Consider the following 57,377-nt stretch of genomic DNA (forward strand, 5'->3'; position numbering starts at 1 on the left):
CCCTTGAACGCGTCGAACGAGATCTCCGACGTGAGGCTCTGATCGAGCAGGTACAGGATGAACGGCAGACACACGAAAAGCAGCAGGCCGCTCACACGATGCAGGATGGAGACCTTCCCTGCCAGCGGCAAGCGATACTTCGCGAGTTGGCCGATTCCGATGTTCCGGTATTCAGGCCTTGGTTTTTTTACGGCTTCAGCCATGCTAGACCCCAACTTGTTAAAACAACACTAATCCGCGATTTTAGCGCCTTTTTATTTCGCTCTGCAGCGAATAGCCGTCGAAAAGACTCTTGCTCGATGCGCGAAAATGGCCTGCTAACGTGCGTGCCCAACGAGCACTCAGCCCGTGCTCGCATCCCCGTTCTTCATCGATCAACTCAAGTCGTTCTGATAGTAATAACCAGTCGTGACATACCATCCGCGCCGCACTTCGACGGGCCGATCGCCATAGGTATAAGACACACGCTCCACCGATAACAGCGGAAATCCCTGCGCCACATCGAGAAATTGCGCGACGGTCTCGTCGGCGGCGACGGCCCTGATCTTCTCCGTGGCGCGGATCATGCGCGTGCCGAACTCCGTCTCGAACATCGCGTAGAGCGGGCCCTTGTAGTCGGCGAGGCGCTCGGCCGTCAGTCCGCGAAACACCGCGCCCGGCAGCCAGATTTCATCGAATACGGTCGTGACGCCATCAAACTGCAACAAGCGCTTGATAAGAACGACAGGGTCGGCGGGCTTCAGGTCCAGTTGACGCGCGATCTCGGCGGGCGCGCGCAGCCGTCTGCACTCGAGCAGGCGGCTGACGTGGGGATGAACGTCGCCGTCGTCGGGCAGAAGGCGCAGGAAGCGAAACTGCACGCGATCCTCGTTGTGCGTCGCAACGAACGTGCCTTTACCCTGACGGCGAACGAGAAGATTGTCGGCGGCGAGCTCGTCGATCGCTTTGCGGACCGTGCCCTGACTCACCTTGTAGCGCGCGGCCAGTTCGACCTCGCTCGGGATGATCTCGCCAGGCTTCCATTCGCCGGACTCGAGTCCCTGCGTAATGAGCGCCTTGATTTGCTGATACAGCGGGCTGAACGTCGGCGACGGGGTGCTCGCGGCCTCAGCCGCCGGTGCAGTGCCGTTGGGGGTCGTCGGGCTCGCCGGGTTGGAATTCATGCCGCGCATTTCAACACAAGGCCCGCCGTGCGTCCAGACTTTTCCCGTAGATTCCTATGTCTTATATAAGACATAAGATATTGTTGACTTTAGTTCGGACCGATCCTACACTCCTTGGCGAGCAAGGGTTTGCGGGTCGTTGCGCGAGCACGGAAATCGTGGGCCAGCGCGTTTTGCATGGCGATAGTCGCTTCGCAAGCGCCCTGAGCGCGGCATCCACGCATCGCGCAGCATACCGCCAGGCACGCCCTTTCGCTTTCGCCTCACGCCGATCGGCCACTCGATTCGCGCGCCGCTGCCTGCCCCACGCCTCGCAACGTCAAGCGCCGTCTCGAATGGGCGCGTTGCCGTCAGACTCGAGCGAAATCATCGCGTCCTCCAGGCACCTCCCGCACACCTCTCGCTCGAAGAAAGATTCATGGCATGACAGTCACGCCGTGACGCCGATGCGCCGCACGAGCCCGGACGCTCGCAAGCGCGCTTCGGGCGATTCGCACACGGCATGGCCGGCATGTCTTCATCAACGCTTTGCGTAACGCGCATAAAATGGCGTTTTTCCCTAGCGTTCCACGCACTGTCCAGGAGAGTTCTCAATGGCTAAGTCCGCAAAGCGCGTTGCCGTAACCGGCGCCGCAGGTCAAATCGGCTACTCGCTGCTGTTCCGCATCGCCAACGGCGATCTGCTCGGCAAAGACCAGCCCGTGATTCTTCAGTTGCTCGATCTGCCGCAAGCGCAAGCCGCCGTGAAGGGCGTCGTGATGGAACTGGAAGACTGCGCGTTCCCGCTGCTCGCAGGCGTGGTCGTCACGGACGATCCCAAAATCGCGTTCAAGGATGCCGACGTCGCGCTGCTCGTCGGTGCGCGTCCGCGTTCGAAGGGCATGGAGCGCAAGGATCTGCTGTCGGCGAACGCCGAGATCTTCACGGTTCAGGGCAAGGCGCTGAACGATGTCGCGAGCCGCGACGTGAAGGTGCTGGTCGTCGGCAACCCGGCGAACACGAACGCGTACATCGCAATGAAGTCGGCGCCGGATCTGCCGAAGAAGAACTTCACCGCCATGCTGCGTCTGGACCACAACCGCGCGCTGTCGCAACTGGCGGCCAAGTCGGGCAAGCCGGTCGCTTCGATCGAAAAGCTCGCCGTGTGGGGCAACCACTCGCCGACGATGTACCCGGACTTCCGCTTCGCGACCGCCGAAAGCGAGAACCTGACGAAGCTCATCAACGACGACGAATGGAACCGCAACACGTTCATCCCGACCGTCGGCAAGCGCGGCGCGGCGATCATCGAAGCGCGCGGCCTGTCGTCGGCGGCGTCGGCGGCCAACGCGGCGATCGACCACGTGCGTGACTGGGTGCTCGGCACGAACGGCAAGTGGGTGACCATGGGCATTCCGTCGGACGGCTCGTACGGCATTCCGGAAGACATCATCTACGGCGTGCCGGTCACGTGCGAAAACGGCGAGTACAAGCGCGTCGAAGGCCTGGAAATCGACGCGTTCTCGCGCGAAAAGATGGACGGCACGCTGAACGAACTGCTCGAAGAGCGTGACGGCGTCGCGCATCTGCTCGGCAAGTAAGCACGTTACACAAGGGAAGCGCGCAAGGGCTTCCCGTCAGCGCGAACGCTTCGCCGCGTTCGCGCCTGATCCGACCGCGCTTGAACGATGTTCGAGCGCGGCCGAATCAGAAGCATGAGCAAGATCATCCCTCCAATCGGACCCTACGCCGACGATGCGCGATCTCACTCCCGCCGAAGTGCTGTTTGACGGCGAACCGCAGCCCGCTGTGCTTCCGCCCTGCGATCACTACGCCGGCAGCGAGAAGCTGATGAGGAAATCGCTGGCGTTGCAGGCGCAACTGGGCCCGGTGTTCGACATCACGCTCGATTGCGAGGACGGCGCGCAAGTCGGCCATGAGGCCGAGCATGCCGGGCTGGTCGCATCGTTCGTGGGCGGCGAGGAAGACCGCTTCGGGCGTGTCGGCGTGCGCATCCACGATTTTCATCATCCGGCGTGGCGCGACGACGTGCGCATCATCCTGCGTCAGGCGAAACACGCGCCCGCGTTCATCATGTTGCCCAAGATCCGCAGCGCCGCCGATGCCGCCGAGATGGTGGCGTTCATCGAAGCATCGCGCCGCGAGTCCGGCATTCCGAAGCCCGTTCCCTGTCATCTGCTGATCGAAACGCACGGCGCGCTCGCGCAGGCGTTCGAACTTGCCGCGCTGCCGGGCGTCGAATCGTTGAGCTTCGGGCTGATGGATTTCGTTTCCGCGCACAACGGCGCGATTCCCGATACCGCGATGCGCTCCCCCGCTCAGTTCGATCATCCGCTCGTGCGGCGCGCGAAGCTGGAGATCGCCGCCGCGTGTCACGCGCACGGCAAGGTTCCGTCGCACAATGTGTCGACGGAAGTGCGCGACATGAGCGTCGTCGCGAACGATGCCGCGCGTGCCCGCAACGAGTTCGGCTACACGCGCATGTGGAGCATCCATCCGGATCAGATCAGGCCGATCGTCGAGGCTTTCTCGCCGCGCGCCGACGAGATCGCGCGCGCCGCCGAGATTCTGCTTCAGGCGCAACGCGCACAGTGGGGCCCGACGCGCCACGGCGACACGCTGCATGACCGTGCGAGCTATCGCTATTACTGGTCGGTGCTGCGTCGTGCGCACGCGACCGGCCAGACGATGCCGGACGAATGTGCGCCGCTCTTCGCTTCATCTTCTCGACAGGACAAGTAACGCCGCCTCGCGAGCGTGCGAAAGGAGACTTGAGACAATGACCGACACCGCATCGACCGAAGCACCCGCAAGCGGCGCATTCAAGCCGAAGAAATCCGTCGCGCTGTCCGGCGTGACGGCGGGCAATACCGCGCTGTGCACGGTCGGCAAGACCGGCAACGACCTGCACTATCGCGGCTACGACATTCTCGATGTCGCGACCACTTCCGAATTCGAAGAGATCGCGTATCTGCTCGTGCACGGCAAGCTGCCGAATACCGCCGAGTTGAAGGCGTACAAGACGAAGCTGAAGGCATTGCGCGGCCTGCCCGCGAACCTGAAGGCCGCGCTGGAGTGGATTCCCGCGTCCGCGCATCCGATGGACGTCATGCGCACCGGCGTCTCCGTGCTCGGCACCATCCTGCCCGAGAAGGACGATCACAACATCGCGGGCGCGAAGGATATCGCCGACAAGCTGATGGCCTCGCTCGGCTCGATGCTGCTGTACTGGTATCACTACTCGCACAACGGCAAGCGCATCGAAGTCGAAACCGACGACGATTCCATCGGCGGACACTTTTTGCATCTGCTGCATGGCGTGGCGCCGTCGAAGGCGTGGGTCGATGCAATGCACATCTCGCTCAATCTCTATGCCGAGCACGAATTCAACGCATCGACGTTCACGTCGCGCGTGATCGCGGGCACGGGCTCCGACATGTACTCCGCGATCACCGGCGCGATCGGCGCGCTGCGCGGTCCGAAGCACGGCGGCGCGAACGAAGCGGCCTTCGAGATCCAGTCGCGCTATCAGACCGCCGACGAAGCGGAAGCCGACATCAAGCGCCGCGTCGAGAACAAGGAAGTCGTGATCGGCTTCGGGCATCCGGTGTACACGATCTCCGATCCGCGCAACAAAGTCATCAAGGAAGTCGCGAAGAAACTGTCGAAGGAAGCGGGCGATACGAAACTCTTCGATATCGCCGAGCGCCTCGAAACGGTGATGTGGGACGCGAAGAAAATGTTCCCGAATCTCGACTGGTTCAGCGCGGTGTCGTATCACGTGATGGGCGTGCCCACCGCGATGTTCACGCCGCTGTTCGTGGTCTCGCGCACGTCGGGCTGGGCCGCGCACATCATCGAGCAACGCATCGACAACAAGATCATCCGGCCGAGCGCGAATTACACCGGACCGGAGAATTTGAAGTTCGTCCCCATAAATAAGCGAAAATAGCGTGCTGCGCGATCGGATTTGAGTAGGAAAAGTCCACGCCGCGCGGCAAACGCCATCAACCCCAATGTTTTTGAAAGGTTTTTCGATGAACAAACTCCTAATCGCTGCAATCGCCGGCACGCTGGCTACGACGAGCGTCTTCGTCAGCGCCGACGCCTTCGCTGCGACATCGACCGAATCGAGCGCGGCCAAGGCCAAGCGCCCCGCTCCGGCCCGCCGCCTGATCAAGCGCAGCCCCAAGGCCGAAGCGGCCGCGGCGGCCAAGGTTGATCCGATTCCCGAAGGTGCAGTGAAGTGGTCGTGCAAGGACGGTACCGCTTTCTATCTGAAAGGCGACATGAAGCGTGACGCGATCGTCACGGTGAACTGGGCCAAGAAGGACTACCGCCTGCCGCGCCAGGATACGACGACCGGCGCGGATCGTTTCCACGATTCGGCATCGGGTATGGACCTCGTCGTGATCCCGACGAAAGCGATGCTGTTCTCGGACAAGGACTCGTCGCGCCTCGCCGACGAGTGCATGACGCCCGACATGGCTGCGGGCGGCGCAGCGCCGACGCAATCGGACGCGCTGATCAAGAAAGCGGAGTAAGTTAGCTCAGCACTTAAATCAGGAATCACTCGATGTCCGCACCGATTTCCAACGTCCGGCCCGATCCGGACAAGGTACTGGTAGACATAGTCGACTACGTGCTCGATTACAGCGTCGACAGCACGCTTGCACTCGAAACGGCGCGCAACTGCCTGATCGACACATTCGGTTGCGGACTCGAAGCCCTCTCCTACCCAGCGTGCACCAAGCTGTTGGGACCGATCGTGCCCGGCACGATCGTCCCCAATGGCGCGAAGGTGCCTGGCACCCAGTTTCAACTCGATCCGGTACAGGCCGCGTTCAATATCGGCGCGATGATCCGCTGGCTCGACTTCAACGACACATGGCTCGCCGCCGAATGGGGCCATCCGTCGGACAATCTCGGCGGCATTCTTGCAACGGCCGACTGGCTTTCGCGCAACGCGATCGCATCGGGCAAGAAGCCGCTCAGCATGAAAGACGTCCTGATCGCCATGATCAAGGCGCACGAAATTCAAGGCTGCATCGCGCTCGAGAACTCGTTCAACAAGGTCGGGCTCGATCACGTGCTGCTCGTCAAGCTCGCATCGACGGCGGTCGTCGGGCAGATGATCGGCCTCACGCGCGACGAGCTGATCAACGCGGTTTCCCTGGCCTTCGTCGATGGCCATGCGCTGCGCACGTATCGTCATGCGCCCAACACGGGCTCGCGCAAATCGTGGGCAGCGGGCGACGCGACCTCGCGCGCCGTGCGTCTCGCGTTGATCGCGAAGACCGGCGAGATGGGCTATCCGTCCGTTCTGAGCGCTAAAACATGGGGCTTTTACGACGTGCTCTTCAAGGGCAACGCGTTCGAGTTCCAGCGCCCGTATGGCTCCTACGTGATGGAAAACGTGCTCTTCAAGATCTCGTTTCCCGCCGAGTTCCATGCGCAAACGGCCGTCGAAGCCGCGATGACCTTGCACGGCAAGCTGAAGGAAGCGGGCAAATCCGTCGATGACATCGCGAAGATCACGATTCGCACGCACGAAGCGGCGATTCGCATCATCGACAAGAAGGGGCCGCTCGACAACCCCGCGGACCGCGATCACTGCATTCAGTACATGATCGCCGTGCCGCTGATCCACGGCCGTCTCACCGCCGCCGATTACGAAGATTCCATCGCGCAGGACCCGCGCATCGACGCATTGCGCGCGAAGATGGAATGCGTGGAAAATCCGCAATACACGAAGGATTATCACGACCCGGACAAGCGCTCGATCGCGAATGCGCTGACCGTCGAATTCGACGACGGCACGGCGCTCGAAGAAATCGCGGTCGAGTATCCGATCGGTCACAAGCGCCGCCGCGCGGACGGCATTGCGCTGCTCGTCGAGAAGTTCAGGACGAATCTCGCGCGCCGTTTTCCGCACAAGCAGCAGCAGGCGATCCTCGCGGTATCGCTCGATCAGGCAAAGCTCGAAGCGATGCCGGTCAATGAATACGTCGATCTGTACGTGATTTAGCCCTAGAGAAGCAATTTCCTCGTCTTAGTCCAAGGAAAATAACCATGGCCCACAATCTCCACAACACGCTCAAGGAATTCGACAGCGGCTCCGGCAAAGGCAAGCTCTACTCGCTGCCGCAACTCGGCGACGCGCTGAAGGTCAAGATTCAGCGGCTGCCGGTTTCGATCCGGCTGGTGCTCGAATCGGTGCTGCGCAACTACGACGGCAAGAAGATCTCCGAGGAACACATCGAGCAACTCGCGAACTGGAAGCCGAACGCCGCGCGTGTCGACGAAATTCCGTTCGTGGTCGCGCGCGTCGTGCTGCAGGACTTCACGGGCGTGCCGCTGCTCGCCGACATCGCCGCGATGCGTGGCGTCGCCAAGCGCGCGGGCAAAGATCCGAAGGCGATCGAACCGCTCGTCCCGGTGGATCTCGTCGTCGATCACTCGGTGCAGATCGATCACTTCCGCGAGCCGAACGCGCTCGACCTGAACATGAAGCTGGAATTCCAGCGCAACAACGAGCGCTACCAGTTCATGAAGTGGGGCATGCAGGCGTTCGACACGTTCAAGGTCGTGCCGCCGGGCATCGGCATCGTGCATCAGGTGAATCTGGAATATCTCGCGCGCGGCGTGCACAAGAAGGACGACGTCTACTATCCGGACACGCTCGTCGGCACCGACTCGCACACGACGATGATCAACGGCATCGGCGTGGTGGGCTGGGGCGTGGGCGGCATCGAAGCGGAAGCGGGCATGCTGGGGCAGCCCGTGTACTTCCTGACGCCGGACGTGGTCGGCGTCGAGCTGAAGGGCAAGCTGCGCGAAGGCTGCACGGCCACCGACCTCGTGCTGACCATCACCGAAATGCTGCGCAAGGAGAAGGTCGTCGGCAAGTTCGTCGAGTTCTTCGGCGAAGGCACGGCGTCGATCGGCGTACCGGATCGCGCGACCATCGGCAACATGGCGCCCGAGTACGGCGCAACCATGGGCTTCTTCCCGGTCGACGAAAAGACCATCGACTACTTCAAGGGCACGGGCCGCACCGACGCCGAAATCGCCGCGTTCGAGCGGTATTTCAAGGCGCAGAAGCTGTGGGGCGTGCCGAAGGCCGGCGACATCGACTACACCAAGACGCTTTCGCTGGATCTGGGCACGGTCGCGCCGTCGCTCGCGGGTCCGAAGCGTCCGCAAGATCGTATCGAAATCGGCAACGTGAAGAGCACGTTCACCGACCTGTTCTCGAAGCCGGCCGGCGAAAACGGCTTCAACAAGAAGGCCGCCGATCTCGACACGCAATACAAGACGACCGACGGCGTGAACCTGAAGAACGGCGACGTGCTGATCGCCGCGATCACGTCGTGCACGAACACGTCGAACCCGAGCGTGCTGCTCGCCGCCGGTTTGCTGGCGAAAAAGGCCGTCGAAGCCGGCCTGACGGTCGCGCCGCACATCAAGACGTCGCTCGCGCCGGGATCGCGCATCGTCACCGAATATCTGACGAAAACGGGCCTCCTGCCTTACCTCGACAAGCTCGGCTTCACGCTCGCCGCTTACGGCTGCACGACGTGTATCGGCAACGCGGGCGATCTGACGCCGGAACTGAACGACGCGATCACGAAGAACGACGTCGTCGCGGCAGCGGTGCTGTCGGGCAACCGCAACTTCGAAGCGCGCATTCACCCGAACATCCGCGCGAACTTCCTGGCGTCGCCGCCGCTGGTCGTCGCTTACGCGATCGCGGGCAACATCACGCGCGATCTGATGACGGAGCCGGTCGGCCAGGGCACGGACGGCCGCGACATCTATCTCGGCGACATCTGGCCGACGAGCGACGAAGTCCACGCACTGCTCAAGTTCGCGCTGGACGCGAAAGCGTTCCGCGAGAACTACTCGCAGCTCACGAAGGACGGCGACCTGTGGAGCAAGATCGCGGGCGAAAGCGGTCAGGTATATGACTGGCCGAAGTCGACGTACATCGCCGAGCCGCCGTTCTTCGGCGACAGTTTCTCGATGACACCGGCCGATTCCATCCCTGCGGTGAAGAGCGCGCGCGCGCTCGGCATCTTCGGCGATTCCGTGACGACCGACCACATCAGCCCGGCGGGCTCGATCAAGGAAACCTCGCCGGCGGGCGTGTGGCTGAAGGCGAACGGCGTGCAGAAGGCCGACTTCAACAGCTACGGCTCGCGTCGCGGCAACCACGACGTGATGATGCGCGGCACCTTTGCCAACGTGCGCATCAAGAATCTGATGATCCCGGCGAAGGCCGACGGCACGCGCGTCGAAGGCGGCCTGACGATCCATCAGCCGAGCGGCGAACAGTTGTCGATCTACGACGCGGCGATGAAGTACATCGGCGCCGATACGCCGACCATCGTTTTCGCGGGCGAAGAGTACGGCACGGGTTCGTCGCGCGACTGGGCGGCGAAGGGCACGCAACTGCTCGGCGTGAAGGCCGTGGTCGCGCGCAGCTTCGAGCGTATCCATCGCTCGAATCTCGTCGGCATGGGCGTGTTGCCGCTGCAGTTCAAGGGCGCGGACAGCGTCCAGTCGCTGAACATCACGGGCGAAGAGACGTACGACATCGAAGGTCTCGGCGACGACTTCAAGCCGCAGCAGGAAGTCACGCTGGTGATCCATCGCAAGGACGGCAAGGAAGATCGCGTGCAGGTGCTGCTTCGCATCGATACGCCGATCGAAGTCGACTATTACAAGCACGGCGGGATTCTGCCGTTCGTGCTGCGCTCGCTGCTCGCGGCGTAAGACAGCTTTGCAGGTGACCGCGCTCGAAAGAGCGCGGGAACATTGGACCCGGCCACGGCCGGGTTTTTTTTCGCCTAGACCTTCAACGTCGCGAGTTTCGCCGGCGCGGCGCGGCGCGCGAACCACGCGCGCGCCATGTCGCCCAGCTTGCGCGCGCCGCCGCGCGTCGAGTCGGATGCCAGCGAGAACCAGCTTGCGTCCTCGGTTCCGCTGACCCAGATCGTCGTGTACGGCTTCAGTTCGACGGAACTGCCCGCGTCGAGCCAGTAATCGTCGGCGGCGCCTTCCATCGTCAGCCAGACCTGGCCGCGCGTCACGCGCAAGGTCTGGGGCCGATCGATCACCCATCGCGTAGGCGCGTCGCGCCGATCGAGTTCGAATGTCCGGATTTCACGCATGATGCTGCTCCTTCGAATCGCGTCACTGGAAGGCCGCGTGCGCATGCAACAGCAGCCGTTGAGCGTATTATTCGTCCGATTCCGAACAGGTTGAATGAACACTTCTGAACAGTTACAGCGGAACTGTTAAGCTATTTTGGCCGAACAGTTCGTTTCGATCTGTCATTTTGAAAACAGTCTGCTTGGCCGTTCAGCCAGTCTTGACGCGGCTTTTCGGATGCGTTCGAATGACGCAATGACATTCGTGAACAGCGAAATCGAACTGTTCACTCCGAATCACTGAACAGTTTCAGACATCATGAACGCACTTCCGCTCCACATCGACGGCGGCACCGGCGTGCCGCTGACCGAGCAGATCGTCAACCAGATCGAGGCGATGATCCGTTCGCGCCGCGTGCTCGCGGGCGCGAAGCTGCCGTCGATTCGTCAGCTTGCCGCCGAGCAGCGCATCAGCCGCTTTCCGGTGATCGAGGCGTACGACCGGCTCGCGTCGCGCGGACTGATTCAGCCGAAGCACGGTTCCGGCTTCTACGTGGCGAATCACGTCGATGAACGCGAAAGCCACGCCGGCAACTGCAATCCGCGCCTCGCGGAAGAAGAATCGAATCAGATTCTTCAGCAGTTCAACTATCCCGGCGAGTCGCTGAAGCTGTCGAGCGGCTTCGTCCCGGAGGCGTGGCGCGACGTGGACGGTCTCACGCAGGCGATCCGTCAGGCGTCGCGCATCGACGTGCCGAGCGTGATCGATTACGCGATTCCTTATGGCGACGCGAGCCTGCGCCAGCAAATCGCGATGCGCATCAACGCGCTCGGCATCGACGCCGATCTTCCGAACGTGATGACCACAAACGGCGCGAGTCAGGCGCTCGATCTCGTCGTGCGCTACATGCTGAAGCCGGGCGATACGGTGTTCGTCGAAGATCCCGGTTACTACAATCTCTTCGGACTTCTGAAGTTGCAGGGCGTGCGTCTCGTCGGCGTGCCGCGGCTCGCGAACGGTCCCGATATCGATATCGCGGAAGAACTGCTCAAGCAGCATAAGCCGAAGCTCTTTTTTATCAATACCGTGTTCCAGAATCCGACCGCGACGAACATCGCGCCGCAGGTCGCGTTCAGGCTGCTGCAACTCGCGACACAACACGGTTTCATGATCGTCGAGGACGATATCTACGCCGACTTTCAGGCCGTGCCGACGCAACGGCTCGCATCGCTCGATCAACTCGATCGCGTGATCTATGTCGGCGGTTTGTCGAAGACGCTGTCGTCGTCGCTGCGTATCGGCTATCTCGCGGCAAATCGCGAACTCGTGAAAAATCTCGTCGATGTAAAGGTGCTGACGAGTCTCGGCGGCACGCGGTTCGCGGAGAGCGTCGCGGCGAGCCTGCTGGAACGCGGCACGTATCGCAAGTATCTGGAGCGGCTGCGCAAGCGCGTGCGGGATTCGCTGTCGAGCGCGGTGCAAGCGCTCGAAAGCTACGGCTGGGATGTGTTCGATGAGCCGAGCGGCGGCAACTTCGTGTGGGCGAAAATGCCGGGCATCGACGATTCGTCCGTGCTTGTCGAGGAAGCCGTGAAGTTCGGCGTGACGCTCGCGCCGGGCAGCTACTATCGACCGAACGGCGAAGCGTGTGCCTGGGTGCGCATCAACTCCGCCTATGCGGGCGACCGGCGCGCGGCGCGCTTCTTCGAGCACATGAAGGAAGCGACGGCCGCGCGCGTTTAGCGGCGTTTATCGAAGAAGCGTTCGAGTGCATCCGTCGCGTCCTTGTCTTTCGCAAGGCGCGCGTAAAGTCCGGCCGCGCCTTCGTAGATGCGATGCTCGGCGAATTCATCGCCGATGAACTGCGCGATCTCTTCCATTTCCGCGACCCATCGATACGCCTTCGGCGGCATGCGCGGCACATTGCTCCCGAGCCACGCGGCGAGCGCGGGCTGACTTTCCGCAAGCTCGTCGAGAAGCGCGTCGCCGGCGCCGTTGCGCATCGCGGCGAGCGACATCGCCGAGCCGAGCGCCGTCAACCCCTTCGTGATGCCCGCATACGACATCTTGAGCGCGGACGCGGCGCCCACGGGTCCATCGAGCATGCGCACGGCGAGGCCGGCATCGGCGAGTGATTGCGTGCGCCGCGCATGCGGCCCCGACATATAGAACTTCGGCGAGGAAGGCGCGCCGATGATCGCGCCATCGACGAACGGCGCGCCAGCCGGTTCGAGCACGCGCTCGATTTCGCCGACGGTGTCGGGATTGATCGCGTTGCAGTCGATGAACATCGGCCGCACGCTCGCCCGTTCGAGCGCAGGCGCCATGCGTCTCGCGGTGTCGATCGCGACGGCGGGCGGCACGATGGACAGAATGAACTCGCACGCCGCAAGGCTTTCGAGGCTTGCTTCTTCCATGCCGGCCTCGCGTGCACGCGCGACGCTCGCGGCACTGCGGCCTTCGAGCGATGTCAGCACACGCGCGCCCGATTGCGTCAATGCACGGCCGATAGCCGATCCCATGCTGCCCGCGCCAAGAATCGCGACGCTCGGAAGTTTCGATTGAGTCACTTGCAGGCTCCGTGTTTCCGCGAACGAAACACAGAATACGCTTGCGAGAGGAAGCGCGCTCGGCCTATTCGCTGTCTTCGGCTTCGTTCGAACGAAGATGCCAGAGCGCATCGAGTCTATTCAGCACGTCTTGTCCCTTCGCCGTGAGAAGCGGTATCGGCACGCCGGTCGGCAGCCGCGTGATCTCGACGAGCGCTTCCTGACGCAAGCGCGCCGCGTGCTGGCCGAAGACTTCGACCTGATGCGGCGAGCGCTCGATCAGCAGCAGCGTGGAAATTTCGTGAGGACTCAGCATTCAATTCTCCATGCGTCGGACGGTGGGAGAGCGTGTATCGATACATGCTAGAGAGCGAAGCTGGCAATTCGGCTACGGACATTTTTCCGTGTGTTACGACGTTACATTCTTGAAACTGGCACTTATTGCACGGATATTTCAGGCGTCTTTCAGGTCCGCATTGATTCGCCATCCTCATCAATTCGACGCACCGAAAAAAGGCGGCCTTTCGAAGCGCCGCCCTTTTGTACTAATCGAACGATGCGAAGATCAACGATGTTCCGTCACGAACTTCGTGACGAGATAGGCTTCCATCGCTTCGCTTCCGCCTTCCGAGCCGTAGCCGGAATCCTTCACGCCGCCGAACGGCGTCTCCGGCAATGCAAGGCCGTGGTGATTGATCGAGAGCATTCCGCTTTCGATATCGTCCGACACTGCCGCCGACGTCGCCGCCGATGTCGTGTAAGCGTAGGCCGCGAGTCCGTAAGGCAGACGATTCGCCTCCGCGATCACTTCGTCATACGACTTGAACGCGGTGATCGGCGCGATCGGGCCGAACGGTTCCTCGGTCATGATGCGCGCGGAGAGCGGCACATCGGTGAGCACCGTCGGCGCGAAGAAGTAGCCTTCGCGTCCGATGCGCTCGCCGCCCGTCAACACCTTCGCGCCATGCTCGCGCGCATCGGCGACGAGGCGTTCCATCGCTTCGAGGCGGCGGCCGTTCGCGAGCGGGCCCATCTGCACGCCGTCGTCGAGACCATTGCCGACCTTCACCGCGCTCGCGGTCGCGACGAAGTGATGCACGAACTCCTCATACGCGGATTCTTCGACGAGAAAGCGCGTCGGCGAAATGCACACCTGGCCCGCGTTGCGGAACTTCGCGGATGCGAGCATCTTCGCCGCGCGGGGAACGTCCGCATCCTTGAACACGATGGCGGGCGCGTGACCGCCCAGCTCCATCGTCACGCGCTTCATGTGTTCGCCCGCGAGCGACGCGAGCAGCTTGCCGACCGGCGTCGAGCCCGTGAACGAAATCTTGCGGATGGCGGGATGCGCGATCAGATACTTCGAGACATCGGCCGGCACGCCGAACACGAGATTCAGCACGCCTGCGGGCAGACCCGCATCGGCATAAGCCTGAACGAGCGCCGCGCAGCTCGCGGGCGTTTCCTCGGGGCCTTTCAGCACGACCGAGCAGCCCGACGCGAGCGCGGCCGACACCTTGCGCACCGCCTGATTGATCGGGAAATTCCACGGCGTGAACGCGGCGACCGGACCGACGGGTTCGCGCGTGACGATCTGGCGCACCGCGTCCGTGCGCGACGGAATCACGCGGCCATAGGTGCGACGCCCTTCTTCCGCGAACCATTCGATGATGTCCGCCGCCGACAGCGTTTCGATGCGCGCCTCGCCGAACGGCTTGCCCTGCTCCATCGTCATGATGGCGGCGATCTGTTCCGCGCGCTCGCGGATAATCTGCGCCGCGCGGCGCATCAGCTTGCTGCGTTCGTAGGGCGAGACCTTGCGCCATGCCTTGAACCCGCGCGCGGCGGCGTCGGCCGCGAGTGAAAGCTCCGCTTCGCCCGCCAGTGCGAGACGGCCGATTTCCGCTTCGTTCGCCGGATTGATCACGGCGGTGTCGCGCGAGCCGCCGCGCCAGGCGCCGTCGATATAAAGCTGCGTATTCGGATAAGCGGGAAAGTCGGAACGCGTATTGCTCATGCATGTCTCCTTACGAGTGACGTGGCCTGATATTACGTTGCGCAACATCAAAATACGCAAACGGCCATGTTATCTCGAACACGTAATATCTGCAGACACGCACGCTCTTCAACCGATAGTTGCAGAGCGAATTACCTGACATCACGGTGAACCGCATGTTCGACCAATGCCTTTATTTCAATACGACCGCGCTCGCGCGCACGCTCGAACGCGAATGGGCGAAAGCATTCAAGCCCTTCGGACTCACGCCGTCGCAGGCCTTCATGTTGCGTGCGGTCGTCGAGCGTCCGGGGCAACTGCAAGGCACGCTCGCCGATGCGCTCGCCATCTCGCGCCCGACCGCCACCCGCACGCTCGACGGCCTGGCGAAACTCGGTCTTGTCGAGCGCTGGTCCACGGAACGGGACGGCCGCGAATCCGCCATTCATCCGACCGATTCCGCGCACGCGCTGATGAAACGCGTCGGCGCGGTCAGCTCGGAGATCACGCGCCGCATGAAACGCAAGCTCGGCACGACGCGCTTCGACCATACCGTGTCGAGCGTCAGGCACATTCGCACGACGCTCGAATGACGAGCGTCCGCTCGCTTACATCGGCGGTGCGACGCCATCCTTCTCCACGACGATACGCTGCGCCGCGAAGTCCGAGCCCGCCGGACTCGCGACGACGAACACCTTCTTGCCCGGCTTCAGATCGTCATGCGTCGCGGGCGCGAAGGTCACGACCGGCACGTTCTCCGGCACCGTCACCGAGTTCGCGCCGCCCTTGTACGAGAGCTTGAGATCGCGTCCGCTCGTGCCTTGCACGACCTGATCGACATTCGCGTTCGTCATTGAGCTTTGCGGGCCGAGATCCCACGCGTAATGGCCTTCGCCGGTGCCGCGCGCGGATTCAGGGAACACGAGCACTTCGGTCGCGGTGAGCTTGCCGTCCGTGCCGGTGGTCGCCGCCGTGCCGACGAACGAGCCCGGCTTGATGTCCTGCAGCTTGATGTTCTTCAGCGCGGTGACGGGCGTATCCGACTTCACGGCGATCTTCACCGTGTCGCCGCTGCGTCGATGCACGGTGAGCGTGTCGCCCGACAAGGACACGATATCGCCGCGAATACGCGCGGGTTTCGCGGCGGGCGTCTGGGCAAAGGCTGCGGAAGCGAGTGCGAGCGTCACGATGCTGACGCCGAGTTTGATTCGAATCGACATGCAATCTCCTTGGAGTGATGAAAGCAGAGGCTTAGGACCCGCCGAACCAGTTGTAGCCCTGGTTCTCCCAATAGCCGCCGGGGTAATCGTTCGTCACGGTAATCGCGACGATGTGCTTCGGGTTCTTGTAGCCGAGCTTGGTCGGCATGCGCAGCTTCATCGGGAAGCCGTATTTCGGCGGCAGAATCTGGCCATCGTAGGTGAGCGTGAGCAGCGTCTGCGCGTGCAGCGCGGTCGGCATGTCGATGCTCGTGGAGTAGTTATCGGCGCAATGAAAAGCCACGTATTTCGCGCTCGTATCCGCGCCGGCGCGCGCAAGGAAATGCGCGAAACGCACGCCGCCCCACTTGCCGATCGCGCTCCAGCCTTCGATGCAGATATGCCGCGTCACCTGACTTTCCTGCGGCATCGCGTGCAGTTCGTCGAGCGTCCACACGCGCTTGCCTTTGACGAGGCCGCCGATTTCCAGCTTGTACGTCGACGCATCCACTTCCGGCACTTCATCGATGTCATAGAACGCGTTGAACGGAAACGGACGCGTGATCATCGATTCGGGATACGTCGGCGCGAGCTTGTTCGGATCGAACAGCAGCGCCTGCACGTCGTCGTTGAAAGACGAAATGCGGCGCAGCATCGCATTGACGGATTTGTCGTCGGTGATGTTGCAGCCGGACAGCATCGCGAGCCCTCCGAGCGACAGAATGCGCTTGCCGAATAAACGTCGCGCGGGCGCCTTTAATTCCTTCGCCGCATCCTTGATGATGAGCTCGGCATCGGGTCTCGATTTGAATAACTTGAGCGACATGACTTAACGACCTCGAATCATCATCACGAGCGAACGCGGTACGAGCGCGACCATCGCCACATGCACCACGAAGAACGCAACCAGAAAACTCATGCCGAAGAAATGCACGACGCGGGCTTCGTCGTAGCCGCCCATCAGCGTTCGAAGCCATGGAAACTGCACGGACTTCCACACCGCGAGCCCCGACAGGATCACGATCACGATGTCCACGATCACCGCCAGATACGCGAACTTTTGTACGGCGTTGTAGTGCGTGAGATCCTCGTGGCCGAGCTTGCCGCGCAATGCGGCGAACGCGTCGGTGACGATGCTTCTGATCGAAAGCGGAAACATGCGGCGGCGCAGGCGGCCGGTGAACAGATTCATCGCGACATACACGATGAAGTTCGCGAGCAGCAGCCACATTGCCGCGAAATGCCATTGCAGCGCGCCGCCGAGCCAGCCGCCAAGCGTGATCGCGGGCGGGAAGGTTATCGATTTGAATATCGGCGATGCGTTGTAGATTTGCCAGCCGCTCGTCACCATGATCAACACGGCGAACGCGTTGAGCCAGTGCGTGATGCGCAGCCATAACGGTTGTACTTGCACTTCGTCGAGCCTCGCGATTCGTTGAGTTGTCGCTGGGCATGGTAGCGGCGCGCCGCTGATCGATCGATGACCTCTCGATGACTTTTTTGTCATCTTTGACGAGACATGCGCAGGCTCTGGCTAGAATGACGGCAATCCATTCGATGCAGCAACAGCATGACCATTCTCGTTATCGAAGACGACCGCAAGACCGGCGACTACCTGAAAAAAGGGCTCATCGAGTCCGGTTATCAGGTCGAACTCGTGCGCAACGGCACGGACGGCTTGCATCAGGCGCTCGCGAATCCGTATGAACTGATCGTGCTCGACGTAATGCTTCCCGGCATCGACGGCTGGCAGGTGATGTCCGCGTTGCGCGCGAAACGTGACCTGCCTGTCATTTTTCTCACCGCGCGCGATCACGTGACGGACCGCATTCACGGACTCGAACTCGGCGCGGACGATTACCTCGTCAAGCCTTTTTCGTTCACCGAACTCGTGCTGCGTATTCGCACGCTGTTGCGGCGCGGCGTGATGCGCGAATCGGATACGTTTCAGATCGCCGATCTGCAAGTCGATGTCCTGCGCCGCAAGGTCACGCGCAAGGGTATCGATATCGTGCTGACGAACAAGGAGTTCGCGCTGCTGCATCTCTTTTGCAAGCATCAGGGCGAGGCGCTTTCGCGCACGCTTATCGCATCGGAAGTGTGGGACATGAACTTCGACAGCGACACCAATGTCGTCGATGTCGCGGTGAAGCGGCTGCGTGCGAAGATCGACAACCCGTTCGATCTCAAGCTGATTCATACGGTGCGCAGCATCGGCTATTCGTTCGGGGAGAATCCTTGAACCGGCCTTCGCGTTCGCTTGCGGTACGCATCGCGCTCTCGTTTGCGGTGATCGTGTGCATCGTGGTCGGCATGGTCGGCGCGTCGCTCTATCACGCGACGAATCGCGCGCTGTCCACGCGTGCGGATTATCAACTGATCGGGCGCGTCGAGCATTTCCGCTCGCTGCTGCACGATCTCTACACGATCAATGAAATCGAAGCGCGGCCGAAGCTCTTCGAAACGATGCTCGGCGACCGGCAGGACGTCATCATGTTCCGGCGCGCGGGCTCGGCGGCATTCATCAACGTCAATCCGGAACAGATGCCATTGCCGCCGCTTCATATCGTGCCGATGACGCGAGCCATCGGACTCGACGATCTCTACGAAGGCTCGCGTGCGGATGGCGTGCGCATGCGTTGGGTCGGCGCGCAGGCGCGTATCGGCGAGAGCGGCGAAGTGGTCGAGATCATCGCGGCGCATGTGATGACGCAAGAGGCGATCGTCCTGTCGGCGTATCTCAAGCGCGTGTGGATCAACGTGATCGGCGCGGTGCTCGTGACGCTTCTGCTCGCGTACTGGGTCACGAGCCGCGGACTCGTGCCGCTCAAGGCGATGGCCGAAAAAGCCGCGGAAATCACGCCGAACCGCCTTTCCGCACGGCTCGATGTCGCGCATGCGCCCGCCGAATTGCAGAGCCTCGCGGCGTCGTTCAATGCGATGCTCGATCGTCTCGAACACGGCTATGAACGCCTGCTGCAATTCTCCGCCGATCTCGCGCATGAACTGCGCACGCCGATCGGCGTGTTGATCGGCGAAACGCAGGTTGCGCTCGCGCATGAGCGCAATGTCGTGGAATATCGCAGCGTGCTCGAATCGAATCTGGAGGAGCTTGAGCGGCTTGCGCGCATCGCGCAGAACATTCTGTTTCTTGCGCAGGCGGATCATGGGCAGCAGCAGATCGAGCGCGAAAGGCTCGATATCCGCGAGGAGCTCGAAACCATCGGCGCTTACTTCGAAGGTATCGCCGATGAACGCCGCATCACGTTCGATATCGACGCCGATGGCGAAATGGTTGCAAACGCAATTATGTGCCGGAGGGCGATTGGCAATGTGGTCGTGAATGCGGTGCGTTATGCGACGGCCGGGAGTGTGGTGCGCTTGAGCGGCCGCGCGGATGCCGGCGGTGCTGTTGTCGTGGTCGGTAATCGGCTTGGCGCCAGCCTCGGGGAGGAAGAGCTTGCGAGGCTTTTCGATCGCTTTTATCGCGGCGATGCGGCGCGTAGTGAATTCACTGAGTCGAGTGGGTTGGGGTTGTCGATCGTGCAAGCCATCATGCGGTTGCATGGCGGTAACGTGACCGCCGTCTGCACGCGCGATGCCTGGATCGAGTTTTCTTTACGGTTTCCTTTTTGAGTTCTTTTTGTTTGGAATCCTGAGTTCGTGTCGGTTTATTCGCACTGCCCCTGTGCGGGCGGCGGTCACTTTCTTTGCTGCTGCGAAGAAAGTAATGCGGGGCTTTTGGGGCTTTCGAGGGTCTGAATGAAACTTGCTTTCGCGTCGGTCTATTAGCACTGCCCCTGTGCGGGGCGGCAGTCACTTTCTTTGCTGCTGCAAAGAAAGTAACCAAAGAAAGCAGCTTTTCAGGCCCGCTGTCACACGCAACTTGGCCAATTTTCTCCCTGTCGATGGCACTCGCCTAAGTGTCGCCCTCACAGGCCCAATCGGACTTGGCTCGCGCACGGTCTGCCGCCCCACATGTTTTAAGGCGCTGGTTCAGCACGAAATGGCATCGGCACAGCGCTGCGCGCTGCCGTTGGGTATGCGAGGGAAACCAGCGAGAAAGAAGCGCACGCAGCCCCCGATTAACCCATCGGCCGCGAAGCGGGCCGGAGCTGTTTTGTGCTGAACCAGTTTGTTGTGTGATGCGATGAGTCAGACCGTGCGCGAGCCAAGCCCGATAAGACCTTTGAGGGCACTCGCTACTCTGGGGGCCATTAGGTCAATCGCCTGTGCCGCGGCCGGCATGAAGCACTTTGGATGGAAAAGCTGCTTTCTTTGGTTACTTTCTTTGCAGCAGCAAAGAAAGTGACTGCCGCCCCGCACAGGGGCAACACTAATAAACCAATAACAAATCGGGATCCGGCAACAAACAAAAGAACGATCACCGCGTTGCAACCTCCAAAGCCTCCCGCTGCGCAAGCAGCCCATGAATCTGGGCAACCACCGCAGCCCCTTCGCCGACCGCCGCCGCGACGCGCTTCGTCGAACTCGACCGCACATCGCCGATGGCGAACACCCCCGGTACGCTGGTTTCCAGCGCCATCACGCCTTCTGTGCGACCGTCATGCGCCTCGGGCCCGGTCAGCACGAACCCTTTGCCATCGACATTCACGTTGCAATTGCGCAGCCAATCCGTATTCGGATCGGCGCCGGTGAACAAAAACAGATGCCGCGAATCGATCGTAAGCGGCCCATCCGGCGTCGTGCAATTGACGGCTGTCAGCGCGCGGCCATCGCCATCCAGCGATGTGATCTGCGTATGCGTGCGCACCGTCACGTTCGGCAACGAGCCAATCCGCTCCACCAGATAATGCGACATGCTCGCCGAAAGGCCCGCGCCGCGAATCAACAGATGCACGTGCTTCGCGTGCGTCGCGAGATAAACGACCGCCTGTCCCGCCGAATTGCCACCGCCGACCAGCACGACTTCCGAGTTCTTGCACAGCTTCGCCTCGACCGGCGACGCCCAGTAATACGTCCCGTGCCCTTCGTAACGCTCCAGCCCGGCAATGTCCGGCCGACGATACGCCGCCCCCGACGCGATCACCACCGTCTGCGTCGTCACGCGCTTGCCGTTTTCCAGTTCGATCTGGATCGGATTGCAATTGCAATGCAGCGCCTTGATCTTGGTCGGAATCGCGATATGCGCGCCGAACTTCTGCGCCTGCACGAACGCGCGGCCGGCAAGCGCCTGCCCGGAAATGCCGGTCGGGAAACCGAGATAGTTTTCGATGCGCGAGCTCGCGCCCGCCTGCCCGCCCGGCGCGCGGCAATCGAACACCGCCACCGACAAACCTTCGGACGCCGCATACACCGCCGTCGCGAGTCCCGCCGGCCCCGCGCCGACGATCGCGACATCGTAGACATGCGCCGGATCGAACTCGGGCAGCCAGCCGAGCTGCGTCGCGATCTGATTCTCGCTCGGCGCGCGCAGCACGGTGCCGTCCGGACAGATGACGAGCGGGAAATCGGACGTCGACGCCGATATGCGTTCGAGCAGCGAGATCGCGTCGGGATCGGCGCAGGCGTCGATCACCGTGTGCGGATAACCGTTACGCCGCAGAAAGCCTTGCAGCGAAACCAGACGGCCATCGTCCGACTGGCCGAGCAGCACCGGTCCGCTGCCCTTTTCGATCAGCCCGACGCGGCGCAGAATCAGCGCGCGCATGATGCGCTCGCCCAGTTCCGCTTCGGCGACGAGCAGCGCGCGCAGCCGCTCCGGCGGAATCACGATGCCGTCGACATCCTCGGCGGCGACGCCATCGACGAGACAGGGCTTGCCCGAAAGCTGCGCCACTTCCGCCAGAAAGTGCCCCGGCCCGTGCTCGACGACGAGATGCTGCTGCCCGAGCGCGTTGCGCCGCGTCACCCGTACGAGCCCTTTCAGGACGATCACCATGCCGCGCCCCGTCTCGCCCATGCGGAACAGCCACTCGCCCTGACGCCAGTGCGACGCCGTTCCGAAGCGGCTCATGCGCTCGACTTCGTTGTCGGTCAGGCGCGGGAACATCTGGTGCGTGCGCGTTTCGAGCGGCGAGAAAGGCGCGCTGTCCTCGGCGGCGGCAGCGGCGGGCGACGGCACGACGTTCGGATCGGGATTCGCGAGCGGCTCGCGCGCGCTCCATGCGACGACATTCGGCATGCCCTGGCCAGGCTCGTTGAACGGCGTTGTACTCATGCGCGATCTCCGTGTGGAAAACCAGCTTCATGCAGCGATGCCGAGCCCGCGGACGCCGCCGCCGATTTCACCGGCCAGGGGCACATCGCCGCCATTTCCGCGACTTCCTCGGGCGTGGTCGCCGCGAGTTCGCCGAACTCCGTCAGCGTCGCCACCTCGAAACCGGCGAGCCGCCACGCGTCCAGTCCGCCCGTGAGCGGCACGACGTCGCGAAAACCCGCGTTGCGCATGGTCTTGGCCATCCAAGCAGCCGACACTTCGTTCGGACAGGAGCAGTAAATGACGACCTTGCGCGACTTGTCGTAGTTCTCGATGATCGTCGCGAGATCGCGTTCGTCGGCGAAAAGCGAGCCGGGGATCGCGGCCGGATCGAGCATGCGCTTTTCCGGCGAGCGGATATCGAAAATCACGGGAAGCGGCTCGTCGTTCATCAGCGCGTAGAGCTGATCCACGCTGATGCGCGCCTTTTCCAGCGTCGCCATGAGCGCGCGGCGGCGCCACCAGCGATACGCGACGTAAATCGCGAGCAGCACCGCGACGACGACCACCGCCTGCCGCCCGAGCTGCGAGATCATCGCGAAGACCATTTCGAGCTGCGCCGCGAAAATGACGCCGACGGTCAGCCCGAGCGCGCCCCACAGCGCAACGCCCGCGCCGTCGTACGCGATGAAACTGCGCAGCTTCACGCCCATCGCGCCCGCGAGCGGCACGGAAACGAGCGACAGACCGGGAATGAACTTCGCGACGAGCAGAATGCGCACGCCCCAGCGGCCGAAAAAGCGCTCGGTCTTCTTCACGCAGGTATCGCGCGAAAGGGACAGCTTGCAGATGGTCTTGAGCGTCTTGTCGCCGTACCGGCGCCCGCCCTGGAACCACACGAGATCGCCGAGCACGCCGCCCGCCACCGCCACGCACAGCACGCCCGCCAGCGCCGGCCAGAACGCGCCGCCGTTCACGGCCATCAGCGCGATGGACGCGCCGACGACGATCATCGTCGGCATCGCGGGCACCGGCAGCCCGAGTGCCGAGCCCATTACGTTGATGAATACGATCGCCGGGCCGAATCGATCGACTAGCTGATGCAACAACATGGGAATCTCCCGCGCGGGAAGGGTGTGGTCTCGGGACGACGGGACGCGCGCCGCGAAAACCGGCGCTGCGAAGGCGCAAAAAGCACGAAAGCGAGCGAGATACGAGCTTGCGACCGCTCGTGGTTCAACGTGGTGCACGTAGCGCCGGGCCGACGTTCGTCACATTTAAGAGATAAGTGTAGCCCGGAAATGCACATGTAAGCACGACAGGTGCGCGGGACGCGGACATCGCGCGCGCGATGTCCGGTTCAAGCTGCAGACTTTGGGATTAGGGACGTTCGTCGGCGATATAGGCGCGGATCACGTCGGCGAAATTCTTGTCGCCCGTGAGGCCCAGTTGCTCCGCGCGCGCCGTGTCCCAGGCGCCCGGCCAACTGCCGACGATCTTCTCGATGCGCTCGTCGCGCTGCCAGTCGATGCGCTGCACGGCTTCCTCGCCCGCCACTTCGCGCAGCGCCGCGACCATCTCGTTCACGCTGACCGACAAGCCCGGCAGATTGACGACCGGCCTGAGCCCGAGCTTCTCGCGATCGATTTCGCAGCCCGCGATCAGCGCCTCGATCGCGCTTTTCGGCGACAGGAGCCAGACGCGGGTTTCGCCATCGACGGGGCAGGTCGAGCGCTCGCCGTTCAGCGGCTCGCGAATGATGCCGCTCGCAAACGACGAAGCCGCCGCGTTCGGCTTGCCCGGCCGCACGCTGATGGTCGGAAGCCGCAGCACGCGGCCATCGACGAAACCGCGCCGCGCGTAGTCGGAAAGCAGCAACTCGGCGATGGCTTTCTGCGTTCCGTACGACGATTGCGGATTGAGCGCGGTGTCGTCCTGCACGATGTCGGGCAGCGCGCCGCCGTACACCGCGACCGAACTCGTGAACACGACGCGCGGCTTGTGGCCCGCCGCGCGACACACTTCGAGCAACGCGCGCGACGCGTCGAGATTGATCTTCATGCCGAGATCGAAGTCCGCTTCGGCCTGGCCGCTCACGATGGCGGCGAGATGAAAGACGGCTTCCGTACGCGTGTCGATGTGGCGTCGCAGCACGGCTGGATCGGAGATGTCGCCGGTTTCGGCGCGCACGCGTTCGTCGTTGATGAGGTGTTCGTCGCTCGGGCGCGCGACGTCCAGCAGCACCAGTTCCGTGACCGGTTCGCCGTTCAGTTCGTTGCGTTCGAGCAGCCGCTTCGCGAGACGCTGACCGAGAAAGCCTGCGCCGCCGGTGATGAGAATTTTCATTGGGTCGCGTCCTTTTTCACAGATAAGGTTTGAGCCAGCCGAGACCTTCGGACGTGTTGGTTTTCGGTTTGTATTCGCAGCCGACGAAGCCCTCGTAGCCGAGCGAATCGATCAGCTCGAATAGGTAGGGATAATTGAGTTCGCCGATATCCGGCTCGTGCCGATCCGGCACGCCCGCGATCTGAATATGGCCGATGCCCGCGTTCGGGCGCGTCATGTCGCGTTTCAGCTTGATCGCGATATCGCCTTCCACGATCTGGCAGTGATAGATGTCGAACTGCACTTGCAGGTTCGGGGCGGCGATCGCATCGCAGACGGCTTGCGCTTCGTCCTGACGGTTCAGGAAGAAACCGGGGATGTCGCGGGTGTTGATCGGCTCTATCACGATGCCAATGCCCGCCTTTTCGGCTTCCTTCGCGGCGTATTCGAGGTTTTTCAAATACACCGCGCGATGTTGCTCTCGCGGCTGGTCAGGGGCGATCAGGCCCGCCATCACATGCAGTTTTTTGTTGCCGAGCACGGCGGCGTATTCGAGTCCCTTCGCGACGCTTTCCTTGAATTCCTTTTCCCTTCCCGGCAAGGATGCGATGCCGCGCTCGCCCTTCGACCAGTCGCCCGGCGGGGCGTTGAAGAGCGCTTGTGTCAGGCCGTTGTCTTTCAGGCGCCGCTCGATTTCGCTCGCCGCGAAGTCATACGGGAACAGGAATTCGACCGCCTTGAAACCGTCGCTCGATGCCGCCGCGAAACGGTCCAGGAACGCGTGCTCCGGGTACATCATCGTCAGATTTGCTGCAAAGCTTGGCATTTTGCATGTGCTCCTTGGGTTCTGTTCGATTTGCGCTTCTATGGAATCCTGTGTTCGTGTCGGTCTATTCGCTCTGCCCCTGTGCGGGGCGGCAGTTACTTTCTTTGCTGCTGCAAAGAAAGTAACCAAAGAAACAGCTTTCCCCATCCAAAGTGCCTCACGCCGGCCGCGGCACAGGCGATCGACCTGATGGCCCCGCTATAGCAAGTGCCCTCATAGGTCTCATCGGGCGTGGATCGCGCACGGTCCGACTCGCTAGTCCGCTCAACTCGCCGGTTCAGCCCTGGCAAGCTCCGGCACTGCGCTGCGCGCTGCCGTCGGGTGGTTCTGGCTCCTGTTACCAGCGCGCGCCGAATGTTTTCCTCAAATCCTCTATCGCTTCCTCCGGTAACGGTTCGGGGCGCGGCATCGTCGACAGATAAAGCTGCGCCGTCTCTTCCAACTCCTCCAGCGCGTAGCTCGCGTGCGATACCGATTTCTCCCACACCACCGGTCCAAGCCGTTCCAGCAACACCGCGCGCACCTTCGACGCCAGCGCCGCCACTTCTTCCGCAACCGCCGCATCGCCCGGACGGCGATACGCGATCAACGGCACATGGCCCACCTTCATCACGTAGTACGGTGTGATCGGCGGCAGGACGTCGTCCGCTTTCCATACGCCCGCCAGCGTCAGCGCGACGAGATGCGTCGAATGCGTGTGCACCACGCCGCGCGCTTCCGCATTGTTCTCGTAGATGCGGCGATGCAGTGCCAGCGTCTTCGATGGCCGTCCGCCCGATACATGATCGCCTTTCAGATTGACCTTCGCGATGTCGTTCGGATCGAGACGGCCCAGGCACGCGTCGGTCGGCGTGATGAGCCAGCCGTCGTCCAGACGCGCGCTGATGTTGCCCGCGCTGCCGACCGTATAGCGGCGCTCGTACAGGCTCTTTCCTGTCCGGCAAATCTCTTCGCGAATGGCGTTTTCGTTCGATGCCATCACAGTGCCTTCAGCGCCTTCTCGAAGAAATCGGTCGCGCCGAAATTGCCGGACTTCAGTGCGAGGCCCAGCGATTCATCGGCGTTCGCGCCGATGGATTGCGTCGCCGGCACGCCCGGATCGATCTGCGGCCCGATGCGCAACGACCGCACATCGAGCGCCTGCACGACCGCGCCCGATGTCTCGCCGCCCGCGACCACGAACTTGCGCACGCCTTCGTCACGCAACGCGCGCGCAATCGACGCGAGCGCATCTTCGACCAGTTGCCCCGCCTTCTCGACGCCCAGTTCCTTCTGCACCGCCTTCACTTCATCCGGCGACGATGTCGCGTAGATAAGCACCGGCTCGTCGTGCTTGCGCGCGAATTCGACAGCGTTGCGCACCACCGGCTCGCACCGCGAGAGCGCCATCGGATCGATGCGGAAACCCGGCTTCGATTCGCGCCAGTGCGCGACCTGCGCGTTCGTCGCCTTCGATGCGCTGCCCGCCAGCACGACCGACTTGCCCTCGATCTTCGGCAGATCGGCGGCATGTTCCGCATGCGCGAGCAGATTCGCCGCGCGAAAATTGTCCGGAAGCCCCAGCGCGATGCCCGAGCCGCCCGTGATCAGCGCAAGCCCGCGGCACGCTTCGCCGAGCGTGTGGAGATCGGCGTCGGAGACCGCATCGGCGATGGCGAGGCGCACGCCATCGTTCTTCAGCTCGCCGATGCGCGCACGGATCGCGTCCGCGCCCTTCGCGATCGTGTCGTAGCGAATCAGCCCGACTTTCGCGTTCGTCTGACGCTGCAGCACGCGCACGAGGTTCGGATCGGTCATCGGCGTAAGCGGATGATTCTCCATGCCCGACTCGTTCAGCAGCACGTCGCCGACGAACAGATTGCCGCGAAAGATCGTGCGGCCGTTCTCGGGAAACGCGGGGCAGGCGATCGTGAAATCGTCCTTCAACGCGTCGAGCAACGCCTCCGCGACCGGGCCGATGTTGCCGCGATCGGTGGAATCGAACGTCGAGCAATATTTGAAGAAGAACTGGCGGCAACCCTGCGCGCGCAGCCATTCGAGCGCGTCGAGCGACTGGCGCACGGCGTCGGCGGCGGGAATCGTGCGCGATTTCAGCGCGACGACGATCGCGTCCGCGTCGATGCGCGTGCCCGCTTCGGGAATGCCGATGGTCTGCACCGTGCGCATGCCGCCGCGCACGAGCATGTTGGCGAGATCGGTCGCGCCGGTGAAATCGTCGGCGATACAGCCGAGCAGTGCCTGCGCCGCTTGCGTCATGCCTTCGCTCCCTTCGGGACTTCGATGCCCGGAAAAATCTTGATGACCGCGGAATCGTCCTCGCCGCCGTGACCGGCCGTGGACGCCATCATGAACATCTGGTGCGCCGCCGCCGAAAGCGGCAGCGGAAACTTCGACGTGCGCGCCGTATCCAGCACGAGGCCGAGATCCTTCACGAAGATATCGACGGCGGAGAGCGGCGTGTAATTGCCCGTCAGAATGTGCGGCACGCGGTTCTCGAACATCCACGAGTTGCCGGCGCTGTGCGTGATGACGTCGTAGAGCGCTTCGGGATCGACGCCTTCGCGCAGGCCGAGCGCCATCGCTTCGGCGGCCGCCGCGATATGCACGCCCGCGAGCAACTGGTTGATGATCTTCACCTTCGAGCCCGCGCCGTGCGCGTCGCCCAGGCGATAAACCTTGCCCGCGATCGCATCGAGCACGTCTTCGCATGCGGCGTAGGCGTCGGCGGGGCCGGAGGTCATCATCGTCATGTCGCCGGAATTGGCCTTCGCCGCGCCGCCAGACAAGGGCGCGTCGAGCAGCAGCACGCCTTTTTCGCCGATGCGCCTGCCTAAATCGGCGGCGAATTGCGGCGATACCGTCGCGCACGCGAGCACGACGCTGCCGGGCTTCATCGCGCCGAGTGCGCCGTTCTCGCCGAACAGCACGGCTTCCGTTTGCGCCGCGTTGACCACGACCGTCAGCACGACGCCGCACTTGCCGCCCAGTTCCGCCGGCGATACACACGCGATGCCGCCTTCGGCCGCGAACGCATCGAGCACGGGCTGGCGCACATCGCACGCATGGACGGCGAAGCCCGCGCGCAACAAGGAGCGCGCGACGCCCATGCCCATTGCGCCCAGCCCGATGACTCCCACGTTTCTCGTCATGGCGTTTCTTCCCGATGAATTAGCAGATGCCCGCTTCCGCCAGACGGCGCGCGGCGTTGATGAGATGAGTTTGCGCGGCGTCGCGCGCGGCGGCGGAATCGTGCGAGCGGATCGCCTCGACGATCGCCGCGTGCTCCTCGCGCACCTGGCGCATGAAATCCTCGCGCAGCGCCTCGTTGCCGCGCGTGACGAGCGTGCCCGCTTCGAGATACTGGTTCAGAAAGGTGAGGGTTTTCAGGAAGTACGGATTGCCTGTCGCGTTCGCGATTTCGCGATGAAACGCAACGTCTTCCGCGACGCCGTCCCGGCCTTCGCGAACGGCTTCGTCGATGCGCGCCAGGGCGTCTTCGATGGCGGCGAGTTGTTTGTCGGTGCGACGCAGCGCGGCTTCGGACGCGACTTCCGCCTCGATCGCCCGGCGCAGCGCGAGAATCTGCACGACCGCGCCCGGCTCGACCGCCTGCGCGTAATCGATGCGCAACGGCCGAATGCCCGCCCGCTCGACGATAAACACGCCGCTGCCCTGCCGCGGCTCGACCATGCCTTCGTTCTTCAGACGCGAGATGGCTTCGCGAATCACCGTGCGGCTCACGCCGAATTCCTGCGCGAGCACGGCTTCCGTCGGCAGCTTGCCGGCCGCGGCGAAACTGCCCTTCTCGATCAGCTTTTGCAATTGCTGCGCGACCGAATCGGACAGCGCGCGCGGCGGAATTTTCTCGAACATGCGACTCGATGCGGCTCGTAAAGTCATCGGGTCATCATACAAGTTTTCGAGACGGACTTTGACCGGGGAATAACCCTCGGAGCGATGCTATTGCGCGAGCGGTTCGTCGATGAGCGCGAGCGCGTCGCGGATTTCGGAGACGTCGCCGGGGCGCACGAGCCGCGCGACTTCCTTGCCGCCGAGCATGAAGACGAGCGTCGGCCAGAGCTTCACGCGAAACGAGCGGCCGAGCGGGCGCCCGCTGCCGTCTTCGATTTTCATATGCTTCACCGCGCCGTGACCCTGAAACGCCTGCGCGATCAGCGGCTGCGCGGCGCGGCAGAAACCGCACCAGTCGGTGCCGAACTCGACGACCATCGGGCCGCTCTGCGCGTCGATCTCGACGCGTTCGGGCGCGGTCTTCGCGTATTCGATATTCATGCTCATGAGGCTCGTCCTTGCGTCTTTTTCGTCCCGCTGAAGTTAGCAGAAACCTTGCCCGCCTGCCGAAGCGAGCGGGCGCGGGAGACAACGGCCAGCGCAAGGTCAGCGGAAGTTACGAACCGACGGCAATGGAAGTCACTTCATGATTGGCGCCGCCCGCTATCGTCACCTGTATGTTCATGCGCAGCGCCATCATGAAGAGGTGATTCCGGTTGTCGTAATTGTCCCGGCTCGGCCACATCTGCGCGCAATAGCGGGAACCGTCGTTCGCCTGAAGGACATAGGTGACCGCCGAGCCCGGATCTTTATCGACGATTCGCATCACCATGCCCGTGCGGCTGTCCTGTAATTTCAGAAACGAACAACTCAGCGATGGAATGGCCGAATCGCTCGGCGCGACGGCGAGTCCGGTTATGTTTCCGGAATCGTCGCCGGAAAGGGTAATGGGCAGGCCGTAATCCAGCGCCATCATCAAGAGATTGTTTCTGTTTTCATGTGTGGCGATATTCAACTGGCCGCAATACAACGCGCCCTCGGCCGTTTTGAGAACGAAATTGACGTTCTCGAGATCGTTCGAATCGATAATGCGGGTGAGAAATCCGCCTTTGACACCCGTGAGCGTAATGCCGCCTCGAACGAGGCCCGGGTTGGCGCAATTATTAACGTTCTTCACTTACTATCCTTTTTTGTCCAGGATTTTGATTCGCGCGCGTCGAGATCATCGAGCGGCACGCCATAGTTCATTTACAGACAATCGGTCCGCACGTGGTTTGTCTGAGTCCCGTCACCGCCGTCGCAAAGCGTATGACCGGGGGCTCCAACCACAGCCGCTTTCACATAACTGTTTATCCCGCCGAACACCATCACGAATCGCCCGGATTCGAGCGCGAGCCGCAATAGCGCATCGCGGTTGCCCCGGCGCCGGACATCCATCTGAGCGCAATATTGCTTGCCGTCGGGCGCTTGAACGAGGTAATTCACATAGACCGACGCATCCGAGTCGACGATACGGACGACCACGCCGACCTGCGCGCCATCCAACGGAATGCCCGCGCAGACGAGCGACGGGATCACCGGCGAACTTCTGATTCTCATTTAATAACTCCTTACATGAAATGCCGCCATTAATGCAAATGAAATGGTCTCGACGAGCCGTGTTTTCGTTTTAGAAAAATTTTTTTTCATTTTTAACAGAACGATACATATCGTGCTTTTTATGTAGGTTCTTAATCACGGAGGCTTTCATGCAAACTCGGAGTCCGGCCACCGGAAAATCGGATGGCAAAAGCAGAACGCGTGCATTACCCGAAGGCAATGCGCGTCTGCGAGCCAGCTATTTATATGACTAATAAGATAAGGAAAACGATTAATCGGCTTTGATTTACAGCAACTTTCAGGAGGCTAAATCTAAGGCCAAAATTATGTCAGCCAATATTTATAACTGTCATTTTTTGAGACATCGCGGGTCAAAACAATGCGCCGCCGTTTCGGCGGCGCTCGAAACGCGAGTTGCGAAAGCTCAGGCGCGCGCCATGCGCGTGCGGCGCGCGTCATAGGCTTTCAGATGCGAAAAAGCCACCGCCAGCGCCGACAAGCCGACGGTCTCCGTGCGCCGCCGCGCCAGCAAGTCCCCGACGACGTGGTCCGCCTCGATCGGCGCGCCGTTCTCCAGGTCGCGCAGCATCGACGCGGTCATCAGCGAGCCGCGTTCCGAGAAGAACGCTCGCGCGCGCGCGACCACCGCCTCGCCCGGCGCGTGCGCGTTGTCGGCGGCGATGCCGCAGCATTCGTCGAAGAGACGGAACAGCAGCGCTTCGCCGCCCGGCGACGCGAGAATGTCGCCGATGGGCGCGCGCATCAGGCAGGTGCCCGTCGCGAGCGTCGCGAGGAACACCCACTTGTCCCACATCGATTGCAGGATGTCCTCGCTCACGTTCAGCTCGAAGCCCGCGCCGCCGAGTTGCGCGGCGATCGCGTCGATGCGCGCCGAGCGGCCGCCGGCGCGTTCGCCGATGGTCATCGAATGCATGTTGTTCAGATGCAGGATTTCGCCTTCGGCGTCGAGCGTCGCGGCGATCACGCATTGGCCGCCGAGCACGTTCGCCGGATCGAAACGCGCATCGAGCGCGTCGAGATGGCCCATGCCGTTCAGGAGCGGCAGGATCGCCGTGTTCGGGCCGGCCGCGGGCGCAAAGGAATCGATCGCGCCTTGCAGGTCGTAGGCCTTGCAGCTCAACAGCACGAGATCGTAAGGCTGGCCGATGTCCTTCGCGAGCACCATCGGCGGACAGGCGAACGCGAGGTCGCCTTCCGGGCTCTTCACTTTCAGGCCGCATTGCCGCAGCCGCTCCGCTCGACGCTCGCGCACGAGGAAGGTCACGTCCCTGCCCGCTTCGAGCAACCGCGCGCCGAAATATCCGCCGATGGCCCCCGCGCCCACTACCAGAATCCGCATGTCTCGCTCCTGTTGGTCAGATGCACCGCTTCAAGCCTGCCACACGCCATAGCCCGCTTCCCGCAAGCCGATCGCCAGTTCCACTTCCATGTCGCGCGCGCCGTCGTAGGGCATCGGGTTGTACATCTCGTACAGATGCGGCAGGAGCCGCAGCCCGAACTCGCGCACGAAACGGTTCGACTGGATGCCCGCCTTGTGCTTGTCGAAACGCACGTCGGGATCGATGCCCGTCATGCCCACGTAGACGAACGGCTTGCCGGTCACGTAGTCCGGATTCGCGCGGCGAAAACGCGCTTCGTTCCAGACGGCGCCGGAGAGTTCGATCACGTAGACGGAATAATGATGGCTGCGCGCGCGCCGGGAGGGCGGCATGTTCCGGGTGGCCTTCGCGGCGTGCTCGTTGCGGGCGTTCATTCTAAGACGGCGCGACGCCAGGCGCTCGATCGTGCGGCGCGCCCCCTGCCGGATGCGCCTCGAAGTGGTAAATTCGGGGCGGTCTGCGCTCGCGCAAGACGATTGGATCGCCGCACGGCCCATCGAGCCGCCGATCGAACCCGAGACGACCTCTCACGCGAGCGCCGCTCCCATCGACACGTTTTCATCCCGAAGCCGCGCCACGAGCCGCGTACGCTTCGGTTATCCGGAGATCAAGCATGAGCAAACAAGCTATCGGCGTGGTGGGCCTCGCCGTCATGGGCCGCAATCTGGCCTTGAATATCGAGAGCCGCGGTCACGCCGTTTCGGTCTACAACCGCAGCCGCGCCAAAACCGACGAACTGATTGCCGAGAATCCCGACAAGAAGCTCGTGCCGACCTACACGCTCGAAGAGTTCGTCGAGTCCCTCGAAAAGCCGCGCCGCATCCTGATGATGGTGAAGGCGGGCGCCGGCACCGACGAAACCATCGCTTCGCTGCGTCCGCTGCTCGAAAAGGGCGACATTCTCATCGACGGCGGCAACACGCATTTCACCGACACCATCCGCCGCAATCAGGATCTCGCGAAGTCGGGGCTGCATTTCATCGGCACGGGCGTGTCGGGCGGCGAGGAAGGCGCGCTGAAAGGCCCGTCGATCATGCCGGGCGGACAGAAGGAAGCCTACGAACTCGTCGCGCCGATCCTCACCGAGATCGCGGCGAAGGCGCCGGACGGCGAGCCGTGCGTCGCGTACATGGGTCCGGACGGCGCGGGCCATTTCGTGAAAATGGTGCACAACGGCATCGAGTACGGCGACATGCAACTGATCGCCGAGAGCTATGACGTGCTCAAGCGCGTCGCCGGTTTGTCGAACGAAGAACTGGGCAAGGTGTATGTCGAGTGGAATCAGGGCGAGCTGGACAGCTATCTGATCGAGATCACGTCGAAGATCTTCTCGAAGAAAGACGACGAAACCGGCAAGGATCTCGTCGATGTCATTCTCGACCGCGCCGCGCAAAAGGGCACCGGCAAGTGGACGAGCCAGAATGCGTTGGACCTCGGCGCGCCGTTGCCTTTGATCACGGAAGCGGTGTTCGCGCGCGTGCTGTCGTCGCTCAAGACGCAGCGTGTCGCGGCGGCGAAGGTGCTGTCCGGCCCGACGCCGAAGTTCGATGGCGATCGCGCGGCGTTCGTCGAGTCGGTGCGGCGGGCGTTGTATCTGTCGAAAATCGTGTCTTATGCGCAAGGCTTTGCGCAGTTGCGCGCGTCGTCGGAAGAGTACAACTGGGATCTGCATTACGGCGAGATCGCCAAGATCTTCCGCGCGGGCTGCATCATCCGCGCGCGCTTCCTGCAGAAGATCACCGACGCGTATGAGAAGAATCCGCAGCTCGCGAATCTGCTGCTCGATCCGTATTTCAGCGATATCGCCGCGAAGTATCAGGAAGCATTGCGCGACGTGATCGTCGCGGCCGTGAAAGCGGGGATTCCGGTGCCCGCGTTCTCGTCGGCGATCGCCTATTTCGACGGGTATCGGTCGGAACGGCTGCCCGCGAATCTCGTGCAGGCGCAGCGGGATTTCTTCGGCGCGCATACGTTCGAGCGCACGGACAAGGAAGGGAGCTTTCACGCGAACTGGGCGTGATGGCGTCAGCGTAAGTGCGAACGGGGCGGCTTGCGGGCCGCCCCGTTTTTTATCCCAGCGCCACCCACTCGCCGTTCCGCTCGCCGCTCCTCAATACGGCATCGACGAACCTCAGTCCCGCGACTCCATCCTCGACGGTCGTCAGCCAGTCGTCTCCCTGCGTGGTTCCGCTCGCGATGCACGCCGCCGCGTCCGTATAAAGCTGCGCAAACGCTTCCAGATACCCTTCCGGATGCCCCGCCGGAACGCGCGTCGCATGCAGCGCTTCGGGGCTTTGCACGCGCCCGCGCGTGATCCGTTCCGACGCGCCGCCGATCGGCGTGAACCACAATTCGTTCGGCGTCTGTTGATCGAATGCGATGCCCGCCTTCGTGCCGTACACACGCAGGCGCAACGCATTCTCCTCGCCCGCCGCGACCTGGCTCGCCCATAACATGCCGCGCGCGCCGCCGGGATAACGGAACATCGCCTGCACGTGATCGTCGACACGGCGATGCGGCACGAACGTCGTCACGTCCGCCGACAATTCCGCCGGCCGCATGCCGGTCACGTATTCCGCGAGCTGATACGCGTGCGTGCCGATATCGCCGAGACAGCCCGCCGGACCCGCCAGCGCCGGATCGGTGCGCCACAGCGCCTGCCGGTTCGCCTGCGTCTCGACGGGCAGCGACAGCCAGTCCTGCGCATACTCCACCTGCACGACGCGAATGTCGCCGAGCAGGCCGCGCCGCACCATCCCGCGCGCGTGACGCACGAGCGGATAGCCCGTGTACGTGTAAGTCACCGCGAACACGCGATCCTTGTCGCGCGCGAGTTTCGCCAGCGCCTCGCCTTCATCGAGCGATACGGTGAGCGGCTTGTCGCAAATCACGTGAATGCCGGCTTCGAGAAACGCCGTGGCGACCGGCGCATGCAGATGATTCGGCGTGACGATCGCCACCGCCTCGATGCCGTCCGAGCGCCCCGCCTCGATGCGCGCCATCTCGCGATAATCGTCGTAGCTGCGCGCAAGCCCGATCGCCGCCGCGCTCGACGCCGCGCGCCGCGCATCCGACGACAACGCGCCCGCGACGAGCTCATAACGATCGTCGAGCCGCGCCGCGATCCGATGCACCGCGCCGATGAACGCGCCCTCGCCGCCGCCGACCATGCCCAAGCGCACGCGATTCATCGCTCGTCCCCCAGTCCGAGCACGCCGCGCATCTGCTCGCGGCTCGCGCCGCTGCCGGCGAAGTCATCGAACGCGCGCCCGGCCACGCGGATGATGTGGTCGCGAATGAACACCGCGCCCTCGCGCGCGCCGTCTTCCGGATGCTTCAACGCGCACTCCCATTCGAGCACGGCCCAGCCGGGAAAATCGTATTGCGCCATTTTCGAGAAGATCGCCTTGAAGTCGATCTGGCCGTCGCCCAATGAACGAAAACGTCCCGCGCGATCGGTCCATCCCGAATAGCCGCCGTACACGCCCTGCTTTCCGTTCGGCCGGAACTCCGCGTCCTTCACATGAAACGCCTTGATGCGCGCGTGATAAATATCGATGAACGCGAGGTAATCGAGTTGCTGCAGCACGAAGTGACTCGGATCGAACAGGATGTTCGCGCGCGGATGATCGTCCACCGCCGCGAGAAAGCGCTCGAACGTGACGCCGTCGTGCAGGTCTTCGCCCGGATGCAGTTCGTAGCAGACGTCGATGCCCGCGCGGTCGAACTCGTCGAGAATCGGGCGCCAGCGTCTCGCGAGTTCCTCGAACGCGGCTTCGACGAGACCCGCCGGACGCTGCGGCCACGGATAGACATACGGCCACGCGAGCGCGCCCGAAAACGTCACGTGCGAATTCAGGCCCAGACGCTTCGACGCCGCCGCCGCGAGCTTCAATTGCGCCGTCGCCCATTCCGTGCGCGCCGCCGGATCGCCGCGCACGTGCGGAGCGGCGAAGCCGTCGAACAGCGTGTCGTAGGCGGAATGAACCGCGATCAACTGGCCTTGCAAATGCGTCGACAATTCGGTGATCGCCACGCCCGCATCGTCCACCGTGCGGCGGATGTCGTCGCAATAGGCATCGCTCGACGCGGCTTTTTCCAGATCGATCAGACGCGGATCGGCGGGCACCTGGATGCCTTCGTATCCGAGCGAGCTTGCCCACGACGCGAGGTTCGCGAGCGTATCGAACGGCGGCTGATCGCCCATGAACTGCGCGAGAAATATCGCCGGGCCTTTGATGGTCTTCATCTTTCGCCTCTCAGAGAAAGCAGGCCGCGTGAACGGCCTTCGCACATCAGAACGGCGAGTTCGGGAAATAGAACTGCTTGGCGTTGTCCTTCGTGATGAGCACCGACGGGATGATCGTCGTCGGCGGCAGCTTGTCGCCCTTGAGGCGCGCTTCGGCGGTCAGCTTGATCGCGTCGTAGATGAATTTCGGCGAGTACGACACGTCGGCCGGCACGCGCTTGTCGCCATCCATGATGCGCTTCACGGCTTCCTTCGATCCCGCGCCACCGAAAACGATCTTCACGTCCGTGCGCTTCGCCTGATCGATCGCCTTCAGCACGCCGACCATCATGTCGTCGTCGGCGGCCCAGACGGCGTCGATATGCTTGAAACGCGTGAGATAGTCCTGCATCACCTTGAAGGCGTCGTCGCGATTCCAGTTCGCATACTTCGCGTCGAGAATCTTCATGTCGGGATGCTGCTTTATCACGCCTTCGAACGCGGTCCAGCGTTCGTTGTCGAGCGTCGTCGGAATGCCGCGCAGCGCGACGATGTCGCCCTTGCCGTTCAGCGCCTTCGCGAGATACTCGGCGGGAATCTTGCCGAACGCGGTGTTGTCGCCGGCCACGTAGGCATCTTGCGCGCTGGTGTCGGTGAGACCGCGATCGACCACCGTCACATACACGCCTTTCTTGTGCACTTGCGCGACAGGCTGCGTGAGCGACGCCGATTCCTGCGGGAAGATCACGAGCGCGTTGATCTTGTTGACCGTCACGAGATCCTGCAACTGGTTGGCCTGCTCGGGCGCGGTGCCGGCCGTTTTCACGATCACCTTCAGGTCCGGATGCGCCTTCTCCAGTTCCTTCTTCGCCTCGTTGGCCCACCACACGATGCCGCCCGTGAAGCCGTGATCCGCTGTCGGAATCGCAACGCCGAGCACGACCTTTTCGTCGGCATGAGCGGACGGCGATACGGCGGCGAACGCACTCGCCGCGAGCGTGAGCGCGCCGAGCGCGCGAAGCATGTTCTTCATGACGATGTCTCCTTGTCTTGTGGATGTTCCGGCTAACGACGACCGCGCTGCAAAAACGCTACGAGGATGATCACGGCGCCCTGCACCGCCGCGTTCAGATACACGCTGATGATGCTCGTGAGATTCAGGATGTTGTTGATGACCGAAAGCAGAATCGCGCCGATGACCGTGCCGATCACACGCCCTTCGCCACCTTTGAGCGCGGTGCCGCCGACCACGACGGACGCGATCGCTTCGAGCTCCCACAGCAGGCCCGTGGTCGGCGTGGCGGAGCCCAAGCGCGGCACGTACAGAATCGTCGCGACGGCGACGCACAGCCCGAGCAGCACATAAGTGACGATCTTCACGCGATCCACGCGAATGGCCGCATATCGCGCGACCTGCTCGTTCGAACCGATCGCCTGAACGTGCCGTCCGTACACCGTGCGATTGAGCACGAGCGCGCCGCCCGCCGCGACGATCAGAAATATCCAGATCGGCACCGGCACGCCGAACAGACTCGCGTAATAGACCGGCCCGTAGAGATCGACGAGCGAGTTGTCGAGCGTGAGCGCGCCGCCGTCCGCGAGCCACGTGAGCAGCGCGCGAAAGATGCCGAGCGTGCCCAGCGTGACGATGAACGGCTCGATGCGCCCCTTCGTCACGAGCACGCCATGCGCGAAGCCGAACAGCGCGCCGAGCACGAGCGCGAGCACGACGCCCAGCGCGATGATCAGAAGCGGCGGCACCGCATGTCCATGAAAGCCCTGCATGAGCGCGTTCATCATGTAGATCATGCTGCCCGCGATCAGCGCGGCCATCGAGCCGACCGACAGATCGATGCCGCCCGAGATGATCACGAACGTCATGCCCACCGCGATGATGCCGATGAACGACGTGCGCGTGAGCACGTTCATCGCGTTGTCGAGCGTGGCGAAGTCGCCGTTGAGCAGCGTGCCGCCGATGCACAGCGCGATCAGCCCGATCAGCGGCCCGACGCCGAACAGAAAGCGTGCGGCGGCGGAGAGGCGGCTCTCGCTTTCGGTGTCTTCAGTGTGTGCCGGTCGCATGCGCGATCAACCTCTCTTCGGTCAAAAGATCCATGCCGAGCGTCGCGACGAGCTCGCCCGCGCGCATGACCGCGACGCGATGACACAAGCCGATCAACTCGATCAGCTCGGACGAAATCACGATCACCGCGCGGCCCTCGGCGGCGAGGCGATGAATCAGGAAATAGATGTCGCGTTTCGCGCCGACATCGACGCCGCGCGTCGGTTCGTCGAGCACGATCACGCGCGGATCGGGATTCAGGAACTTCGCGAGCGCGAGCTTCTGCTGATTGCCGCCCGAGAGCATGCGCGCGCGAATCGACGTGTTGCCCGTGCGAATGCCGAAATCGTTCACCGCTTTTTTCAACGCATCGCGTTCGGCGTGCAGGTCGATGAGCGGGCGCGCATAGCGCTCCAGCGTCATCATCGTCAGGTTGTCCTTCAGCGCCATGTCGACGTGCAGTCCGCGTCCCTTGCGGTCCTCGCTCAGGTACGTGAGGCCTTGCTGCATCGCCTCGCGCGGGCTTTTCAGCCTGACGGTTGCTCCGTCTATCATGACGCGTCCCGCGCTCAGCGGCCGCAAGCCGACGAGCGCCTCGAACAACTCCGTGCGTCCCGCGCCGACGAGTCCCGCGAAGCCGAACACTTCGCCCTTGCGCACCGAAAAGCCGATGCCGCTGGCCCAGCCGGGCACCGAAGCGCCTTCGACCTCGAATGCGACCGGCGCCCCGGCGGCCAATGGAGGCTTGTCGGGAAACATGTCGGAGACTTCGCGGCCGACCATCAGGTTCGCCATCTGCTGGCGCGTGAGTTCGTCGGTCGGCGCGCGCGCGACGAAACGGCCATCGCGCATCACGATCACTTCGTCGGTCACGCGCTCCACTTCGTCGAGCTTGTGCGAGATATAGACGATGGTCGTGCCCGCATCCTTCAGACGCGCCATCAGCCCGAAAAGACGCTGTGTCTCCGAGGGCGTCAGCGTCGCGGTCGGCTCGTCCATGATGAGCAGCCGCGCCTCGCGCAGCATCGCCTTCGCGATCTCGACCAGTTGCTTCTCCGCGACGATCAGGTCGCGCACCTTCGTATCCGGATTCTTGTGCAGGCCGACTTCGCTCAGCGCCGCGCGGGCGTCGTCGCGCATCGCGGCTTCATCGAGGAACAAGCCTTTCTTCAGCTCATGCCCGAGGAACATGTTCTGCGTGATGCTCAAGTGATCCGCGAGATTCAGTTCCTGGTGAATCAGCACGATGCCCGCGTGCTCGGCGTCGCGCGAACTCGCGAAGCTGCGCGCGCGTTCGTCGATGAAAAGCTCGCCCGCATTCGGGCGCTCGTAGCCCGCGAGAATCTTCATCAGCGTGGACTTGCCCGCCCCGTTTTCGCCGAGAAATCCGACGATGCGCCCCGGCGCGATATCGAAGGTGACGCCGTGCAGCACGCGCACCGGTCCGAACTGTTTTTCGATGCCCTGAAAGCGCACGGCGAGGCTCATCGTCACGCGCTCCTTCGGCGAATCAGCCGATGCGGCAGCAGCACGCCCGGCACCTCCGCGCGCGGATCGCGCAGGCGCTTGAGCAGGAGATCGGCGGCGGTTTCGCCCAGCAGTTGCATCGGCTGCGAAACGGTGGTCAAGGGCGGATCGACATGCGCGGCCACGGCGATGTCGTCGAAGCCGACGACCGCGACATCGTCCGGCACCGCGAAGCCCGCGCCGCGAAAGCCGTTCATCACGCCGATGGCGAGGGTGTCGGAAACGGCGAAGGCGGCGGTCGGCCGCGCATCGCCGAGTGCGGCGAGTTGCGCGGCCGCGCGTTCGCCTGCGTCGTAATCGAGACTGTCGAGTTCGATCAGCCACTCGGCGCGCGGCTCGATGCCCGCGTCCCTCAGCGCATCGCGATAGCCGGCGAGCCGCTGACGCCCGTAAAGATAGCCCTGCCCGGAGTTGATGAGCGCGATGCGCCGATGCCCCTTCGCCGTCAGATAGCGCACGACGTCGCCCGCCGCGAGATGATTGTCGATGCCGACGTACGGCACGCCCGCCGCCGGATCGAACTCGCAGCACGCGACCCACGGCAGCGCCGACGCTTCTTCGGCGAGCGCCTTCTGCACGGCGGCGGGATCGAGGCAGATCGCGCCGTCGGCGCGGCGTCCGCGCAGGAGATCGAAATAGCTTCGCTCGCGCAGCGGGTCGGCGCCGGTGTCGCACAACAGCATGAAGTAGCCGTTCTGGCGCGCGACGCTGTCGATGCCGCGCACGATCGCCGCATAGAACGGGTTGCCGAAGTCGGGGACCATGGTGAGCAGCAGGCGGCTTTCCGCCGTGCGCAGATTGCGCGCAAGCTCGTTGATGCGATAGCCGCTCGCCGCGACCGCTTCGAGGACTCTGTCGCGCGTGGCCTCGCGGACATTCGTGTGCCCGTTGAGCACACGCGAAACGGTGGCAACCGACACGCCCGCGCGCTCGGCGACATCGGCAATCGATACTTCCTCGCGTGGACGAACCGTATCTGACATCGCTCCGTCGCTCGCGGCGATCGAGATGTAATGGATTACATTATTTGATCGGACGAGCGCGATGGCAACAGCAATCGGCTAGGGACAAACGCTTAGGACAGAATTTCACGCGCATATGTCGTTCTCATGCGATGTTGCTCGTCGTATTGTGCGAGCGGGCCGAAGACGCCCGACACCAATACACTCTTTTCAAGGAGCAATCCACATGCGATTCATGATGCTGATGATCCCGCGCGGCTACGAAAGCGCGCAACCGGGCACGATGCCGAGCGCGGACGCCGTCGCCGCGATGATGAAGTACAACGAGGAATTGCAGAAGGCCGGCGTGCTGCTCGCGCTCGACGGGCTGCATCCGCCGTCGATGGGCGCGCGCGTCACGTTCGAAGGCGGCAAAGCGCGCGTCACCGACGGGCCGTTCGCCGAAGCGAAGGAAGTGCTCGGCGGCTACTGGATGCTTCAGGTGAAGTCGCGCGAGGAAGCGATCGAATGGGCGAAGCGTTGTCCCGGATCGGACACCGAGATGATCGAAGTGCGGCAGGTCATGGAAATGGACGACTTCCCGCCGGACGTGCAGCAGGCCGCGGCGGGATTCGACGAGATGCAGCGTAAAGGAAAGGCTTAAGCGATCGCCTCCAGCGCGAGCGCGATGCCCTGTCCGCCGCCGATGCACAGCGTGACGATGGCGCGCTTCACGCCGTCGCGGCGCATCGCGTGGGCGAGACGCGTCGTGAGCACCGCGCCGGTCGCGCCGATCGGATGACCGTGCGCGATCGCGCCGCCTTCCACGTTGACGATGTCTTCCGGCACGCCGAGCGTCCGCGCCACGGCGATCGGCACTGCCGCGAAGGCTTCGTTGATCTCGAAGCGCTCCACGTCGCCGAGCGTCCATCCCGCGCGCTGCAACGCCTGTTGCACCGCGGGCACCGGGCCGAGCCCGAACATCCCCGGTTCGACCGCCGCCACGCCGAACGCCGCGAGCCGCACGAACGGCTCGATGCCGCGCGCCTCGGCTTCCTTGCGGCTCGTCACGATCGTCGCCGATGCGCCGCTGTTCAGCCCCGGCGCATTGCCCGCCGTGATCGCGCCGTCGGGACGAAACGCCGGGCGCAGCTTCGCGAGCGTCGCGAGCGTGGTGTCGGGACGCGGCTGCTCGTCGCGCGCGAACGTGACGGTTTCGCGGCCCGCCTTCACGTCGATGCCGACGATTTCCGCATCGAAAGCGCCGTCCTTCTGCGCGGCCGCGAACAACTGCTGCGAACGCTCGGCCCAGCGGTCCTGCGCTTCACGCGTGATATCGAGCTTCGTCACGAGGTCTTCGGTGTGCCAGCCGGAATGCTCGCCGGAGAAGGCATCGACGAGCCCGTCGCGCAGCATGCTGTCGTAGATCTGCGCGTTGCCCATGCGATAACCGCGCCGCCCGCCGTCGAGCAGATAGGGCGCGCGGTCCATGTTCTCCATGCCGCCCGCGATCGCGAGCTTCGCGACGCCCGCCGCGATGTCGGTCGCGGCCGTCGCGATGGCTTGCGCGCCCGAACCGCACACGCGATTGACGGTCAGCGCCGGCACGGAAACCGGCACGCCGCCGCCGACCGACGCCTGCCGCGCCGGATTCATGCGATTGCCCGCCTGGATCACGTTGCCGAACACGACCGAATCGATCGACGCCGGATCGAGCGCGCCGCCCGCGCGCCGCAGCGTTTCCGCGATCGCCGCCGCGCCGAGATCGACGGCGGGCGTGTCCTTCAGCGCACCGTTGAACGCGCCGATCGCCGTGCGCACCGGATGACACAAAACGATGTCTTGCACAAACATGTCGATGCCTCGCTTAGCGTGAAACGCCGGTCAGATAGAGCGGCTTGTCGGTGGAAAGCGACTGCTTGACGGCGCGGCCGGTTTCATCGACGAGCACTTCTTCCTGGTTCTTCTCCAGCGCGGCGAGCACTTCGTTCACCACGTGCTGCGTCGTCGACTTCGGCGCGGTGACGTGCGCCGTCATGTCGGTATCGATAAAACCGGGATGCGCCGCCACCACGAGCGTGCCCTGCTCGCGCAGTTCCGCGCGCAGGGCGTTCGTGGCCGCCCACGCCGCCGCCTTCGAAATGTGATACGCGCCGCCCGCCGGCAACGAGGCCCAGCTCAGCACCGAAAGAACGTTGACGACCGCGCCGCCGCCGTTCTGCCTCAGCGCGGGCGCGAACGCCTGCGTGAGCGCGATCGGGCCGAACGTGTTGATTTCGAGCAGATCGCGGATGCCTTGCGTCGACGCCGGATCGGTGAGCAGGCCGAGCGTCGACACGCCCGCGTTGTTGACGATCACCTGCACGTCGGTATAGGTCGCGGCCGCTTCCGCGGTATCGGCGGCGTTGGTCACGTCGAGGCGGATCGCTTCGACGCCGGGAATATCGACGCTCTTCGGATCGCGAGCGGCGGCGTACACCTTCGACGCGCCCGCTTCGAGCAGCGACTTCGCGAATTGCTTGCCGAGGCCGCGATTGGCGCCGGTGACGAGAACCACCTTTCCTTTGATCTGCATGCTGCGCTCCGTCTAACTGTGCATATACACTAAAACGATACGAAAAAAGGCTCGCGCGCGGCGAGCCTGCTCGATGTCACTCACTCCATCGTCGTCAGTTCGAAGAGCGACTGGCGCAATGCCTTCGCGCGCTTTTCGCCGAACTTCGCTTCGAATTCCGCCTGCGCCGCGCGCCATTGCGCCGACGCCTTCGCGAGCGTGTCCTTGCCGGCCGCCGTCAGCCGCAACCCGACCGCGCGCGAACTGGCCGATTCCTGCGTGGCTTCGACGAGGCCGTCGCGCTGCAAGGGCTTGAGCGCGCGTACGAGCGTGGTGCGGTCCATGACCATTGCGTCGGCGAGTTCGGCCATCTGCACGCCGGGCCTGCGCCCGATCGACGCGATGATCGTGAACTGCGCCGCCGTGATGCCGGCCGCGTTGATATGCCGCTCGTACATCTGCGACACGTAACGCGCCGCCTGACGAATCGCGAAACAGTTGCAGTCGAGAGGAGAAGAGCTGGAAGTCATGCCGAACAGGATATGAGTGCATATACACTTTGTCAAGCGGCGGATTGCCGATCGAGGCAGCAGTCACGGCTCCGGGGTGGACGGGAATCGTCGTGCGCGGCGCGGGGGCGAAACGCGCCGAGCCTCTCCCGGCGTGCGATCGGGGCGCATCGGCGCTGTGCCGAAATCCGCATTTGACGCGCGACTAAACACCAAGACGCGGCCAAATTGGTTTTCTACATTGCGCATGTCCGCTGCCGGTGCCGGCCGTGCGCGAAGTGGCTGAAGCAGAAAAGCCCGTCTTGCCGGCACTGAACCGGTTCGTGTTCCATTCGATTGCCAAATCAAAAAGGAGAGGAAAACCATGCGCTTCCGTACCAGACCTTTGGCATGGCTCGTGGCGTGCGCCACGGCCAGCTTCGCCGCTGCGCCCTTCGCCGCGAGCGCCGCCGACGAACTGCCGGTGAAAGTGGGTTTCGCCGCGCCGCTGACGGGCGCGAACGCGGGTTACGGTAAAGACCTCCAGAACGGCGTGCAACTCGCGCTCGACGAAGCCAACGCGAAAAAGATCACGATCGGCGGCAAGACGGCGAAGTTCGAGATTCGCGCGGAAGACGATCAGGCCGATCCGCGCGTCGGCGTGCAGGCGGCGCAGAAGCTCGTCGATGACGGCGTGGTGGTCGTCGTCGGACACTTCAATTCGGGCACGACGCTGCCCGCCTCGCCAATCTACAACAGCGCCGGCATCCCGACGATCGATCCCGCCGCGACCAATCCGACCATCACGACGCGCGGCCTGGAGAACATGTTCACGGTGATTTCGAGCGACGCGCAGAACGCGGGCAACGCCGGCGTCTATGCGGTCACGACGACGAAGGCGAAGCGCATCGCGATCATCGACGACCGCACGGCCTTCGGTCAGGGCGAAGCCGACGAGTTCGAGAAGGCGGTGAAGGCGAAAGGCGGCACCATCGTCACGCGCGAGTACAGCGACAATCAGACCGTCGACTTCAGCGCGCAGCTCACGCGCATCAAGGCGACGAACGCGGATCTGATTTTCTTCGGCGGCCTCGACCGGCAGGCGGCGGCGGTCGTCAAGCGGATGAAGCAGCTCGGCATGAACGCGCAATTCGTGGGCGGCGGCGGCGTGATGGACGCCGATTTCCTCAAGCTCGCGGGCGATGCCGCCGAGGGCGCGCAGGCGTGGGAATACGGCAGCCCGCTCGACAAGCTGCCTGAAGGCAAGGCGTTCAGCGACAAGTTCCAGAAGCGTTTCGGCGTCGCGATTCTTTCGTATGCGCCGTTCGGCTACGACGCCGCGTGGGCCGCGATCAACGCGATGCAGAAGGCCAATTCCATCGATCCGAATGTGTACCGGCCCGTGCTCAAGACGAACAAGTTCGAAGGCATCACCGGACCGATCGCTTTCGACAGCAACGGCGCGCTGAAGAACGCGTCGTCGACGCTGTATCAGGTGAAGAACGGACAGTGGGCGTCGGTCGTCACCAAGCACGGCATGTGACGCTTCAGGCCTGCGCGGCGGGCGCGCGGGCCGCGAGCCGCTCGCGCGTGCGCGCCGCCTCGTCGCCCAGCCATTGCGCGAATTGCCGCAAGGCGGGCGACGGCGCGGGCCGCTCCGGATACGCGAGGTAATACGCCGCGCCGCTCGTCACGCACAGCGAGAACGGCGCGATCACGCGCTTCGCGCGCAAGTCTTCCTCGATCAGCGAGACATCGCCGATCGTCACGCCCAGACCCTGCATCGCCGAGGACATCGCCAGATCGAGCGTGTCGAAATGCTGCGCTTTCGTCGACGGCAGGCCCGTGTAGCCATACGCGGCGAGCCAACGGAGCCAGTCGCGGCGGTCGCGCGTGGGATGCAGGAGCGTCTCGCCCGCGAGATCGTCGGGCGCGGGCGCGGCGCGCTGCTTCGGCTTCCACAATTCGGGCGCGCAGACCGGCGTCAGCACTTCATCGAACAGATGATGCACGGTGACGCCCTTGAGCGACGGCGCAGCGCCGAAGACGATGGCCGCGTCGAACGGCTCCGCGCCGAACTCGACGCCGTGCGACACCGACGCCGTGACTTCCACCACCAGTTCCGGCCGCTCGTTCTGCAGGCGGATGACGCGCGGCAGCACCCAGCGCATCGCGCAGGTCGGACACTTCACGCGCAGAATGCCGGATTGCGCGCCGCCTTTCGCGAGCGCATCGTCGATATGGGCGAACGCCTGTTGCAGCGGCGCGACGAGCAGCGCGCCGTGCTGCGTCAACGCGAGCCCGCGCGCCTGCCGCGTGAAGAGCGCATAGCCGAGATGCGCCTCCAGTCCGGCGATCTGGCGGCTGACCGCGCCCTGCGTCACGTTCAGCACCTCGGCCGCGCGCGTGAAATTCAGTTTTTGGGCGACGACCAGAAAGGTCTTGAGCACATCGAGCGACGGAAGGGGTTTCATCGGGTTTTTGGCATGTAGCCATGATCTGCAAGCATGGCTAGTATGACAAAGTTTCGATTGTCCGCGCTTTATTGCCGCGGTTGAATCGACGGCAGTCATCGCCGAACCGTAATACCGGAGACACTTGCCGTGCACAGCGCCTGCATTCCCGAGTCGAAGCTGCCGAACGTCGGCACGACCATTTTCACCGTCATCGGCCAGTTGGCCGAGGAGCATCACGCGCTCAACCTGTCGCAGGGCGCGCCGAACTTCGCGTGCGATCCGAGGCTGATCGAAGGCGTCGAGCGAGCCATGCGGGCAGGACATAACCAATATTCGCCGATGTCCGGCGTGCTCGCGCTGCGCGAGGCGATCGCCGTGAAGACGCACAAGCTGTACGGCGCGCAGTACGATCCGGGCACGGAAATCACCGTGGTCGCAAGCGCGAGCGAAGGTCTGTACGCGACGATCAGCGCGCTCGTGCATCCCGGCGACGAGGTGATCTACTTCGAGCCTTCGTTCGACAGCTACGCGCCGATCGTGCAGTTGCAGGGCGCGAAGCCCGTCGCGATCAAGCTCTCGCCGGAGAATTTCCACATCGACTGGGACGAAGTCGCCGCCGCGATCACGCCGAAGACGCGCATGATCCTCGTCAACACGCCGCACAATCCGACGGGCAGCGCGTTCACGTCCGCCGACATCGAACGGCTCACCGCGCTCACGCGCGACACGAAGATCATCGTGCTGTCGGATGAAGTCTACGAGCACGTCGTGTTCGACGGCGCGCCGCATCACGGCATGGCGCGCTATCCCGAGCTGGCGGAGCGCAGCGTGATCGTGTCGTCGTTCGGCAAGTCGTATCACGTGACGGGCTGGCGCGTCGGCTACTGTCTCGCGCCCGCCGCGCTGACGGCCGAGATCCGCAAGATTCACCAGTTCATGACCTTTTCCGCCGATATGCCCATGCAGATGGCGTTCGCCGAAGCGCTCGCGGACGAATCGAGTTATCTGAATCTCGGGCCGTTCTATCAGCACAAGCGCGATCTGCTCGCCGAAGCGCTAAAGGACTCGCGCTTCGAACTGTTGCCGAGCGCGGGCAGTTTCTTCATGCTGGCGCGGTATGACGCGATCTCGAACGAATCCGACAGCGACTTCGTGCTGAGCCTGATCCGCGAGGCGCGCGTCGCGACGATTCCGCTGTCCGCGTTCTACACCGACGGCACCGACAACCACCTGATCCGTCTTTCGTTCGCGAAGGACGACGACACGCTCATCGAAGGCGCGCGCCGCCTCGCATCGATCTGACGATTTCTCTGGAGACCAACACGATGAAACTCAAACACATCGCCAGCGCCTTGTTCTTCGCGTGCACGTTCGCAAGCGGCGCGGCGCTCGCCGCCGATACGCTGCGCTTCGGACTGGAGGCGCAATATCCGCCGTTCGAATCGAAATCGTCGACGGGCGAATTGCAAGGGCTCGACATCGACGTCGGCAATGCGGTCTGCGCCGCCGCGAAGATGCAGTGCAAGTGGGTCGAGACGTCGTTCGACGGCCTGATTCCCGCGCTGCAAGGCCGCAAGTTCGACGCGATCAACTCCGCGATGAACGCCACCGACCAGCGTCGCCAGGCGATCGACTTCACGACGGTCGTGTATCGCGTGCCGACGCAACTGATCGCGAAAAAAGGCAGCGGCCTGGAGCCGACATCGGCATCGCTGAAGGGCAAGAGCGTGGGCGTGCTGCAAGGCTCGATTCAGGAGACGTTCGCGAAGGCGCACTGGGAGAACGAAGGCGTGAAGGTCGTGCCGTATCAGGATCAGAACCAGGTGTATGCGGATCTGAAGTCCGGCCGTCTCGATGCCACGCTCGTGCTCGCGCCGGCGGGACAGACCGGCTTCCTGTCGAAGCCGGACGGCGAAGGCTTCGCGTTCGTCGGCGCGCCGGTTCGCGACGACAAGATTCTCGGCAGCGGCATCGCTTACGGCGTGCGCAAGGGCGACGATGCGCTGAAGACGAAGCTCAACGCGGCGATCGAGAAGGTCAAGGCGGACGGGACCATCGACAAATACGCGAAGAAGTATCTGGGCAACATCGACATTTCGGCGAAGTGACGCGGCGGGCTCAGCAGCTTTTTTTGAGCACAGGCACACTGGCGGCTTGACCTTCTTCGGCCGCGGCGCGCGTATCGCGAGTTCGCGGCCTCGAGCATGGGAGCCGCATGAGCACGCCGACGACGTCCAGTCCCGCCGCCGCACCGCCCCCGCCGCTCCAGGGCGGCCAACTCGTGCTCGCCACCTTCGCGGTGGCGCTCGCGACCTTCATGAACGTGCTGGATTCGTCGATCGCCAACGTCGCGATCCCGACGATCTCCGGCAATCTCGGCGTGTCCGTCAACGAGGGCACGTGGGTCATCACCGTGTTCGCGGCGTCGAACGCCGTCTCCATTCCGCTGACGGGCTGGCTCACGCAGCGGCTCGGGCAGATACGCCTTTTCGTCGGCGCGATTCTGATGTTCGTGCTGTCCTCGTGGATGTGCGGCCTCGCGCCGAATCTGCCGGTGCTGCTGTTCGCGCGTGTGTTGCAGGGCGCGGTCGCCGGGCCGCTGATTCCGCTGTCGCAGGCGATTTTGCTCGGCTCGTATCCGAAAGAGAAATCGTCGATGGCGCTTTCGCTCTGGGCGATGACCGCGACCGTCGGCCCGATCGCCGGTCCCGCGCTCGGCGGCTGGATCACGGACAGCTATTCGTGGTCGTGGATCTTCTACATCAATATTCCGGTCGGCATTTTCGCGGCGGCGGTCACGTGGATCATCTATCGCGAGCGCGAATCGCCGACACGCAAGGCGCCGATCGACGTGATCGGTCTGCTGCTGCTCGTTTCGTGGGTCGCGTCGCTGCAGATCATGCTCGACAAGGGACGCGACCTCGACTGGTTCTCGTCGCCGCTGATCGTCGTGCTGGGGATCGTCGCGGTCATCGCGTTCGCGTTCTTCGTCGTGTGGGAGTTGACTGACTCGAATCCCGTCGTCGATCTGCGGCTGTTCGCGGGGCGCAATTTCTTCGGCGGGACGGTGGCGATTTCCGTCGCGTATGGCGTGTTCTTCGGCAATCTCGTCCTGCTGCCGCAATGGATGCAGCAGTATCTGAACTACCGGTCCGTCGATGCGGGGCTCGTCACCGCGCCGCTCGGCATCTTCGCCGTGATCCTCGCGCCGGTGATGGGCAAGGTTTTGCCGCGCAGCGACGCGCGCATCATCGCGACGGCGGCGTTCGTCGGCTTCGCGTTCGTGTTCTGGCTGCGCTCGAAGTACGTGATCGAGATCGACACGTGGCATCTCGTGCTGCCGACGCTCCTGCAAGGCATCCCGATGGCGATGTTCTTCGTGCCCCTCACGGCGATCGTGCTGTCGGGCTTGCCGCCGTCGAAGATTCCGGCGGCGGCGGGGCTGTCGAATTTCGCGCGGGTGTTTTGCGGCGCGGTGGGCACGTCGCTCGCGGGCAACGCGTGGGATAACCGCATCGCGCTACATCACGAGCGGCTCACGGAGCAGGCGAATATCTATAACCCGGCGTTTTTGCAGTCGCTCGGGCTGTCGCAATCGACACTCGATGTCAGCGAGGCGCAAGCGCGCGGCATGTTCAATTTCACCGTCAACTCGCAAGCCGCGATGATGGGCTTGAACGATATCTTTCTGATCTCGGCGGTGATCTTCATTCTGATCATTCCGCTGATCTGGGTTACGAAGGTGGCGAAGGGAGGTGGCGGCGGGGCGGCTTCGGGGGCGCATTGAGGGGCGAGGCGGCGGCTCGCGCGTTGGCTGCTACCCGGGCAAAAAACCGTCCTCGAGCACGGCTGACACCGGCCAGGGACAAACCTCCGGAAACGTGTCGAAGTCGATGCCCGTCTCCGCCTCGGCTTGCGTTCGCGCTTTCGACCAGACCAGATCGAGCCACTGGATATCGTCGAACCGTCGCCTCAAACTCGGCGCTTCTTTCAACACGAACAGCGCTTCCCTTCGCTGCGTGCGAATCGTACTCGTCCAACTCCTGCTGCGCCGTTCCGGCTGAAATTGCCATTTGAGCAGATGCGCGAGCAGCACCGCCAATCTGCTTCGTAGTTCGCGTGATTCAGTTTTCCCCACGTCCTCGATTTCCTCAGCAATATGCTCGATATCGATGGACGCAAGTTTCCCCGCACGCAGCAGCGCGGCCTGTTCTTCGGCCCACGCCACCACGTCCTTCTCATAAGGCGTTCCCATCGGCTGACTCCCGTTCTCTTCCTCGTTCCCGGTGTCGCCGATATTAGTTTGCATTCCTTTGTTCATACAGATCGTCCGTTTGGCCAACGCTCACTTCAAGCCCAGTTCCACGCGCGAGCCCGCGCCCTTGTCCTTGATGTCGTCGGCGCTCATCTTCGGTGCGACGACGAATATCCGGCTGCTGTCGATCTTCCCGTCGAAGTACTCCTGCACCGCCTGCGCGCGGCGTTGCGCCAGATCGCGCAGCGATCCTTCATCCACCGGAGCGTTCTTCGTCAGCGCCGTTTTCATGTCGCCATCGGGCACGCTCTTCGTCATGCCGATGAAGTTCGTCGGCTTCTTGAAATCCGCCGACTTGTACACCTTCGTCAGATATTTGTCGTAGTCGGCATCCGATATCTTGATCGCGTTCCAGTCCACGTTCGCGCCGTTGTCCGACATGTCGCGCACCTTCGCGCGCTTGACCTGGCCGTCGAGCCACGCGGCGCGCAACGCCGGCTCGTCGGTCTTCGGATCGACGCGGCCCGTCACATCCATCCGCACCGACGGCTTGTCCACGAGCGCCTTCGCAATCGTGTCGAGCTTCTTCTGCGCGGCATCGTTCAGCGTGGCCGAGCCCGCATCGAATTCGATGTAATTGAGATCCTCGCCGCTGCCGCCGCCGAACGCGTGCGCGAGCAGCGTGAACGGCGCGGTCACCGCTTTCTGCACGAGATTCACGATCGCCTGCCACACGAGCCCGCCGATCGAAAACTCCGGATTGTCCAGCGACCCGGAAATCGGGATGTTCACGTCGATCTCGCCGCGCGAGTTCTTCAGCAGCGACACCGCGAGCCGCACCGGCAGCTTCGTCGCCGTCGAATTGTCGACGTGATCGCCGAACGTCAGTTGATCGATGAACAAGTGGTTGTTCGCCGTGAGCTTGTTGTCGGCCAGCATGTAGTGAAGGTCGACGTTGAGCTTGCCCTTCGTGATCGGATAGCCCGCATACTTCGACGAATACGGCGTGAGGTTCGTCAGCTCGACGCCGTGCGCGCTCGCCGTCAGATCCAGCGCGGGCTTGTCGATCAGCGGATTGATTTGCCCCTTGATCGACACCGGCCCGTTCGCCGCCAGTTTCGCCGCTACATCGACGGGCGCGGGCGTCGTCGAATGCGTGCCGAACGCGCCGATCGTGCCGTTGATCGCGACGAGATTCGCGGTGTAGTTCGGCTTGATGAAGTTGTCGGTGTAAGTCACGCGGCCGTCCTGCAACACGAGCTGGCCGAAGCGCATATTGACCGGCGGCCCCGAATTCGAGGCGGTTTTCACGGGCACCGTCGTGGGCGCGCTCGCCGCCGGCGGCGCGGACGCGCCTTCCGCCTTCGCGCTGCCGCGCGTCACCGATTGCGGTCCGCCCTCGCCCGCCACCACGCTCTTCAGGTTCAGCTTGCCCTGCGCGTCGAGCAGCACGCGGCCGTAGAACTTCGCGAAGGTCACGCGCGCCGCCTCGACATCCGTGCCGCGCTCGCCGTAGTTCACCTTCACGTTCGTCAGGCCGAGCAGCTTCCAGCCGGCGAAACGGTCGGACGTCGCCTTGTCGAGCATGCGCACGTCCGACAGCGACACATCGCCCTTGTACGACGCCGCGAGCGTCTTGCCGCTGCCGGACATCGCGACATCGCCGTTCGCGTTCAGAAACGCGCTCGTCACTTCGATGTTGAGCTTGTCCCCGAAATACGGCTCGAACGCGGAGGCATCGACCTGATCGCCCTTCACGTGCAGCGCGAGCTTGAGCGGCGTGACCGTGACATTGCCGCCGATCGCGAGCGCGCCCTTGCCGTTCAACGTGAGCTTGCCATCGACGGCGAGCGGCTTCGTCAGATCGTCGCTGAACTGCTTCACGTTCACCGCGAGCGGCGCGACGCTCAGCTTGACCGGCCGCGCCGTGGATTCGTCGGTGATATTCGCCGACGCATCGGCGAGCGAAATCTCCCCGATCCGATAGCGCCACGCCGGGCCGGCCGCCTGCGCCTTCTGAATCTTGTGCGTCGCGGTCTGCTCGGGCGCGGCTTCGTGCGGACCCGCGAGCGCGGCGAGATCGATGTTGCCGTCCTTGTGGCGCGTCGCATCGAGCGCGAGACCGTTCAGTTGCACGCTGTCGAGCGCCGCGTTGCGCGCGGATAAATCGACCTTGCCGATCTTCGCCACCGCCGACGCGAGCTTGACCGGCGCGCCGCCGCCCGCATTCGGCGTGAGCGTGAGCGCTTCGAGCTTCACGTCGCCCGCGCCGACCTGCACGCCGCCATCCGGCTTGCTCCAGTCGACCGAGACCGGCAGATTCGCGCCGAGCGTGCCGCTCGTGACCTGCGCGGCCATCAGGTTCGCGAGGTACGGCTGCAGCGGCGGCAGCGCCAACGCGCTCAACGCCAGCTTCGCGTCCGCCGTCTTCGCGACGAGGGACACGTTGCCCGATGCATCGAGCGCGCCGCCCTTGTCGAATGCAGTCTTGAGCGTGTACTTCGCGGGCGTCTTTCCGAGTGTCGAGAAATCGTCGAGCGTCACGGCGAGGCCGGTCAGCGCGCCCTGCACGCGCGCTTTAAGCAACTGGTCGTCGAGCGCGATCTTGCCGTCGGTGATCGCCACGTGGCGGATCGCCAGATCGAGCGGCGGCGCTTCCTTCGCCTCTTTCCGCGTCTCTTCCGCCGACGCCTTCGGCGCGGGACCGGCCAGCTTCTGCACGTTCAACTGCCCCGCCGAATCGCGCGCGAGATGCACCTCGGGATTGGCGAGCGTGACTTCGTCGAGGTGATAGATACCGCGCAACGGCTCCGCGTTCGCGATCTTCACGTGCAGCGCGCGAGCCGCGACGAGCGGCGCGTTCGCCTTGTCGGTGACCGCGAGATCGGCGAGATCGGCGGTGCCTTCGATGCGGATCGTCGGCGTGTCGCCCGAGATCGCGAAGTTCACGTTGAGATCCGTCGAAAGCTTGCCGCTCTTCACCGCGACAGGCACCGAGGACGGCGCGTAAGACGCCATCTGCGGCACGTCGAGGCCGTCGAGCGTGAGCGCGATCTCGGATTCGCGCGACTGCGCGAACGGCTTCGTGCGCCCTTTCACGACGAGCGGCGAGCCGTCGATGCGCGCCTGTAACAGCGGCGTCACGAAGATATCGGTCGCGGACGGCAAGGTCGCGACGAACGGAATGCCGAGCGCGAAGCGGTCGATCACGTGCTTGGCCTTCAGCAACCTGTCATCGAAGGTGATCTGGCCGTTTTCGAGGCGGATGTTCGAGACCGAGAAGCGCGCGGGCTTGTCCGAAGGCGGCGACGACGGCTTCGAGAACTTCGCGATCAGATCGGAGAAATTGAAATGCTCGCCGTCGAAGCGCACGACGTTGATGCGCGGCGAATCGATTTTCAGTTCGTTGACGACCGGCGCGAGTCTGAACACCGACGCCCACGACGTGCGCACGACGAGCCGCGACACATCGACGAAATCGGGGGAAGCGCCCGGCGTCTTCGCGAGATTCGCGGGCGATTCGCCGATGTGCACGCCATCGGCTTCGAAATCGAGCGTGTACGGATTGAGCGAGATGCGCCTGATGCTGACCGGGCGGTCGAGCTGCGCCGCGAGTTGCCGCTCCGCGATATGCCGGATGACCGGCGGCGCGACGAAAAACCCGAGCGCGCCGATCACGAGTATCGCGATCAGCAAGCCGATGAAGATGCGCCGCGTGCGCCGCGCGTGAACCACGCCGCGCAGGGTTTGACCGGCGGAAGCAAGAGAAGACTTGGTGATGCTTGACATTCGATGCGCGGCGACGAGCCGCCCGTATGAGCGCCGCCCGAGCTTCGCCGTCCCGGAAAGATGATGTTCGAGTATACGACGAGGCGGAGCGCAAACGTTGCCCGAACCGCGTATCAAAAACATAAAGGCCGCGAAAAAATCGCGGCCTCTATAGTCATGCTTCGGACTTATTGCTGTCGAACGGCTGACTCACTGCCGCTGGACAGGCGGCGGCGCCCATGTGCCGTCGCTCGCTTGCGGCTTCGGCGCATAGAGACGCATCGCGAGCTGGAATTCGCCTTCGGGCACCGGTAGCCAGTTCGACGCCTGCGCGCGCCCCGGCGACTTCGCCGACACGATCACATCGACGGAACCATCGCGATTCTTCTTGAGCCGGTCGCGGTCGGAAAGCGAAAGGCGCGGCAGCGTCTCGTCGGCGAGCGCGCCATCTTTCGTGTAGGCGGTGATCGTCCAGAAGCCGCGCACCGGCGGCAACTGATCGGGCGCGAAGTGCAGCGTGTAGGCGTTCGCGCCGTTGAGCGCATGGCCTTCGCTGTCCACGCGCGCGACCGGTTTCACTTCGCTTTCCTTCGTGCTCGTCGCGGTCTGACGGCGCGCGAGATACGCGCGCAATGTGTAATCCGTCCCGTAAATGCCGACGCCGTCGCCGAACCAGGTCCAGCCGTTCTTCGTGATCGCGTTCGGCGGCACGCTCGCGAGCCGCTCGCGCGCATCGGCGAGGCCGGAATCGAGAAGCGGCGCATCGGTCTTCTTGAACTGCACCGGCTCGCCGGGCTTCACGCCGAGATCGGCGAGCTGGCTCATCGCGTGGGCGTCGTCGGTGGCAGCGGGATTGTCGTCGAGCGAGCGGGCAAGGCGCGCGAAAAACGCGTTGGCCTCGAGCGCTTCTGCCTGTGCGCCCGGCGCGACCGTCGCCAGCGCGGAGGGCAGCGGCGGCACCGCGGGCTGCCGCGCGCCGTTCGCGGGCCACGCGCCGGCGACGGCGGGCGTCGGATCGGCGACGGAGCCTTTCGCGGGCGTCAGCGTGTCGATGCGCATCGACGTCTGCAGCTTCCTCGCCTCGCGCACGTCGCGCGGGCCATTCACGCGCACGCGCACCGAGAGCCAGACGTAACGCGTGCGCGTTTCGACGCGCGTCGCGTTGGCGGGCAGCGTGCCGGTCCAGCCAGCGGGCACGAACGCGATCAACTGCATCTTCGGATACGGCGTCGTGTCCGCGCTGGAATAGAGCGCGTTGGTCCAGGCATCGAAGGCGCGGGCGTCGAGATAGCGGCCGCGCGGCGCGGCGGGCAACGAGACGATCACCGGATCGGCGGAGATATCGAGCCACGCCGCCGATTCCAGCGTGTCCACGCTCGGCCAGCCCGCCGCACCGGCGGGAGGCAGCGCGCTCGCGTGACGGAACGTGTTGAGCGGCGCCTGGCCGGGCTGCCCCGCGCGGCCGGTTGCACGCTCGCGGGCGATATCGGTGGCGACGAGCGGAAAGCCGAACGTGTAGGAATCGGCGACCTGATTTTTCACCCAGCCCGTGGTGGTCGGTTTCAACTCGGGCTGTCTGGTCGCGCAGCCAGTCAGGACCGCCATGCCGGCGAGACTCACGCTCATCCAGATCGCGGTGTTGAGCGGAAGCGTCCAGCGTCGGTTGTTCTTCATTCGAATGGAAATCCAGTTCTTCTTTCGATTTGGGTTATTGCGCGATTCGATTCGGGATCGATTCACGGCTCGCTCGCGGACAGCTCGACGCCGCCTCGAATCCCCGCGCGGCAAGCCACGAGCATTATCTCGAAATTCGGGTTTTAACTTATCCGATGACTATAGGCAAGATGAAGCGCATAAAAGCGCGCCGGCAAGTCGAAGAATGCACCAGATGCCGGCCAAAAGCACTGAACGGCGCGCTTTTCGTCCTTCGAATACAGTCATTTCCCGGCACTCGACGATCAATCCGCTTGACCTTCCAATCATTGGAAGGTCGATACTTGTCTCGTGAGGGATCGTCACGATCCCGGCCAGACTGGAGCGTTTCACCATGTCCACCGCATCATCCGAAAATCCGAGAACTGCGGAATTGTCCGTCACCGGCATGACATGCGCGTCGTGCGTGGCGCGCGTCGAGAAAGTGCTCAAGCGCGTGCCGGGCGTCGAAAGCGTCGCGGTCAATCTCGCCACCGAGAAGGCGACCGTGCACGCGAACGGCGCCGTGACCGACGATCAGCTCGTCGCCGCCGTCGCGAAGGCCGGCTACGAAGCCGCGCCGATCCTGCCCGAAGCCGCGCCCGCCGCCGCCGCGCCGCCCGCATTCGATCGCGAGCTCGCCGCGGTGTTCGCCTCCGCCGTGCTCACCGTGCCGCTGCTCGCGCCGATGTTCGGCCTCGCGCTGAACCCGTGGCTGCAACTCGCGCTCGCGAGCGTCGTGCAGTTCGGCTTCGGCGCGCGTTTTTATGTCGGCGGTTATCGCGCGGTGCGGGCGTTCGCCGGCAACATGGATCTGCTCGTCGCGCTCGGCACGTCGGCGGCCTGGGGCTTGTCCGTCTATCAGATGTTCGCGCACGGCGGCATGACGGAGCATCTGTTCTTCGAGGCGTCGGCGGTCGTCATCACGCTGGTGCGCTTCGGCAAATGGCTCGAAGCGCGCGCGAAGCGGCAGACCACCGACGCGATCCGCGCGCTCAATGCGCTGCGTCCCGACAAGGCGCGCGTGCGCGACCGCGACGATCCTGCGCGCGAACGGGAAGTCGCGCTCGCCGATGTGCGCGTCGGCGATATCGCCATCGTGCGGCCGGGCGAGCGCGTGCCGGTCGACGGCATCGTGCGCGAGGGCCGCACGCACATCGACGAATCGCTGATTACCGGCGAGAGCCTGCCCGTCGCGAAGGAACCGGGCGCGCGCGCGACCGGCGGCTCGATCAACGGCG

At 63.6% G+C, this 57,377-nt stretch carries 52 protein-coding genes (1 of these 52 running past the window's edge); 17 read left to right on the forward strand and 35 right to left on the reverse strand.

Going from position 1 to position 57,377, the window contains the following annotated elements; all coding sequences use genetic code 11:
- Both NOV72_RS16885 and NOV72_RS16890 read right to left on the reverse strand, forming a co-directional pair.
- Positions 1–203, reverse strand: a 203-nt coding sequence (locus tag NOV72_RS16885; protein WP_425428732.1) for a succinate dehydrogenase, cytochrome b556 subunit, incomplete at its 3' end; no start/stop codon positions are given.
- Positions 204–374: 171 nt separating this feature from the next.
- The gene (locus NOV72_RS16890; protein WP_181291083.1) at positions 375–1,163 is read right to left on the reverse strand and encodes a GntR family transcriptional regulator; all 789 of its coding nucleotides are present in this window, start codon (positions 1,161–1,163) and stop codon (positions 375–377) included.
- A 593-nt stretch (positions 1,164–1,756) separates the two neighbouring features.
- On the opposite strand from NOV72_RS16890, the gene NOV72_RS16895 reads away from it, so the two are divergent.
- The 6 genes from NOV72_RS16895 (at position 1,757) to acnA (ending at position 9,941) form a co-directional block, all read left to right on the forward strand.
- Entirely contained in the window at positions 1,757–2,743 is a 987-nt protein-coding gene (locus NOV72_RS16895) for a malate dehydrogenase (protein ID WP_106855750.1), read from the forward strand.
- A 154-nt stretch (positions 2,744–2,897) separates the two neighbouring features.
- Positions 2,898–3,905, forward strand: a complete 1,008-nt coding sequence (locus NOV72_RS16900) for an HpcH/HpaI aldolase/citrate lyase family protein (protein WP_106855751.1) — start codon at positions 2,898–2,900, stop codon at positions 3,903–3,905.
- Positions 3,906–3,942: 37 nt separating this feature from the next.
- Entirely contained in the window at positions 3,943–5,115 is a 1,173-nt protein-coding gene (prpC, locus tag NOV72_RS16905) for a bifunctional 2-methylcitrate synthase/citrate synthase (protein WP_106855752.1), read from the forward strand.
- Positions 5,116–5,200: 85 nt separating this feature from the next.
- Positions 5,201–5,707, forward strand: coding sequence for a hypothetical protein (locus tag NOV72_RS16910; RefSeq protein ID WP_106855894.1), 507 nt, complete (start codon positions 5,201–5,203; stop codon positions 5,705–5,707).
- Between the two features lie 32 nt (positions 5,708–5,739).
- Positions 5,740–7,191, forward strand: a complete 1,452-nt coding sequence (locus NOV72_RS16915; protein WP_106855753.1) for a bifunctional 2-methylcitrate dehydratase/aconitate hydratase — start codon at positions 5,740–5,742, stop codon at positions 7,189–7,191.
- 44 nt (positions 7,192–7,235) lie between these two features.
- Positions 7,236–9,941, forward strand: coding sequence for an aconitate hydratase AcnA (gene acnA, locus NOV72_RS16920; protein WP_106855754.1), 2,706 nt, complete (start codon positions 7,236–7,238; stop codon positions 9,939–9,941).
- 74 nt (positions 9,942–10,015) lie between these two features.
- Here acnA and NOV72_RS16925 read toward each other — a convergent pair whose 3' ends face one another.
- The gene (locus NOV72_RS16925) at positions 10,016–10,339 is read right to left on the reverse strand and encodes a DUF2917 domain-containing protein (protein ID WP_106855755.1); all 324 of its coding nucleotides are present in this window, start codon (positions 10,337–10,339) and stop codon (positions 10,016–10,018) included.
- Positions 10,340–10,637: 298 nt separating this feature from the next.
- Between NOV72_RS16925 and NOV72_RS16930 the strand changes: the two genes are divergently transcribed.
- Positions 10,638–12,062: an aminotransferase-like domain-containing protein gene (locus tag NOV72_RS16930; RefSeq protein ID WP_106855756.1), complete on the forward strand. Its 1,425-nt coding sequence runs from the start codon at positions 10,638–10,640 to the stop codon at positions 12,060–12,062.
- On the opposite strand, the gene NOV72_RS16935 is transcribed toward NOV72_RS16930, so the two are convergent.
- The 3 genes from NOV72_RS16935 to NOV72_RS16945 all read right to left on the reverse strand — a co-directional run bounded on the left by NOV72_RS16935 (position 12,059) and on the right by NOV72_RS16945 (position 14,885).
- The gene (locus NOV72_RS16935) at positions 12,059–12,889 is read right to left on the reverse strand and encodes an NAD(P)-dependent oxidoreductase (protein ID WP_106855757.1); all 831 of its coding nucleotides are present in this window, start codon (positions 12,887–12,889) and stop codon (positions 12,059–12,061) included. The two genes, NOV72_RS16930 and NOV72_RS16935, sit on opposite strands and share 4 nt — an antisense overlap.
- A 64-nt stretch (positions 12,890–12,953) precedes the next feature.
- Positions 12,954–13,184 carry a hypothetical protein gene (locus NOV72_RS16940; RefSeq protein WP_106855758.1) on the reverse strand — a complete coding sequence of 77 codons (231 nt, stop codon included), beginning with the start codon at positions 13,182–13,184 and terminating at the stop codon, positions 12,954–12,956.
- A gap of 249 nt (positions 13,185–13,433) precedes the next feature.
- Positions 13,434–14,885: an NAD-dependent succinate-semialdehyde dehydrogenase gene (locus NOV72_RS16945; protein ID WP_106855759.1), complete on the reverse strand. Its 1,452-nt coding sequence runs from the start codon at positions 14,883–14,885 to the stop codon at positions 13,434–13,436.
- A gap of 155 nt (positions 14,886–15,040) precedes the next feature.
- Here NOV72_RS16945 and NOV72_RS16950 point away from each other — a divergent pair, with 155 nt between their 5' ends.
- Positions 15,041–15,457, forward strand: a complete 417-nt coding sequence (locus NOV72_RS16950) for a MarR family winged helix-turn-helix transcriptional regulator (RefSeq protein ID WP_106855760.1) — start codon at positions 15,041–15,043, stop codon at positions 15,455–15,457.
- A gap of 15 nt (positions 15,458–15,472) precedes the next feature.
- Here the strand turns inward: NOV72_RS16950 and NOV72_RS16955 are convergent, their stop codons facing one another.
- Genes NOV72_RS16955 through NOV72_RS16965 form a run of 3 tightly spaced genes read right to left on the reverse strand, consistent with a single transcriptional unit; the run spans position 15,473 to position 17,477 of the window.
- On the reverse strand, positions 15,473–16,084 hold the full coding sequence (locus tag NOV72_RS16955) for a hypothetical protein (protein WP_106855761.1): 612 nt from the start codon (positions 16,082–16,084) through the stop codon (positions 15,473–15,475).
- 31 nt (positions 16,085–16,115) lie between these two features.
- Positions 16,116–16,889, reverse strand: a complete 774-nt coding sequence (locus NOV72_RS16960) for a molybdopterin-dependent oxidoreductase (RefSeq protein WP_106855762.1) — start codon at positions 16,887–16,889, stop codon at positions 16,116–16,118.
- Between the two features lie 3 nt (positions 16,890–16,892).
- On the reverse strand, positions 16,893–17,477 hold the full coding sequence (locus NOV72_RS16965) for a cytochrome b/b6 domain-containing protein (RefSeq protein ID WP_106855763.1): 585 nt from the start codon (positions 17,475–17,477) through the stop codon (positions 16,893–16,895).
- A gap of 156 nt (positions 17,478–17,633) precedes the next feature.
- Between NOV72_RS16965 and NOV72_RS16970 the strand changes: the two genes are divergently transcribed.
- Both NOV72_RS16970 and NOV72_RS16975 read left to right on the forward strand, forming a co-directional pair.
- Positions 17,634–18,305 (forward strand): heavy metal response regulator transcription factor, encoded by a 672-nt coding sequence (locus NOV72_RS16970; protein ID WP_106855764.1) that lies wholly within the window; start codon positions 17,634–17,636, stop codon positions 18,303–18,305.
- Positions 18,302–19,699 (forward strand): heavy metal sensor histidine kinase, encoded by a 1,398-nt coding sequence (locus tag NOV72_RS16975; protein WP_106855765.1) that lies wholly within the window; start codon positions 18,302–18,304, stop codon positions 19,697–19,699. Before NOV72_RS16970 ends, NOV72_RS16975 begins: the two co-directional genes overlap by 4 nt.
- Before the next feature lie 748 nt (positions 19,700–20,447).
- On the opposite strand, the gene NOV72_RS16985 is transcribed toward NOV72_RS16975, so the two are convergent.
- The 13 genes from NOV72_RS16985 to NOV72_RS17045 form a co-directional block, all read right to left on the reverse strand.
- Complete coding sequence (locus tag NOV72_RS16985) at positions 20,448–22,208, reverse strand: FAD-dependent oxidoreductase (protein WP_425428735.1); 1,761 nt, start codon at positions 22,206–22,208, stop codon at positions 20,448–20,450.
- A gap of 32 nt (positions 22,209–22,240) precedes the next feature.
- Complete coding sequence (locus NOV72_RS16990) at positions 22,241–23,332, reverse strand: DedA family protein/thiosulfate sulfurtransferase GlpE (RefSeq protein ID WP_425428736.1); 1,092 nt, start codon at positions 23,330–23,332, stop codon at positions 22,241–22,243.
- A gap of 271 nt (positions 23,333–23,603) precedes the next feature.
- On the reverse strand, positions 23,604–24,569 hold the full coding sequence (denD, locus tag NOV72_RS16995) for a D-erythronate dehydrogenase (protein WP_106855769.1): 966 nt from the start codon (positions 24,567–24,569) through the stop codon (positions 23,604–23,606).
- Between the two features lie 16 nt (positions 24,570–24,585).
- The gene (gene otnI / locus NOV72_RS17000; protein ID WP_106855770.1) at positions 24,586–25,374 is read right to left on the reverse strand and encodes a 2-oxo-tetronate isomerase; all 789 of its coding nucleotides are present in this window, start codon (positions 25,372–25,374) and stop codon (positions 24,586–24,588) included.
- Positions 25,375–25,711: 337 nt separating this feature from the next.
- Complete coding sequence (gene otnC, locus NOV72_RS17005; protein ID WP_106855771.1) at positions 25,712–26,353, reverse strand: 3-oxo-tetronate 4-phosphate decarboxylase; 642 nt, start codon at positions 26,351–26,353, stop codon at positions 25,712–25,714.
- A complete protein-coding gene (gene otnK, locus NOV72_RS17010; protein ID WP_106855772.1) occupies positions 26,353–27,630 on the reverse strand; it encodes a 3-oxo-tetronate kinase in 1,278 nt (425 codons plus the stop codon). The genes otnC and otnK overlap by 1 nt, the downstream gene beginning before the upstream one ends.
- The gene (ltnD, locus tag NOV72_RS17015) at positions 27,627–28,523 is read right to left on the reverse strand and encodes an L-threonate dehydrogenase (protein ID WP_106855773.1); all 897 of its coding nucleotides are present in this window, start codon (positions 28,521–28,523) and stop codon (positions 27,627–27,629) included. Before ltnD ends, otnK begins: the two co-directional genes overlap by 4 nt.
- A gap of 19 nt (positions 28,524–28,542) precedes the next feature.
- The gene (locus tag NOV72_RS17020; protein WP_106855774.1) at positions 28,543–29,247 is read right to left on the reverse strand and encodes a FadR/GntR family transcriptional regulator; all 705 of its coding nucleotides are present in this window, start codon (positions 29,245–29,247) and stop codon (positions 28,543–28,545) included.
- Between the two features lie 87 nt (positions 29,248–29,334).
- Positions 29,335–29,673 carry a thioredoxin family protein gene (locus NOV72_RS17025; protein ID WP_106855775.1) on the reverse strand — a complete coding sequence of 113 codons (339 nt, stop codon included), beginning with the start codon at positions 29,671–29,673 and terminating at the stop codon, positions 29,335–29,337.
- A 109-nt stretch (positions 29,674–29,782) separates the two neighbouring features.
- The gene (locus NOV72_RS17030) at positions 29,783–30,343 is read right to left on the reverse strand and encodes a hypothetical protein (RefSeq protein WP_106855776.1); all 561 of its coding nucleotides are present in this window, start codon (positions 30,341–30,343) and stop codon (positions 29,783–29,785) included.
- Between the two features lie 71 nt (positions 30,344–30,414).
- Positions 30,415–30,765, reverse strand: coding sequence for a hypothetical protein (locus tag NOV72_RS17035; protein WP_106855777.1), 351 nt, complete (start codon positions 30,763–30,765; stop codon positions 30,415–30,417).
- A 424-nt stretch (positions 30,766–31,189) separates the two neighbouring features.
- Positions 31,190–32,125: a 2-dehydropantoate 2-reductase gene (panE, locus tag NOV72_RS17040; protein ID WP_106855778.1), complete on the reverse strand. Its 936-nt coding sequence runs from the start codon at positions 32,123–32,125 to the stop codon at positions 31,190–31,192.
- Between the two features lie 30 nt (positions 32,126–32,155).
- Positions 32,156–32,497, reverse strand: coding sequence for a hypothetical protein (locus NOV72_RS17045; protein WP_106855895.1), 342 nt, complete (start codon positions 32,495–32,497; stop codon positions 32,156–32,158).
- Between the two features lie 281 nt (positions 32,498–32,778).
- Here NOV72_RS17045 and gndA point away from each other — a divergent pair, with 281 nt between their 5' ends.
- Positions 32,779–34,185: an NADP-dependent phosphogluconate dehydrogenase gene (gndA, locus tag NOV72_RS17050; RefSeq protein WP_106855779.1), complete on the forward strand. Its 1,407-nt coding sequence runs from the start codon at positions 32,779–32,781 to the stop codon at positions 34,183–34,185.
- Between the two features lie 49 nt (positions 34,186–34,234).
- Here gndA and NOV72_RS17055 read toward each other — a convergent pair whose 3' ends face one another.
- The 6 genes from NOV72_RS17055 to NOV72_RS17080 are packed head-to-tail and all read right to left on the reverse strand — an operon-like array spanning position 34,235 to position 40,965.
- Complete coding sequence (locus NOV72_RS17055; RefSeq protein WP_106855780.1) at positions 34,235–35,356, reverse strand: Gfo/Idh/MocA family protein; 1,122 nt, start codon at positions 35,354–35,356, stop codon at positions 34,235–34,237.
- Positions 35,353–36,414 carry a sugar phosphate isomerase/epimerase family protein gene (locus tag NOV72_RS17060; protein ID WP_106855781.1) on the reverse strand — a complete coding sequence of 354 codons (1,062 nt, stop codon included), beginning with the start codon at positions 36,412–36,414 and terminating at the stop codon, positions 35,353–35,355. Before NOV72_RS17060 ends, NOV72_RS17055 begins: the two co-directional genes overlap by 4 nt.
- Before the next feature lie 46 nt (positions 36,415–36,460).
- On the reverse strand, positions 36,461–37,426 hold the full coding sequence (locus tag NOV72_RS17065; RefSeq protein WP_106855782.1) for a substrate-binding domain-containing protein: 966 nt from the start codon (positions 37,424–37,426) through the stop codon (positions 36,461–36,463).
- 32 nt (positions 37,427–37,458) lie between these two features.
- Complete coding sequence (locus NOV72_RS17070; protein WP_106855783.1) at positions 37,459–38,475, reverse strand: ABC transporter permease; 1,017 nt, start codon at positions 38,473–38,475, stop codon at positions 37,459–37,461.
- Positions 38,456–39,943, reverse strand: coding sequence for a sugar ABC transporter ATP-binding protein (locus NOV72_RS17075; protein ID WP_106855784.1), 1,488 nt, complete (start codon positions 39,941–39,943; stop codon positions 38,456–38,458). Before NOV72_RS17075 ends, NOV72_RS17070 begins: the two co-directional genes overlap by 20 nt.
- A 2-nt stretch (positions 39,944–39,945) precedes the next feature.
- Positions 39,946–40,965: a LacI family DNA-binding transcriptional regulator gene (locus tag NOV72_RS17080; protein ID WP_106855785.1), complete on the reverse strand. Its 1,020-nt coding sequence runs from the start codon at positions 40,963–40,965 to the stop codon at positions 39,946–39,948.
- A gap of 205 nt (positions 40,966–41,170) precedes the next feature.
- Between NOV72_RS17080 and NOV72_RS17085 the strand changes: the two genes are divergently transcribed.
- Positions 41,171–41,587 carry a YciI family protein gene (locus NOV72_RS17085; protein ID WP_106855786.1) on the forward strand — a complete coding sequence of 139 codons (417 nt, stop codon included), beginning with the start codon at positions 41,171–41,173 and terminating at the stop codon, positions 41,585–41,587.
- On the opposite strand, the gene NOV72_RS17090 is transcribed toward NOV72_RS17085, so the two are convergent.
- From NOV72_RS17090 to NOV72_RS17100, 3 genes are all read right to left on the reverse strand, one after another.
- Entirely contained in the window at positions 41,584–42,777 is a 1,194-nt protein-coding gene (locus NOV72_RS17090; RefSeq protein ID WP_106855787.1) for a thiolase family protein, read from the reverse strand. The two genes, NOV72_RS17085 and NOV72_RS17090, sit on opposite strands and share 4 nt — an antisense overlap.
- A gap of 13 nt (positions 42,778–42,790) precedes the next feature.
- Positions 42,791–43,498 carry an SDR family oxidoreductase gene (locus NOV72_RS17095; protein WP_106855788.1) on the reverse strand — a complete coding sequence of 236 codons (708 nt, stop codon included), beginning with the start codon at positions 43,496–43,498 and terminating at the stop codon, positions 42,791–42,793.
- Between the two features lie 80 nt (positions 43,499–43,578).
- Entirely contained in the window at positions 43,579–44,007 is a 429-nt protein-coding gene (locus tag NOV72_RS17100; protein WP_106855789.1) for a MarR family winged helix-turn-helix transcriptional regulator, read from the reverse strand.
- A gap of 343 nt (positions 44,008–44,350) precedes the next feature.
- Between NOV72_RS17100 and NOV72_RS17105 the strand changes: the two genes are divergently transcribed.
- Positions 44,351–45,508, forward strand: coding sequence for a branched-chain amino acid ABC transporter substrate-binding protein (locus tag NOV72_RS17105; RefSeq protein ID WP_106855790.1), 1,158 nt, complete (start codon positions 44,351–44,353; stop codon positions 45,506–45,508).
- Between the two features lie 4 nt (positions 45,509–45,512).
- Here the strand turns inward: NOV72_RS17105 and NOV72_RS17110 are convergent, their stop codons facing one another.
- Positions 45,513–46,439, reverse strand: a complete 927-nt coding sequence (locus NOV72_RS17110; RefSeq protein ID WP_106855791.1) for a LysR substrate-binding domain-containing protein — start codon at positions 46,437–46,439, stop codon at positions 45,513–45,515.
- Between the two features lie 129 nt (positions 46,440–46,568).
- Here NOV72_RS17110 and NOV72_RS17115 point away from each other — a divergent pair, with 129 nt between their 5' ends.
- From NOV72_RS17115 to NOV72_RS17125, 3 genes are all read left to right on the forward strand, one after another.
- The gene (locus NOV72_RS17115; RefSeq protein WP_106855792.1) at positions 46,569–47,723 is read left to right on the forward strand and encodes a methionine aminotransferase; all 1,155 of its coding nucleotides are present in this window, start codon (positions 46,569–46,571) and stop codon (positions 47,721–47,723) included.
- A 23-nt stretch (positions 47,724–47,746) separates the two neighbouring features.
- Positions 47,747–48,529, forward strand: coding sequence for an ABC transporter substrate-binding protein (locus tag NOV72_RS17120; RefSeq protein ID WP_106855793.1), 783 nt, complete (start codon positions 47,747–47,749; stop codon positions 48,527–48,529).
- Positions 48,530–48,636: 107 nt separating this feature from the next.
- Complete coding sequence (locus NOV72_RS17125; protein ID WP_106855794.1) at positions 48,637–50,208, forward strand: DHA2 family efflux MFS transporter permease subunit; 1,572 nt, start codon at positions 48,637–48,639, stop codon at positions 50,206–50,208.
- Between the two features lie 30 nt (positions 50,209–50,238).
- On the opposite strand, the gene NOV72_RS17130 is transcribed toward NOV72_RS17125, so the two are convergent.
- The 3 genes from NOV72_RS17130 to NOV72_RS17140 all read right to left on the reverse strand — a co-directional run bounded on the left by NOV72_RS17130 (position 50,239) and on the right by NOV72_RS17140 (position 56,118).
- Positions 50,239–50,676 (reverse strand): DUF29 domain-containing protein, encoded by a 438-nt coding sequence (locus NOV72_RS17130; RefSeq protein WP_181291088.1) that lies wholly within the window; start codon positions 50,674–50,676, stop codon positions 50,239–50,241.
- A gap of 90 nt (positions 50,677–50,766) precedes the next feature.
- Positions 50,767–54,465 (reverse strand): DUF748 domain-containing protein, encoded by a 3,699-nt coding sequence (locus NOV72_RS17135; RefSeq protein ID WP_106855796.1) that lies wholly within the window; start codon positions 54,463–54,465, stop codon positions 50,767–50,769.
- A gap of 189 nt (positions 54,466–54,654) precedes the next feature.
- The gene (locus tag NOV72_RS17140) at positions 54,655–56,118 is read right to left on the reverse strand and encodes a DUF1254 domain-containing protein (protein ID WP_106855797.1); all 1,464 of its coding nucleotides are present in this window, start codon (positions 56,116–56,118) and stop codon (positions 54,655–54,657) included.
- Between the two features lie 373 nt (positions 56,119–56,491).
- Here NOV72_RS17140 and NOV72_RS17145 point away from each other — a divergent pair, with 373 nt between their 5' ends.
- Positions 56,492–57,377, forward strand: partial view of a heavy metal translocating P-type ATPase gene (locus NOV72_RS17145; protein WP_245933073.1) — the beginning only. Its footprint extends 1,355 nt past the window's final position; the window shows 886 of its 2,241 coding nt (coding positions 1–886); the start codon lies at positions 56,492–56,494; the stop codon falls past the right edge of the window.

This window comes from Caballeronia novacaledonica (assembly GCF_900258035.1).
GTDB lineage: Bacteria > Pseudomonadota > Gammaproteobacteria > Burkholderiales > Burkholderiaceae > Caballeronia > Caballeronia novacaledonica.

Bases quoted from the DNA above. Each gene is read 5' to 3' on its own strand.
- NOV72_RS16890 (WP_181291083.1), bottom strand. From the start codon at position 1,163: ATGAATTCCAACCCGGCGAGCCCGACGACCCCCAACGGCACTGCACCG.
- NOV72_RS16895 (WP_106855750.1), top strand. From the start codon at position 1,757: ATGGCTAAGTCCGCAAAGCGCGTTGCCGTAACCGGCGCCGCAGGTCAA.
- NOV72_RS16900 (WP_106855751.1), top strand. From the start codon at position 2,898: ATGCGCGATCTCACTCCCGCCGAAGTGCTGTTTGACGGCGAACCGCAG.
- prpC (WP_106855752.1), top strand. From the start codon at position 3,943: ATGACCGACACCGCATCGACCGAAGCACCCGCAAGCGGCGCATTCAAG.
- NOV72_RS16910 (WP_106855894.1), top strand. From the start codon at position 5,201: ATGAACAAACTCCTAATCGCTGCAATCGCCGGCACGCTGGCTACGACG.
- NOV72_RS16915 (WP_106855753.1), top strand. From the start codon at position 5,740: ATGTCCGCACCGATTTCCAACGTCCGGCCCGATCCGGACAAGGTACTG.
- acnA (WP_106855754.1), top strand. From the start codon at position 7,236: ATGGCCCACAATCTCCACAACACGCTCAAGGAATTCGACAGCGGCTCC.
- NOV72_RS16925 (WP_106855755.1), bottom strand. From the start codon at position 10,339: ATGCGTGAAATCCGGACATTCGAACTCGATCGGCGCGACGCGCCTACG.
- NOV72_RS16930 (WP_106855756.1), top strand. From the start codon at position 10,638: ATGAACGCACTTCCGCTCCACATCGACGGCGGCACCGGCGTGCCGCTG.
- NOV72_RS16940 (WP_106855758.1), bottom strand. From the start codon at position 13,184: ATGCTGAGTCCTCACGAAATTTCCACGCTGCTGCTGATCGAGCGCTCG.
- NOV72_RS16945 (WP_106855759.1), bottom strand. From the start codon at position 14,885: ATGAGCAATACGCGTTCCGACTTTCCCGCTTATCCGAATACGCAGCTT.
- NOV72_RS16950 (WP_106855760.1), top strand. From the start codon at position 15,041: ATGTTCGACCAATGCCTTTATTTCAATACGACCGCGCTCGCGCGCACG.
- NOV72_RS16955 (WP_106855761.1), bottom strand. From the start codon at position 16,084: ATGTCGATTCGAATCAAACTCGGCGTCAGCATCGTGACGCTCGCACTC.
- NOV72_RS16960 (WP_106855762.1), bottom strand. From the start codon at position 16,889: ATGTCGCTCAAGTTATTCAAATCGAGACCCGATGCCGAGCTCATCATC.
- NOV72_RS16970 (WP_106855764.1), top strand. From the start codon at position 17,634: ATGACCATTCTCGTTATCGAAGACGACCGCAAGACCGGCGACTACCTG.
- NOV72_RS16985 (WP_425428735.1), bottom strand. From the start codon at position 22,208: ATGCCGAATGTCGTCGCATGGAGCGCGCGCGAGCCGCTCGCGAATCCC.
- denD (WP_106855769.1), bottom strand. From the start codon at position 24,569: ATGAAAATTCTCATCACCGGCGGCGCAGGCTTTCTCGGTCAGCGTCTC.
- otnI (WP_106855770.1), bottom strand. From the start codon at position 25,374: ATGCCAAGCTTTGCAGCAAATCTGACGATGATGTACCCGGAGCACGCG.
- otnC (WP_106855771.1), bottom strand. From the start codon at position 26,353: ATGGCATCGAACGAAAACGCCATTCGCGAAGAGATTTGCCGGACAGGA.
- otnK (WP_106855772.1), bottom strand. From the start codon at position 27,630: ATGACGCAAGCGGCGCAGGCACTGCTCGGCTGTATCGCCGACGATTTC.
- ltnD (WP_106855773.1), bottom strand. From the start codon at position 28,523: ATGACGAGAAACGTGGGAGTCATCGGGCTGGGCGCAATGGGCATGGGC.
- NOV72_RS17020 (WP_106855774.1), bottom strand. From the start codon at position 29,247: ATGTTCGAGAAAATTCCGCCGCGCGCGCTGTCCGATTCGGTCGCGCAG.
- NOV72_RS17025 (WP_106855775.1), bottom strand. From the start codon at position 29,673: ATGAGCATGAATATCGAATACGCGAAGACCGCGCCCGAACGCGTCGAG.
- NOV72_RS17035 (WP_106855777.1), bottom strand. From the start codon at position 30,765: ATGAGAATCAGAAGTTCGCCGGTGATCCCGTCGCTCGTCTGCGCGGGC.
- panE (WP_106855778.1), bottom strand. From the start codon at position 32,125: ATGCGGATTCTGGTAGTGGGCGCGGGGGCCATCGGCGGATATTTCGGC.
- NOV72_RS17045 (WP_106855895.1), bottom strand. From the start codon at position 32,497: ATGCCGCCCTCCCGGCGCGCGCGCAGCCATCATTATTCCGTCTACGTG.
- gndA (WP_106855779.1), top strand. From the start codon at position 32,779: ATGAGCAAACAAGCTATCGGCGTGGTGGGCCTCGCCGTCATGGGCCGC.
- NOV72_RS17055 (WP_106855780.1), bottom strand. From the start codon at position 35,356: ATGAATCGCGTGCGCTTGGGCATGGTCGGCGGCGGCGAGGGCGCGTTC.
- NOV72_RS17060 (WP_106855781.1), bottom strand. From the start codon at position 36,414: ATGAAGACCATCAAAGGCCCGGCGATATTTCTCGCGCAGTTCATGGGC.
- NOV72_RS17065 (WP_106855782.1), bottom strand. From the start codon at position 37,426: ATGAAGAACATGCTTCGCGCGCTCGGCGCGCTCACGCTCGCGGCGAGT.
- NOV72_RS17070 (WP_106855783.1), bottom strand. From the start codon at position 38,475: ATGCGACCGGCACACACTGAAGACACCGAAAGCGAGAGCCGCCTCTCC.
- NOV72_RS17075 (WP_106855784.1), bottom strand. From the start codon at position 39,943: ATGAGCCTCGCCGTGCGCTTTCAGGGCATCGAAAAACAGTTCGGACCG.
- NOV72_RS17080 (WP_106855785.1), bottom strand. From the start codon at position 40,965: ATGTCAGATACGGTTCGTCCACGCGAGGAAGTATCGATTGCCGATGTC.
- NOV72_RS17085 (WP_106855786.1), top strand. From the start codon at position 41,171: ATGCGATTCATGATGCTGATGATCCCGCGCGGCTACGAAAGCGCGCAA.
- NOV72_RS17090 (WP_106855787.1), bottom strand. From the start codon at position 42,777: ATGTTTGTGCAAGACATCGTTTTGTGTCATCCGGTGCGCACGGCGATC.
- NOV72_RS17095 (WP_106855788.1), bottom strand. From the start codon at position 43,498: ATGCAGATCAAAGGAAAGGTGGTTCTCGTCACCGGCGCCAATCGCGGC.
- NOV72_RS17100 (WP_106855789.1), bottom strand. From the start codon at position 44,007: ATGACTTCCAGCTCTTCTCCTCTCGACTGCAACTGTTTCGCGATTCGT.
- NOV72_RS17105 (WP_106855790.1), top strand. From the start codon at position 44,351: ATGCGCTTCCGTACCAGACCTTTGGCATGGCTCGTGGCGTGCGCCACG.
- NOV72_RS17110 (WP_106855791.1), bottom strand. From the start codon at position 46,439: ATGAAACCCCTTCCGTCGCTCGATGTGCTCAAGACCTTTCTGGTCGTC.
- NOV72_RS17120 (WP_106855793.1), top strand. From the start codon at position 47,747: ATGAAACTCAAACACATCGCCAGCGCCTTGTTCTTCGCGTGCACGTTC.
- NOV72_RS17125 (WP_106855794.1), top strand. From the start codon at position 48,637: ATGAGCACGCCGACGACGTCCAGTCCCGCCGCCGCACCGCCCCCGCCG.
- NOV72_RS17130 (WP_181291088.1), bottom strand. From the start codon at position 50,676: ATGGGAACGCCTTATGAGAAGGACGTGGTGGCGTGGGCCGAAGAACAG.
- NOV72_RS17135 (WP_106855796.1), bottom strand. From the start codon at position 54,465: ATGTCAAGCATCACCAAGTCTTCTCTTGCTTCCGCCGGTCAAACCCTG.
- NOV72_RS17140 (WP_106855797.1), bottom strand. From the start codon at position 56,118: ATGAAGAACAACCGACGCTGGACGCTTCCGCTCAACACCGCGATCTGG.